We start from the raw sequence: 57,175 nt of genomic DNA on the forward strand, positions 1-57,175 counted from the left end.
TCTGAGAAAAATGAAAGGTTCTTAACTCTTCCTGTTTGAAGAAAATCTTCAGCAAAAATAATGGATTCATTTAAAGAATGATATTCTGTTGTTATCGTTGTTTCTAATTTTCTTTTTGTTTGATAAGTCCATTCTATACGATAATTCAATAGATTCACTCCTGAAATTTCTGTTAATTTTAAGGGAAAATCTTAATGTTTCTATATCACTAATATCATCAAAACCGTTTCGAATAATTCTTCCTATAACTAATGTAATCAATATGCTATAATCATATTCGATTTATTCTACTCGTGTTTTTACATTTACTTTATGATAATGCTATTTATTTTACCATCGTTTTTGTATTTAATGAAATATTTTAATTTTGGAGGTGTTTGTTTGATTGAAGTATATGTAGATGGAGCCAGTGCAGGTGATCCAGGTTTATCTGGTGCAGGAATCTTTATAAAAGGACATGGTACAGCTGAACAATACTCTTTACCTTTAGGTTCTATGACAAACCATGAAGCAGAATATCATGCATTGATTAAAGGAATGGAAATTTGCTTGGATCAAGGATATAAAGTCGCTTCTTTTAGAACTGATTCACAACTTGTGGATCGTGCTTTTGAAAAACAATTTGTTAAGAATAACAGTTTTGCTCCTCTTCTAGAACGAGTAATGAAGCTTTCTGATCAATTTGATTTGTTCTTTTTGAAATGGATTCCTAGTAAAGAAAATAAAGTAGCCGATCAGTTAGCAAGAAGTGCTATTTTGAAACAATCTTAGTTTATACTGAAAGAAGTGAAATAAATGAAAAAAACGTTAGTAGCAGATGTTAGTCTGTTATTTGTAGCATTTATATGGGGAGCAACCTTTGTGATTGTTCAAAATGCAATTGAATTTATACCACCTAATTTGTTTAATGGTATTCGCTTTTTTATTGCGGCAGCCCTACTATCATTATTTCTATTTAAAATTCCAAAAGGCTGGTTATCTAAAGAATTGCTTAAATCAGGAGTATTTTTAGGGTTGTTTTTATTTATTGGATATAGTTTTCAAACGGTTGGTCTAATGTATACAACATCCTCAAAAGCCGGATTTATTACAGGTCTAAGTGTTATGGTTGTTCCTTTATTGTCTGTATTTATTTTAAAGGAAAAGCCAAACTTCGTTGTATTTATCGCTGCTGGTGTAGGAACAATAGGTTTGTACTTTCTTACTGTTGCAGGATTATCCCAAATGAACATAGGTGATGGTCTTGTAATGATTTGTGCAATTGGGTTTGCCCTTCATATTGTTTATACAGGGAAATTTTCAAACAAACATCAAGCACTACCCTTAACAATTATTCAGCTCTTAACTGTCTCTCTATTAAGCTTTATAAGCGCTGGTTTATTCGAGAGATCATCAATTGTATCAACCAACTTATTAAATATGGACGTTTTAATTGCGTTAGCTATTACATCGATACTGGCAACCGCTCTAGCCTTTTTACTTCAAACTAAGTTTCAGCAAATTACCACAGCCGCAAGAGTAGCGCTAATTTTTGCTATGGAGCCAGTATTCGCTGCCCTAACAGCCTTTCTTTTAATTAACGAACGTTTAACTACAAATGGTTTAATTGGCTGCTTCCTTATATTCTTAGCCATGATTGTTTCAGAATTGCCTAATATGAAAATACTTAAATCATCGATTAATCAAGAAACCAGTCTTTAAGCCTTATGCTTAAAGACTTTTTACATTAAATTTAAAGTTTGTATATGATGAAAAGCCTGTTTACGATTCAGTATGTCTTCTGCCTTAAATTGTTCTAATAATGAGATATAAAAAGAACCATCAAATTCTTTTTGTATTTTTAATGTAAGCTCAATGGCTACAATGACAATTTCATCTGCTGTATCTGTATACTGCTGTCCAAACTCAATGAAACCATAAGCTTCCTCACCTAGGATAAATCCTTTACTAGCTAAAAAGGTAACATAATCTCTAACTGTACGAGCCATCCTGTATTATTCCATCCTTATCGAAATATGTAGTACTTTGATCATATCAAAAAACCGTCGACAAATTCCATCTTTTTTCGTCATTAATTTCTTTGTGGATTATTGGTCATAATACAAGTGGAGGTGACCAAACATGAGCAGTGAAAAAAAAGGTAACAATCGCGGAAGAAAAGCACCAAGTGTTAACCCACAAGGTCATGCTGAAGATGTTGAATTTTCAACTGAGCCAAAAAGCAAACTTGAGAATGCAGCTAAGAAAAAAAATACAAAATAAAAAAGAGAGGCTTAATGCCTCTCTAAAATTTCAATATTATATTGCCTCTTTCACGTCGGTTACATTCTTTAGTAACTTTTGAATTCCTTTTAGTTCCAAATCCTTAATAATAGAAAATGCCTTTTCTTCGTCAATTTGAAAAATAGCATCTTCAAGTAAACATTCGAGAGGTGCTTGACAATTAATTTCGGCCAATTTTCTTGATAAAAGTAACATGTCCAAATCATTTTCTATTTTTGTTTTTTGACCTTTGGTTAACTCTGAAACATTTTGCAACAGCTTATCAATTGATCGATATTGAGAAATTAATTTAAACGCTGTTTTCTCTCCTATTCCTTTTACACCAGGATAATTATCACTTGGATCGCCCATTAACGCCTTAACATCAATTAACATTCGAGGTTCGATTTGAAACTCTTCTATATATGAGTCCTTTGTATAATGTTTGTAATTACCGATTCCTTTTTGAAGGATCAAAACGTCAACAGTATCATTTAAAAGCTGGAGGATATCTTTGTCACCAGTTATGATCGATACTTTCATATCATTTTCATATGTTTTTGCAAGCGTTCCAATGCAATCATCAGCTTCATAACCTTCTATTCCTACGTTTGGAATATCTAATGCCGCTACAACTTCTTTTGCAAGGTCAAATTGTGGTTGAAGCTCTATTGGTGCTTCAGGTCTATTTGCTTTATAATCAGAAAAAATGTCATTTCTATAGGTTTTACTCCCCATATCCCAGCAGCAGATAACATGTGTTGGTTTGGTATATTCTATAACAGAAATCAAATGCTTTAATAATCCTGAAATCGCATTTGTTGGTGTTCCTTTACTATTAATCATAAATTGCCCGTAAACAGATGTCGCAAAAAATGAACGAAATAAAAGCGCCATCCCATCGACAATTAATAAATGTTGTTTGTTGTTTTCCATTGAAATCTCCTTTCAAGCATATAAAAATAGATCGCTAGTTCCATTAGATTCATAGGTAAGTATAACATATATATCTGAAGTAGGAGTCTGGTACTTAGAGTTAATTTCGAGTGAGGTTATAATCGGAGAAGTTCACATTTACAAAAGAAGCCAGTTGAAACACTAAATGTTCCAAACTGGCTTCTTAGGTTTAATCTTCTTTATTATCTCTACTAAGTTTTAATGCTTCATGTTGAGCGTAAGATTCAAACTCATTGTTAAAATCATTTTTCTTCTTTTTATTATTGTTGCGTTGTGCATTTGCATTTCCTAATTTTGTGCGTCCCATTTCCATTCACACCTTTCACTTTATTCGATCGAAATTAGTTTTCCACTAGAAAAGTATTTCAATCGGATATGGTCAAAATGATGGTTGGAAATGCTAGGAAACACCTTTATTTACCATATTTCTTTACTACAAATTCTTCAACCATTTTCTTAGTCACAAGCTTGCGTGTTGGCACAATTCCCTTTGATGCAAGCTCGTTCATTTCTTTAGTCACGATATTAATTTGCTCTACCTCAAAAGGCTTCGCATTCACACATAAGAAGATCGCTTCCTCAATTAGAGCTTCCCTTTTTTCTTCAAGCTTCAAATATGCTTGAATATGGTGATGTTGGTTTTTACTATGTTGTGAAATTGCTTCATGTACATTACTCAATATTCTCACCTCGTTTTTCCATTAACCTCTTAACATGTTCCTTTGGGGTCCAGCAATCAAACGAATAAGTTGGCTTTGTCTCATATTTTAATCGAGTACAACTGTAAAGCATAGAATTGTTTTTTCGTACTGCCTCAAAATGTATACATGTAGCACAAACCTTATACGTTTTATGATCCATGCTCCTTCCCCCTACATGTTTTTGTTTATATCCATAGATTGTATCATAAAATTCCCACAAAGAAGCATACTTAAGCTAAAAGTCCAATAACTTGACTGAGATTGGATTGCTCTTGTTTTAAGTGGCCTGTATCTTCGAATTGAATATCAAGAAGGGCCCCAAAGCTTTCTTCTGTTTGAACCGTAATTTGCTGAATTAAGCTTGAGTGCATCTGCATCACTGTATGTTGATAATAGTCAGCAAATTTTTGATTATAGTTATCTAATACCACTGAGACTGGCTCATTAAATCTTTCCGTTAGGTCTTCCCCCATTAATTTCTTTTCATTTTTCTCAAAAAATGATTTTGTATTCTTAAATAACTTTAACGAAGGTTTTAGCTTCTCTATCATATCCCGAGAAAACTCAACTGAGATATCAGGTGTTAAAATTTCTTCAATCTCAACACTAGACAATGTGATGGATTGAGATTGCTTCTTTATGAGTTGAGAAATTCTTATATATTCATCATCAAAAGTCTTCTTTATCACATTTTCAATTCGTAAAGAAGTTGCTTGTAATTCTTGAACTAACTCAAACTCAACTGTTCTAACTAAATCGTTTAAGCAAGTCTGTAAAGCCTGCTGTGTATCACTTGTTTGATGAAAAACACTTGGATGAAAGCTTTCTTTAAAAAATTCATTAAAACGGAAGAACAATCTTTGCTTTAAATAAAAGACAAGCTCCTCAATTTCCTGTGTGACAGTTTTCATTAGATGCTGATTTGTTACTTGTGTTAATTCTTCTTTTACTTTTTGTTTTTCATTTAGCAGATTTTTTCGTATTTGTTCTTTTTCAATTCCACTCTTTTCAGCAGCATCAATTAACGCTTCGATTCGTTCCTTAGAACGTCTTAAATCTTCCCTAATTGAGATGATTGTCGTGTTTGTAAGCTCTTCTTTAATGAAAGTATCAAATTGCTGTTTAAAAGTTGCATAGTCTTTTTCATTAGTAAGGTTCTCTGAAAGAATATTTAAACTTGATACTCCATAAAGACGAACATTACGTATTTCATGCTTTAAGAATTGATCACGAATATATGCTTTAACTAGTTCAACCTCTTCTTCATCTTTCGCTAAATCAACTGCATTTATAATGAAGAACATTTTGTCTAATGTAAAAGAATCCTTTACCCTGCCCAGTTGCCTTAAAAATTCGCGGTCTCCTTTTGAAAAAGGATGGTTATAATATGTCACATAAAGAATGGCGTCTGCCTTTTTGATATACTGAAAGGCAACATCTGTATGACGCTTATGCAGAGAATCAGCCCCAGGGGTATCAACTAGTGTAATACCTGCTCTTGTAATTGGACAATCAAAGTATACAATTACTTCTTCAACCAAACACGCCTTATTTTCATTCGCAACAAAATCTTTAAATGTTTCTTTTGAAGAAGTAAGTAACAAACCTGATGTTGTTAAGCTTTGATAATCAGGAAGAGCCGTTTTATATTTAGTTAACTGTTCTATTTCGTTTTGATCTTTTCCCTGGTGATTTAGCACACTTTTTACGAATACTTCAAAAGTAGAGGTGTCCTTATCACTTAATGTAGGGATACTTTCGATTACTTCCTTTTGTAATGCTTCCTTAGACTTTAATTTTACTTCAACTAACCCATGGTGTTTTTCATTTGTCACTGGCGCAATTTTATTTATTGTGGCAGTAGTTGGATTAGGAGATGAAGGTAAAAGCCTCTCACCAATTAATGCATTTGCAAAAGAAGATTTACCTGCACTAAAAGCCCCGAACAACGCAACTGTGAATGATCTGTTTTTATAACTCTTAATTTTTCCTTCTAAAGAATCTGTGAATTGTTTAAAGCCACGTATATTTTCGAGTGCTTTTAACATATTTTCTGCCTGTTGAATAAATTCATCACGATTCCCTAAAGGCTGTTCCATCTTAGGATCATCTAAATCCGACTTACTAGGCTGAACTATCCCCTCAAGAGCCTCATCAAGTTCAAGAGTTCTTACACTTTTTTTATAAAATTGGTTTTCTTCTAGCCATTTTTGATCATCTAAAGATTCAACAAGCTTTCCATGTTTAACGTTCATGATATTTTCTTCGTAGTTTGAAAGATTCTCAAATTTGCTTACTAACTCTTCAGATTTCGCCATCTCTACTTTGCAGTTAGTTAGATCTTTATAGATCGTTTCTAACTCATTTTGTCGACTTTCTCTTACATAATCAATTATTTTCTGAAACACGCTCATGACTTGTTGTTTACTATGTTTTTTTATTAATTCACTAACATCAGATGAATAGGTTAATACGTACTGGTTATTATAAGAGGCCCCTGCTTTCATAGCATCAGTTATTATTTGCTCTGTAACTTTAACAGAAAATGATTGTACTTGTTGAATGACCTCTGGATCATGTATTTCATATGTTTTCAAATACTCTTTTAGTAATGACTGAAAATGCCAAGATATTTGGGTTTCGATATTTTGTTTTAAGCTTTCATACAACTCGTTCTTTCTTTTATCTCGTTCTTGATCAGTTTTTGATTTTGTGAATAAAAATCCTATCTTAAATGAAGGATCAACTGCCTCAATATAAGCTGCTGCTTTCTCTCTTGTTTCATAAGGAATTAAATTTGCACTTTTTAAAATAGCTGACACCTTATCATTTGTTTCAGCAGTTAAATTTTCAATTATTTTTTCTTCTTTCTTTATCTTTTTCTCAATCGTTTGTTTTTGCTCTAAAAGTGTGGTTAAACGATCACGAACTTCCTTTTCATCTACATCGGTTAAATTTAATTGATCTTCATATTTTTCTAAATGTTCTTTCACGACTTGTGTAACAGAATCATGAACATTTTGATCTATATAGCGTTTTTTATCCTCAACAATCACCTTAATAAGATCTTTTACTTGTTCCAGTTGATTGGCTGGGTGTTGGTCATCCTTTAATGTTGTAAAAAAGACATCTTGCGGATGCAATCCAACTTCAGCAAATGAATCTTCAATATGCTTTTTAAAATGGTTAAATTCTATTTCCTTTTCTACATGCTTATCAATTTGGTTTACAATAAGGAAAATCACTTTATTTCGATCTTTCATTTCTTTTATGAATGAAAGATTTTCCTCAGATTGAACATGGTTATAGTCTGTAACATAAAAAATGGTGTCGGCAATATGAAGCATGGACTCAGTCGATAACTTATGTGCTGCATCTGTAGAATCGATTCCAGGCGAATCCATAATCACAATATCTTCTTCAAGGTTTTGGTAAGGCTTTTTTATAGATATTCTTTCAATTTCGTCACCTTGCTTACAATATTCTTTCACTTGCTCGATTGAATAGTCTCCCGCTAACTCAATACTTTCTTTTGCAGACGAATAAAGAGTGACTTGCTCTTGACCTCTTTCTAATAGTACTAAGTTAGCACTTGTTGGAATAGGACTTGTTGGAAGTATTTGTTCATCTAAAAGCTTATTAATCATAGATGACTTACCAGCGGAAAAATGTCCAGCAAAGGCCACATATAGTTTCTGATGATAAAGCTTGTTAGCAAGCTCAACTAACTTATGAGCATTTTCAGTATCATGCTTTTTTATTTCGTCATGAAGATTTATAACGATTTGCATTAAGTCTTTCGATTTCACAGCCGTTGTCATGATAATCCCCTTTGTCTCTATACATTTAATACCTTATATTTTACAGAATTTTATTATATTTTTCTATGCAAACTCATTTATGTTTTTAATACAAATTAATATATCGACTTATCTGAATACGCACACAAAAAAATAAAGCTCACATTTCTGTGAGTAACAGGTTCTGTTTTGAAGTACAAAATACAAATTAACATTGCTTTTCGTATAGTAATTCGCACTATGATTAAAAAGTATTTTGACAAGTAAATCAGCAAAGAAAAATGCTTGGAAACATTAATAATGCTCCAAGCATTTTTTATACCAAGATAAGTACCCGTTAAAGCAAATTTCCAACTCTTCAAGAATCGCATGGAAATAAGCTACTAAAATTAGCGGAGAAATTCCCCTTATTGAGGAAATAACATGAAAAATAGATTAAATAGACGGAAAGATTCCGCCTATTTAATCGAAAAAGACGAAAATGGACCATTTTACATTGCTTAACCGGAGAAATTCCGCTTATATCTCCAAACTGATTTCCATTCTTCATTCTAACCGGAAAAACTCCGCTTATTTATAAACTATTGGTTACTCAATTAAGGATAATCTGCTTTATTTATCCTCCTCTCAGACCTTCATCCCCCCCTGGTAGTTAAAATCATTTTTAGCACACCATTTGGAATAGCAATGAGCTTGCGAATTTTTACGCTGACAAATACTTATGTCACCATGTTAAAAGTGGTTCGGAATTCTGGGCCTAGTTACCTTCCATTTAATTAAACCCCATATATATCAATAAAAATAAGCAGTCTTATTCAGTAGCGAATAGGACTGCTTATTAGTTTGCTAATTTAGTTTTTGTATTAGGAAACCGAACCCGATATTCTGTGAGCTTTAAGCTTTTTGGGCATCTATATTCTTAAATATGTAACCAATCAATACACTATAAGTAACAACGGTACAACCGACAAATAACATAGTCATATTCGCAGCAGACCTCCATATTTTGAGAATGATTTTCATTATAAATTCATTCTATCATCAATGATAATCATTTTCAATATCTTCCTCGGAATTATTTGAAAAATCTGCACACACACACCTGATTATCTTTTTTTAGGTAGGAATCTTGATTTTACTGTAAATACTTCTTGATAATTTGTATATGTTTGAAGCGCTTTTTCTTCAGCCGGTATTCTAATTGTCATCATAACTACATTTAGCATGGTAAACACTAATGATGTGATATATGCCTCAAATAACAGAGGAATAATTAGAATTTCTACTGCAACTACAACATAATTAGGGTGTTTGATAAATTGATATGGTCCTTTTGAAACGACAATATCATTTGGAACGATAATAATCTTTGTATTCCAGTAATTTCCGAGAGACATAACCGACCAGTATCTCATCAATTGTGTTATAACTAGAAGTGGTACTAGCACAACCCAAAGCTCAGTTAATTCTTTTTGAAAGATAATTACCTCTAATAAAAGCGAGATAAGAAACAGGACGTGTAGGGATAAAATAAATGGGTAATGCTCATTACCATGTTCTACTCCTCCCCTATTTATCATCCACTTTTCATTCTTTTTCGCAATAAATAGCTCAGTTAGTCGCTGAACAATTAATAATGAAAATAAAAGATAAAACAACAGTTATTTTCCCTCCCATTTAACGAGTAGCATTTCAGAACTGAATCCTGGACCAAGTGCTCCAATTAAGCCATATTCACCTGGTTTACCAATTTCACGTTTTAAATATTGTTCTAAAACATACATAACCGTTACTGATGACATATTTCCGTGTTTGACCAAGACTTCTTTTGAAATATGCAAATGATGTTCATTAAAACCAAGACCATCTATATATGCATCAAGTACCTTTTTACCACCAGGATGAGCAATAAAATGATTGATATTTTCTACTTCAAGGTCGTATTCCTTTAAGAAATCTATTACTTGTGGTTTCAACCATTTTTTAATAATAGAGGGAATGTCACGAGAAAAAACAACATATAAACCATTATTTTTAATATTCCATCCCATTACATCTTCAGAATCTTTCATAAATGTCGATCTTGTGCCCAACAATCTTGGCAGTGAAGACAATTTTGATCGTTTCTTCCAGTTCACATGACTTCCTGTGATACATGTACAAGCAACACCATCAGCAAACAATGACGTTCCAATTAGGTTACTTTTCGTCTTATCGTCATGCTGAAAAGTAAGGCTACAAAGCTCAACGGATATAACGAGAACCATTGCTTTAGGAAACGCCAGACAATATTCATATGCTCTGGATAATCCTGCTGCACCCCCAGCACATCCTAATCCCCAGATAGGGATGCGTTTAGTCGTTTCTTTAAAGGGTAAGCAATTCATAATTTTAGCATCAATACTAGGTGTGGAGATTCCTGTTGTACTAATGAAGAAAATGGCATCTATTTCGTTATAATGAATGTCCTGCTGTAACAATGTATGATTAGTCAAACAATTTTTCACTGCTTCAACACCATACGTTACGGCTCTATCAATATACAGTTCATTCTTTTCTTCAAATGTATGTGTTTGCTTATACCATTCAAGAGGTTCTGCAAATTGTCTTTTTTCTATTTCACCGTTTTTAAATACGGGTAGAAGCCGTTCAAGATCTTTAAAAGAGTCATGAAATATTTCTTTTGCAAACTCAACAGTTGTATCCTGACTTATTTCATATTGTGGAATAGCCTTTCCAACGGATAACGCATAGACCATATTGGTTTTCACCTCATTTTCAATAAGGTTACTATCACCAACTTTGTCTAAAATTATCCATTTATATAGGTTTTTATGTAAAGTTACCCAATTGCAACTTACCTTTAAATATAAAAAAAGCCTTTCCCAATCAAAAGGGGAAAAGCTAACGTTTTAAAGGAGTTGTTGTTGTTGTGCATCTTTATTATATATCATTTTCAGCTACCACTCATTGAGAATTGTTGGAAATCACTTTAAAAAATAAGCCATAAAAACTTCGTCATCATATTTTCCGTTAATTTTGACTTGATCCTTTTGTATCCCTTCTTCTACAAACCCAAATCTTTCGTAAAGTTTATGTGCTAATCCATTTGATGCAAAAACGGTCAAGCATAATTTATGTAATTCATGAGTCTTACACCATTCAATCGTATAATTTAAAAGTTCCGTTCCAATTCCTTTTCCTTGAGCTGCCTCAACTAACCATGTACGAAAAAGTCCAGTGTGCCTTTTCATTTCCAACTCCCCCCTAATAACGCGTGCGATCCCTACAATTTGATGATTTATCTCTACAGCGACATACATATTATCTTGAAGTTCCATATGCTTTATAAATTTGATTTCATCCTGTGTAGATCGAGCGGCTTCCTTTTGAATATAAGAACCTGACTTAATAATCTGATCCACTGCAAGAACGATTGATTCTGCATCTCTCGTTTCAACTGGTCGAAGAATAACTGACTCACCCGTTTTTGAGGTAAACTCTTTTATGAACGCTTTCTTATCCACAGTAATGCCACCTTTGCTTATCTCCTACTATAGAAAGGCTGACAACTTTTGTCAGCCTCTTCACTTTCGACCTGAGAAATAAGTAAAACCATTTAAGCTACCCTGATTGCCTTTCCAAATGGTACTTTTGGAACAAATTCATCAGGTACCAACCAAAAAACTTCATTGGTTACTTGAAGTTCATCATAGAAATATCCAGTTACATCCGTTATATAAAAGAGGGTGTCTATTTCTTCTTTTTCAGCCCACTCAAGCACTTCAGTATACGAGGACTTTCCATGAGTATAATAAGTAATTTTATCTTCCTTAATAGGAGTGATGCTTCTTATTTTAAAATCAGCTTGCACTAGTAATGCATTAGGGGTTACTTCTCCAAATAACTTAACTATATTTTGTATCAATAGTGTATTCGTCTGATTTGTAGAAGTATCTATTGCTAGAGCTATTTTCTTTCCGTTTCGTTCTGTTAATTTAGAAAGTAATTGCTTTTGCCATTTCATTTCATATCTCCCCCTCACATCTTTTGTGAAGCCAAGTCTATTTTTGCTCAAAAATCATAGTCCTATCCATTTTTAAAAAACACATTTAATATTGGTCAACATTTCCATTCCATTCTGCATATTGCCCAGTACCATTGCAACCTGGACAATCAAACACAGCATCATACGTAGGTGTATAAACACTTGTTAAGGATGATGTAAAACCTCTTCCCCTACAGTCAGGGCATCTTCCTAAAGATTCCATATCAGCGCGAACTTTCTCGATTCTCGCCTGCTTCCATTCTGATAATCCACGAAGAAAATTCAATGGGTTCACCTCTTTTTCCTTAATATTCCTTACTATTCATCAAGAGGTGACATTTTAAACCTTTTTCCCCAGATTTTTTTTTGAAGTGACATGTTCAGAGTTCAATTTTAGGAACATTTAAATATGCAACATAAAGTCAGATCCGAAAGTGTAAAATTTGAGAAAAATGTTCTATAAAAATATCTACATATATGATTGAATTCTTATTAACAATTGTCGATTTTTTTTGTAAAATAAAAGAGTTTATTAATTTAATTTCTGGGGATAGAAGAGGGGATTATCGTGGCTGAATTAGCATTTAAAGAATATATGTTTAAAAAAGGAAGTAAAACAACGATTTACATGTACCAAAACAGTATCGAAATGATTCATGGTGGGTTTTTAGGGAAATTTAACAAAATAAAATTAGTACAATATAAAAACATTGTTAATGTTTCAGTGAAAGAACCGGGATTTGCTTCAAATGGTTACATGATCCTTGATTGTGGTAAAAATGATCTTAAAAGTGAAAGACTTGAAAACACAATTGAGTTTTCCAAGCAAGAAAGAGAAATGGCAATGGAATTGAAGGAATTAATTGAAGAAAAGGTTGTTGAAGTAAAAAATCAGAGAGTTGATTCTGCTGTTGATAATTTTGAAAAATTAAAGAAAATCAAAGAATTGTATGATTTAGACATTCTGTCAGAAGATGAATATCTTGACCAAAAGGAACGTCTTTTAGAAAAAAACTAATTTATATGTAAAAGAGTGTCTGACCTCTCCTATGATTCATTTTATTGGAGGGGTTGACACTTTCTTTATTAAAAGCTATCTATTATTTTCCCAAACAGAGTATTCTCCTGTGCCTTTACACGTATAACACTCTACATTACTCCCAATATAATGCATTGGCACAATAACAACTCCATATCCACGACAATCAGGGCATTTTCCAAGGCTCTTCATTTTTTCAATGTGATTTTTCCTTCTTTTTTCCATCCACCTAAACATCATGAATTTTTTCACCAATAGTATTCACCCATCCTTGATGTTTCCGTTTTTATAGAGTATTCAAGTTCTACGGACAAGGTGAATAAAAAAAGGTATTTCCTATTTAGAATTTATATCACATTTATAAAAAAAGCTTAATACATTCCTTTATAGCTTCTTCTTCATCCTCTCCAGCTGCTTCAATTCTAATATTTGTTCCTGTTTGAATGGTTGCCAGTAATCCTAATAAACTTTTAGCATCTGTTTTAAAGTTTGGTCCTACAATCATAATTTCTGACTCAAATTTATTCGCGATATTTGCCACTTCAATAAATGAGTTGACCGTAAAAAGACGTGTAATTGTTAGATCTTTAACTCGCATAGTTATCTCCCTATTTTTAATTTAATCATTATTATTTTTAAGTTTATGAATTCATGACAGTTTTTTGCATAAAAAGGCCCCCCTCTATAGTGAATGGGAGACCAGTGGAATACTTTTAAGAGATTATTTTGTTACATAAGATGCTAATGCCTTTTGGACATCATATATACTTTTGTCTTTTTTAAATTGTTTGGAAACTGGATTGGCAGTACTTGAAATCCAAATTTTTAGTTCTGCATCTAAGTCAAAGCTTCCAGCCGTTTCTACACTAAAATGGGTGATGCTTTTGTAAGGGATTGAATGATATTCCACTTTCTTCCCTGTTACCCCCTGCTTATCAATTAGGATTAATCGTGTGTTTGTAAAGACAATTAAATCACGGATCAATTTGTAAGCTTTCTCAATATTTTCATTTTCGGTAACAATTACTTCTAATTCTTTTTCAACTGATTTACTATCAACTTCTGAGACATTACCCATTAGTCCGTCTAAAATACCCATTATTAGCCCTCCTGTATATTTAGTTATTGTGATAACTATTCTTTATTGCTTTATTACTTTCCTGCATAATTGGATATTTTAACGTTTTAAACAATTACATAAAATTGATAAAACTAGCCTGTTAGTAACATAAAACATTTCTATCTCGGAGTGCTAATCCATTAAACCTTCATCTATGTAGACTTCCATTCCCTCTTCTTCTAAGCATTCACCAAAATATTTTACAACTTTCTTGAATTTATAGTTGAGGATATTTAGATCTTGATCTTCAATATCATACACAGCGATTACAGCACCGCCCACGTATAGGTTTATATAATCTTCTCTACCGGTTAAATGTGCCTCTATACTGAATTCCTGACCTTTTATAACTTGTTTATTTGTTTTTAACGCCTTAGATAATAATTGTTTTATTTCTTCCATTATAACTCCTCCTGTAATTAACTCTTTATTGGTTGTAACATATTATTTGTTTAAGTACAATTAAGCAAATAAACTAAGTCCTATAGAAGTTTTATTTTTCCTTATTTGCTTTTCTAAAAATTATCTGTTATGCTATAGAAGAATTATTTTTGTTCGGTCTGTAAGGAAAGAATAAGTGTTTAAACTTTTCGCCTTTGATATCTAATTGAGCAAGGATAGTAATAAATTGTGGTATTTCCACACAGGAGGCAACAATTATGCAACAAGGTACAGTAAAATGGTTTAACGCAGAAAAAGGTTTCGGTTTCATCGAAGTTGAAGGTGGAGACGATGTATTCGTACATTTCTCAGCTATCCAAGGCGAAGGATTTAAATCTTTAGACGAAGGTCAAAAAGTGACTTTTGAAGTTGAACAAGGTCAACGTGGACCACAAGCAACTAACGTAAACAAAGCATAATTTCAAATAGAAAGGACCCGTATGTATTACAGGGTCCTTTTTTATTTGATTTCGTTATGGTTTATACGCATTAAAAAATCCCCATTCAAAAATGAATGGGGAGCTAACTTGCTAAAAGGTATTTCAATGGTTAACTAAAGCATAGCATACAATTTGTATAATACCTAATTAAATTAATAAAATAATAAAATACTTCTTATGTTCAACATATTATTCTCTACTTTGACTATTCAAAATACCACTTCTAATGCCTGCTAATTCAAAAATTGGAAAATAATATGATGGAAAGTATCAATTTATTTCGTATTGTGCTATGCTTGATTAAGAAGCGAGGTGTCAAATTTGGCGTATAAAGCAAAGAAAAGTAATCTTAAAGAACTATTAACCAAAAGTAACACTGAGCTTGATGTTCTGGCGAATAAAACAAATATTCCAATAGAACAGCTACATGACTATCTAGACAAAAAGGTCATGAATCTTAATAACGCAATGACAATTTCAAAAGAATTAAACTGTACAGTTGAAGATCTTTACGTATGGAAAGTTTCCGGAGAGTGATAATATTCGCTCTCTTTTTATTTTTTAAGATGTTCGTAATTAAAATAAAAAGGTTGCCTGCATTTTCATGCTACGTTACAAATAAGCGGGCAACCTTTTAACATCTTTTTCATAAACATTATAGGCTTCGCTGTTTACTATAATTTAAGAAGCTTGACTTTGTAATCTAGCCTCTTGTTCTTGCTTTTGTTTTTGACCTGATGGAATAATATTAAAAATGATATTCAATATTATGGCTGTTACACTGCCTGCTACAATGCCGCTATTCGTTAAAATTTTCACAGACTCTGGTAAACCAGCAAAGATTTCAGGAACAACTGTAACACCTAATCCTAAACCAACAGAGCAAGCAACAATCAGTAAATTTTCTTGTGAGGCAAAAGAAACCTGCCCTAACATTTTAATTCCATAAGCAACGACCATTCCAAACATCGCAACCATTGCTCCACCTAGTACAGATGATGGAATGATTGTAGCTAATGCTGCGATTTTCGGAACAAGACCTAATCCAATTAACATACCAGCAGTAATATAAATTACACGATTCGTTTTAATCCCTGACATTTGTACAAGCCCAACGTTTTGCGAAAAGGCTGTATATGGAAAAGCATTAAAAATAGCTCCAAGCATATAAGCAACACCTTCTGCACGATATCCACGAGCTAAGTCCTTCTCGTTAATCTTTTTCTTACAAATATCTGATAATGCGAAATACACTCCTGTTGATTCAACCATGCTGACAATGGCAACGATTGTCATTGTTAAGATCGGAGCTAGTTCAAATGTTGGTGTTCCAAAATAAAATGGCTTTCCAATATTAAACCAAGATGCCTCTGAAACAGGTTGAAGATCTACCATTCCCAAAAAGCCCGCTGCAATAGTACCTGCGATAATTCCTATTAAGATTGAAATTGCTCTAATAAAGCCTGTAAAAAAACGATTTAATAGAATGATTAAGATTAAAACACCAAAAGCTAAAAGGAGATTTTCAGTAGACCCAAAGTCTGCACTTCCCTCTCCTCCTGCCATATTGTTCATTGCAACTGGTATTAATGTAATACCAATAATTGTAACAACTGATCCAGTTACAACTGGAGGAAAAAACCTTACTAGTTTACCAAATATAGAAGATATTAAAATAACGATGAGTCCGGACATAAGTATTGCTCCATAAATAGATGAAACACCATATTCTGTTCCAATTGCAATCATTGGCCCTACTGCCGTAAACGTACAACCAAGAACAACAGGTAAGCCAATTCCAAAAAAGCGATTCTTCCACACTTGTAAGAATGTTGCGATTCCGCACATAAAAATATCAATGGCAACTAAATATGTTAACTGAGCACCCGTTAAACCTATTGCACTTCCAACAATTAACGGTACTACAACTGCTCCTGCATACATCGCTAGAACATGTTGAATTCCTAAAGATAAATCTTTTAATGAATGTTTCATGATGTAACCTCCTCAAGCTCTTCAACAAAATTTACTTTACCCTCTGCTAATGACGCTATTCTTGCTAATGATTCTACTCGATATCCTAATTCCTTCAATTCAGTCGAACCTTTTTGGAATGACTTTTCAATGACAATTCCAATTCCCATTACAGATGCACCTGATTGCTTAACGATGTCAATTAGTCCTTTTGCGGCTTCACCATTTGCTAAAAAATCATCAATAATTAACACATTGTCAGTTTCATCTAAAAATTGATGTGAAACAGAGATCGTATTTTCTTCTTGTTTTGTAAAAGAATAAACAGTGGATACCAATAGATTATCTGTTAACGTTAGAGACTTCTTTTTTCTAGCAAATATCACTTTTACTCCAAGTTCCAACGCTGCCATAACAGCTGGAGGAATTCCCGATGATTCAATCGTAACAATCTTTGTAATCCCCTCGTTTTTAAAGCGTCTAGCAAACTCTAAACCTATTTCTTTCATAAGCACTGGATCAATTTGATGATTAAGAAATGAATCAACTTTTAATACACCGTCAGAAAGAACAATACCTTCTTTTTCGATTTTTCTTCTAAGCAGCTCCATTTTTTTCCTCCTAACGTCTTTCCTACCATAGACTCTTTTAACGCCTTAACGAAATAAATTCGTCGCTAGCTTCTTACCCTTAGATTATTATTGAAAATAAAAAAGCGGCATTGCTCCACTATAAGTGAAGCAATGCCGCTTTCATTACATACTAATATATCAAATGAAATGCGCAACAAGAAACTCCACTCATAGTCGAACAATTTACGGTTATTCGGTAGAAACTTGCAGGCCATATCCCTGCGATTATATGAGTGCTATGTAATTAATTCAAATTATAACAATATATCTTTATTTTGCAAATACTTTTCGTTCAAAACACGAACTTTTTTTAGAATTAAATATATAAATATTCGTAAAAATCAAACAAGGAGCAGTATTCACCGCTCCTCTTTCAATTAAGATACGTTATAACTTGTAAATTCCTTTATATTTCTGTTCAAGATAGTCAATTAAATATTGGGCATTTAATTCTTCACCAGTAACATCTTTTAGGATTTCTAAAGGTTCTTTTGTTCGTCCATACTGATGAATTTGCTTTGTTAACCAACCTTTAATCACATCAAATTGACCTGTTTCGATTAACTCATCATAATTTGGCAGTTCTTTCAACATTGAATTTTTAATTTGTGCAGCATACATATATCCTAATGCATAGGATGGGAAATACCCAAAGCTTCCTCCAGCCCAATGTACATCCTGTAAAACACCTTGTGCGTCATTTGGTGGGACGATTCCAAGGTATTCTTCATATTTTTCGTTCCAAATCTTCGGCAATTCTTCAACGGTTATTTCATCATTAAACAATGCTTTTTCGATTTCATATCGAACCATTACATGTAACGCATATGTTAATTCATCTGCTTCAATACGAATCAATGATGGTTTTGATTCATTAATCGCTTCATAAAATTCATCAAGACTTATTCCCTCGAATTGTTCAGGTGAAAAATCTTTGAGACTTTGATAGTAACGTTGCCAAAAGTGCTTATTTCTTCCTACAAAATTTTCATAGAATAGAGATTGTGATTCATGTATGCCCATAGAGGTACCACTACATAATAAAGTACCTTCTAATTCTTCTGAAATATTTTGCTCATAAATAGCATGACCACATTCGTGAATTGTACCAAATATTGCAGTACGGAAATCTTTTTCATCATACTTTGTTGTTACGCGTACATCATTACGATTCAGAGTAATTTCAAAAGGATGAACAGTTTCATCTAATCTACCAGCTTGAAAATCATAACCTATTTCTTTTAATAAAAATTCACTTAATCTTCTCTGGTTTTCCTTTGGAAAAGAATGAAACAGAAAATCTGTCTTAGGCTTATGTTCAGACTCCGAAATTTCCTTTACTAGAGGGACAATATGTTTCCTAACTTGTGAGAACACTCGATCCAATACTTCAACCGTAACCCCTGGTTCATATTCATTTAGTAGCGTATTATATTTATTTCCTTCAAAGCCCCAATACTCAATTAGTTTTTTATTATAATCCACTAACTTTTGTAAGTAAGGTGCAAACATTTGAAAGTCTGATTTTTCCTTTGCTTGTTCCCAAATAGATTCAGCCTTTGAGCATAAAATAACATATTCTTGATATTCCTTAGGTGGTATTACTTTGTTTTTCTTATATTCCTTTTTTAATAACTCCACTGCTTTTCTTGTTACAAACTGAAGGTTTTTATAAATATCTTCCTGTGAAAGTGTAGTGAGATACTCGTTCATTTTATCTGAAACCAGCATTTCAAATGCTTCAGAAGAAAGCATTCCAATTACTTCAGATCGTTGTTCTACACCTTTTTTAGGAGCACCAGTACGCATATCCCAATACATAACGCTAATGGCTTCATCATATGCTTTCATTTTTTTTATGTATTCCAAAAACTCTTTTTCTATTTGTATCATTCCCGCCACACTCCCTTTGTTTATGTACTACCTAAGCGTATAAAGTCGTTGTATGATTGTCAACGACTTTTAAATGAAGGTTATAGTTTTTACTTTAAGGATAGGGAGAAGCCGTAGCTTCCACCTATCCAAATGTTGGAGGAACAGGTAAAACTGATTTCATATGATCCAAAACATCCTGATCTTGATCATTATAAAATATTGTAATAGAGCCTTTATCCTCACTGGTTCGAATCAATCTACCAATTCCCTGTCTCAGCCTTAATATCATGTATGGAAGTTCAACTTCCTTATATGGATCTTGTTTATCTGATTTCTTCGCCTCAAAGACAGGATCGTCCGGAGGGTATGGTAACGACCAGATAATAACATTAGAGAGTGATGGGCCAGGAATGTCTAAACCTTCCCATAAATGAACAGCACACAATACAGAGTGTTCGTTTTGCTGAAACTCTTTCACTAAAGAACTGATTTCTTGATCACCTTCGAACAATAATGGATATGAAAAGCGATAATTAGTGATTCTTTCCTTGAACCATTTTATTTCTTTTTGAGATGTAAAGAGAACAAGGCCTCTGCCTTCTGTTTTATTCAATTCATCTAAAGTTTTTTCCAATTTTTTCTCAAGTTGATTTTCTTTCAACATTTGAATGTTCATTTGCTCATCATAATCAAAAGGAGAATCAACAGAAAGTGATAAATAATCGTGTACACCTATGCTGTTTGCTATAAAGTCAAATGATTTATTTTCAGATAATGTAGCTGAAGAAAAAACAATTGGCATTTTTTTAGAAAAGACTTTTTCTTTTAAGACTTCTTCTACTTTTTTAGGCATAATGACTAAAGTATATTCATCACCTTTCACTTCTACCCAACTAACTGCATTTGAGTTTCTATTATATAGTGATAATGAATATTCCATTTGATCAATAAACTCTTCGACAATTTTCAATTCATATTCTCCGATTGTGTACATCTCACCTTCAAATACTAGGGCTTCACTAATTTCGGATAACTTGGACTGTAATTGTTTAGAAGTTTTTTGCAGCTTTTCTTTTTGCTCAATTCGTAATCGATTGGAACCTTCAACAACACTTGTACACTGTTGTAAATCATCAAAAAACATATCATTTACAGCTAGTGCATCTTCTACTAAATAAGCTAATTCTTCGCGAATTTCATTTTGTAATAATCTCTCGAGAAAGATTTGTAATGTACTTTGCTTTACTCGATATGTTAATGCTTTTTGTGCAGCGTATTCTAGTAAATGACCTTCATCAAACACAATACTACTATAATCCGGTAGTAAAGGAATTTGACCTTCTCTTTTCCGGGAATCATACGTCCAAATATGTTCCATAAAATAGTCATGTGAACATACAATAAGATCAGTTGCTTTTCGATAATAATCACGAGACAATGTTAATCCACATCGATGTCTTTGCGAACAAGTAGAACAATCTTGAAAGGGATCCCAACCAACATTTTCCCATTCTTCATCTGAAAAATGACCAAATTCTTTTCGATCCCCGTAGGCTGAGAACTGTTGCATCCCCGCTTTTTCGTGAACGAAATCCGGCAGTGATTGATATAAATCCAGATACTTCTCTTCTCCAGTCCGTTGAATTACATTGTCCAATTTATTTAAGCATAAATATTGACTATGAGTTTTACTTAGCCTTACGTCCATATTCAATTCTAGATGCTTAGATAACTTCGCAATGTCACCTTCTTGTTTAACAAGCTGTTCAATTAATGTTTCATCTGCACATGCTATAATCGCCGGTTTACCTGTATATCTAGCATAAGATAGGGCATAAAGCAGGTAGACAATCGTTTTTCCAGTCCCAACACCAGCTTCAGCAAACATGACTTTCTTCTCTTGAAATGCTTTTTCAAGCTGAAAAGCCATGAAAATTTGTTCATCTCTTAACTCAAAACCTTGATCTGGAAGAATATCATAAAAAACATCTCCAATCCAATTATTCAAGGCTTGGTAAAAGCTCTCATCCTTTGATATGGTAAAAGGCAAACGTGATGTTACCATAAACGCTACCTCCACATTCAGTTTCAAATTTATCGCAAATAATAATTATCATATTATATGGGTAAAAAGTCAATTCATATAACTATAACAGTATGTAAAAAAGAGATAAAAAAAGAGGCAGCCACTATGGCTACACAATGTTCCACTTATTATAACTCTTTGTCAAAAAGCGATTCTATAATTAATTGATGATCAATCGATGTAGCAACCGAAAGAGCTCTCATCATATCTTCTTTCGCTTGCCCTAACTGCAAAATCGCATCTGAATAATCACTTACTTGGTTCTCCAGCGATTTTTCTGTTGAGAAAAGTGCCTTTGAAATTAACTCAAATTCTTGTTGGTCATACATTTCTTTTCCACCTCTCAAAATAACGAAATCTACTATTCAAGGGAACTTTATTAGATTTCACAATACTGAAAGGATTTATTCGTTTTCAAGTTGACCACAGTATTTGTAAACCTTAAAAAGGCAAAAAACGAAGAGCCTATTACTCTTCGTTTCCTACCTTTTTAAAACCCTGTTGAAGTAATTCATTCGTTAATTCATCATGATTTACAATATAATATGTACTACCTTCATCATTGGTAATAATAATTTCTGTCGGACTTGCGTCAACACGAGCTGCCTCTAAGTCAAAATACTTCTGACCAAGTTTATCTGAAATTGATGACAATTTGTCCACCTCCTTATTATCCCATTATATCAGGATCACCTATTCTTGAGTTATATCATTTTTCACATTTTTTCTAACCTTTTCGTGGTGGACGAACATTTGACCAATATTGATAAAAGTCTGTTTTAATGAAGCCATTAAAAAGCTTACGTTTTTTCGTTGCAGGTTTACCATAAAGCTGTTCAAAACCTTCATGAGAAGTAAGCATATATATGCTCCAAGTATCTAAAGATGCGAAAGCTTGTCCCATTTCTTTATACATTTGTTCCACTTCTCTTTTTTCTCCAAGTCGTTCTCCATAAGGAGGATTTCCAACGATAACTCCAAACTCTTTTGTTGTTGTGAAATCTTTGACCTGCATTTGCTTAAACGAAATGATATCTGCAAACCCCGCTTCTTCAGCATTCCCCTGTGCTATGTTTACCATTCTATGGTCAATATCACTAGCTTGAATATCTAACGGCTGATCATAGTTAGCTTTATCCTCTACTTCTTGTCTTGCAAGATTCCATTTGTCTTTTCCGATCCAATCCCAAGCTTCAGAAACAAATTCCCTGTTAAATCCTGGTGCAATATTTTGTCCAATAAGTGCTGCTTCAATTGGAATTGTACCTGAACCACAAAACGGATCTACAAACGGACGGTCAGGTGTCCATCGTGTTAATAAGACAAGAGCAGCAGCAAGAGTTTCCTTTAATGGAGCGCCCCCTTGGTCAATGCGAAAGCCTCGTTTATGAAGTCCTGTACCACTAGCATCTATCGTGATGGTTGCAACATCTTTTAGCAGCGCAACTTCTACACGATAAAAAGGACCATCTTCGCTAAGCCAACCTTCTTTTTTATAGTGTAATTTTAACTTTTCTACGATTGCCTTTTTCACAATTCCTTGGCAATCTGGTACACTTGCTAATGTCGATTTAACTGATTTTCCGATAACAGGAAACTCTGCATTTTCCGGGAGATAATCTCCCCAATTCAATGCTTTGGTTTTTTCAAAAAGCTCATCAAATGTTTTTGCCTTAAACTCTCCGACCTTAATTTTAATTCGGTCAGCGGTTCTAAGCCATAAGTTCGAACGACAAATTGCTAATTCATCTGCCTCAAATGTAACCTTACCGTTCTCAACTGAACATTCATACCCTAAATCTTTTACTTCTTTACCCACAATCGCTTCAAGACCCATTGCTGATGTTGCAATAAGAGTTAATTTACTCATCTTTTGACACCCTACCTTATATCTATCTATTTATTCGTTTAGTATAAGCTCTACTATGTATATCCTGAACCATTTTATCCAATTATATCCAACAAAGTTTTGTAAATAAAAAGGGACTGATATCATCAGTCCCTGTTGTTTACTGTTGTTATACTGATTTCCAATAACGTTCGATAAGCCATGTTTTGTTCCATCGTACTTCAAACGGCATAAGCCTCGTACTCAGGTGGTAATCATCTATCTACAAAAGCATATTGCTTTTGTCCTTCTCTTCGTTCAATTCCTCCAAGAAGGTGCCCCTACCATAATTTGGGTTTCTCGCTCGTGGGGTTTACCTCGTTCCACTCTTACGATTTCTCGCAAGACTCCGTCACTGTGGCACTTTCAAGGTATTCAAGCCATATCCAAAGGACTTAGGCTTTTTCCCTGCCGTCAACCAAGCAACCTTGGCTGCCCTAGCTTATGAATTCGCTAGGCACGAACACTACGGGCATCTCAGCACCGTGCGAGCATGGACTTTCCTCTACAATCCTAAAGACTGCAGCGATTACCTGAACGTTATTAACGAAACAGTAAACTCAGTATACCTAATATTTGAGGATAATACAAGTGGAAATAACTAGGAGATTTAATCGTATAGTTTACTTCCAAACACATGCTTTTCAAGGTTAGATAAACGTTTTAAAATATCGAAGTTTGTTGTATTTGTTTGTACTGGTGTTTGCTTCTTATATGTATCATCAAGCTGCTTTTTCAAACGTAAATTTTCTTGTTGTAGATCTTCATACTCTTGATGAAAGGTTTCATAATCTTTAATAACCAAATCCAAAAATTTATCAACTTCTTCTTGTTTATAACCTCGTACACCTGTTTTAAATTCTTTTTCTAATATTTCTTTCGCTGTCAATTTCATTTTATCTGAAAGCATATCTTCACCTCATTATAACGAAGTTATCAACTTATATTTTTTCAGAAATCCTGTTACTTGTCAATTTCAATTATATTTTCCTTAAAAAATCATATGTATTCTTTTACCAAAAATCTTGTTTTTTTGAATTTTCCTCTTCCACTATTGTTTGTAGTTCAGAGAAATCAATCATGTTTATTGTGTAGGTAGTAGTTTGTTGCTTTTTTCTGGCTGTTTCTAATAAATATTTAGGAGATCCTTCTTTTTCTTCATCATAAACTAGGAGTACTCCATCACTTTTATGGACAAGAAATTCATTTTTCTGGCGAAATTGAACAGGACTTTCATATTCTCTTTTTGTTATACTGTCAACAATATCTGCTTGTGAGAGAATAAACTCATAATATTCTCGATTGGCTTCATTCCACTTTGATTCTTGATTTAAAAAAGGAGTTAAAACAGCTAACTTGAGTTCAGAATATTGAAGTTGCAAATCAAACACAACTTCCGCAGCCCACAACTCTACACCCATTTGTCCACTGATGATCACCCATTCTAGTCCTTCCTCTACAAAGCCTTTTAACGTTTTTTCGATTGCCTTTTTAATATAAGCAACAGCTTGGTCGTCATTTTTAAAAATACCGAGTTCAAATGATTTGTAACCTGATATTGTTAAAACCTTCACTTTTATCACCTAATCATTATATAAATTAATACCTTTCATTATACTTATATTACAGGAAATGAATAAAAGATGTTATCGCCCCTATCTTGTAAAGATCAATCACTCGTTAATTACAGAAAAGGGAGCTGAATACAGCTCCCTATAGCTTCAAATGATTATCCAAAGAATGGACCAGGGCCAAATCCTGGACGTGGACGTGGACCAAAACCTGGTGTTGGACCATAAACATTAAAGTGTTGGTGTGATACCTCATTCTCAAAAGATTGAGTTTGAGGGAAATAATGTTGATGCTTATAGAATTCATGATTTACATTTGTTGTGTGTTGTGGATGAATGTGTGGTACGATTGTTTCAGAATAGCTATTATTTACACAGTGTTTTGTTGGGTGTACAATTGGTGCCATAACTTTTGGTTTGCAATGCATGTAGCATTTCTCCTTTCATCTTTTATCATGTCTTACACTTTTAACCTATGATGAAAGTTACCTACATGTACTAAGGCAAGCACCTAATTTTTATAGAAAAGTATAGAAACTGTCTTTAAAATTCGTAAAAATAACAATTGTTAAGACGATTACAATGAAAAATAAGTATAATACGCTTTTATACAAAGTTGCTCTTCTCCCTTGTTAAGAACTAATTACAATCACTTATTTTACATGGTTCTCCATAATCCTACAATTGTTATTTAATAATTCCGTTAAAATTCATATTTTTGTCAAAAAAATGGCGAAATTACTCAGTTTCTGCGCTTGCCCGGGGAATATTTTTAGAAAATTTCCTCTTTAAGCGATTTAGTCTGTTTAAGATGTCATTTTCATCGATAAACGACAGCGTTTCTTTACATTCTTTGAAAAGAATATACATTTCTTCAGTATATTTTGTTGCTTTTTGCAAGTCTTTTTCTTTATGTTCATAATACTTCGCAAGCTCTTCTAAAGCCTTTATTGCCACTTTTCCTTTTGATCCTTCTACAATTTCATTCCACAAGTTGATTGCCTGTTTCCATTCCTTTTGTTTTTTATAAAGGAGGGCTAGTGCATATTTTGCTTCTACATCTTGCTTTGTAGATTTTTCCATAAGACTTTTGTAAGCATCTAATGCTGAAGATTGATCACCTACATAATCTAACCATCGAGCAACTTCATAATGCTCGGAATCTGTAGCCTTATCATTTGTGCTCAATAGCTTATAAGATAAATGGATATATAATGTTATAAGAGAGAGCACATCTATTTCATTATGCCTTAAAACTCCCATAATAATTTCAGGCTTTTGCTGTTTTACAAACTCAAAATAAATCATTGGAGCTAAAAAGCCAGGAATATCATTTTCTCGGTAAATCCCAAGAATATCGTTTTCAACTTTGGCCAGTTTTACTGATTCGAGCTCTTTTTTCCAGAGCCTTCGTGCAGCATGAAATAGATCGAAGTGACCAAATGCAGGAAGTTTTGGTACTAACTCTCGAATTAAAGTATGGCGGGTTTTCACCTGAGGCCAATCAAAGGCTTTACCATTATAGGTGACAAGTGTTTTACTATTAATCCCCTCCAAAAAGCTTTGATAAAGTGCAACCTCATTACCTGGTTTTGGCAACAAATACTGTTTTATGACAACACGATCGTCCAGAACTTGAGCTTGTCCTAACAAAAAGATCGTGTTTCCCGCTCCTCCACCAAGTCCAGTTGTTTCCGTATCGAAGAAAAACAAATCGCTTGCCTGATGATCTTTAGAGGAAAGTGGATGCTTTAAATCGCTTTGATTCCACATAGATACAACATGTTGAAATTCTTTCAACTGATATTTACCATGTTGATAATCCAACGGATAGACAACCTCTCGAATGAAACAAGTTTGCCCATCATAATGAATGATTTTTGTGTTATGTTCATTCCATAATAATTCTTCTGGGTTATGTGATTTCTGTTTTACAGTTTCAGTTTCTAGTTCCGGTTCTTCTCGAATGACATGTTTTTTTAATCGATTCAACTTATTTTTTAACGACATTTGTTTCATCCTTTAATTTACTTAAAAGAAAATGGGTGTCTTTTTTTATAGATTCAGTAGAACTTTCAACACCTATACATGAAGGGCATCCAGCATAGCATGGACAAGTTTCTATTAATTTCATTGCTTCATTCAAAACATCTAATAATGTTTCATATATTTTTTTGGATAAACCTACCCCACCTGGATATCGATCATATAGAAAGATTGTTGGTTGATTATTATGAACAGCTTTAATTTGTGCAATCACATGCAAGTCACTTGGATCACACATTACTTTTAACGGTGCAACGTGCTGGAGAACATGTGCGGCTGAAACTAGAGCCTCCTCCAGCCTTTTTTCAGATAAATCGTCCGCTATATTCGAATGAAGACTCATCCATGCTGAATTTGTATGAAGCTCTTCTTCTGGTAGATGAATAGGACCTGATCCAATATTTTCATGAGTATCAAATTTGATTTTTTTAAAAATTGTAGCCATAGCTTGAACCGTCACATCTCCATAACCATAGTCAACATCTTTCATATGTTTAAGCATATCTTCCTCAAGTACTTTTAATTGAACCGCAAGATTGGCATCCGTGAAATAATCCACATCAACTTCTCTTACAAATGCCTTCTTTTCCTCCCAATCAAGTTTTTCCACTTGAAATTGAACGCCTTGATGAAGATAAATTGCTTCATCATGCAGTAATGTCATTGCGCTAAATCGATCCATCTCTCCAATGACCTTCACGTTCGCTATATCAGATTGATCGATAATTATCACATTTTCTTGTGAAGCCGACCGAAGACTTATATTGTGGGCCGGGAATGAATCGTTCATCCAGTGATAGGTTTCATTATTATAGTAAAGCACTCTTTCTTCCGCTAAAAACTGCAGGATATCTTCTAACTCTAACCCATCGAACGTATCACCTTCTCTAAATGGAAGCTCAAAAGCTGCACACTTTAAATGATCTACAAGCACAACTAAATTATCAGGGTTTATGATGGCTGTTTCTGGATTTTGTTCAAAAAAGTATCGTGGATTTTGAATAATGTATTGATCAAGTGGACTGGAGCTAGCAACCATGATAATAACTGCTTCACCTTGCCTTCTTCCAGCTCTTCCGGCCTGTTGCCATGCACTTGCAATAGTTCCAGGATATCCTGTCATAATACAAACTTGTAAACTACCTATATCTACTCCTAATTCAAGAGCGTTGGTGCTAACAACACCTAAAATTTCGCCATCCCTTAGTCCTCTTTCAATTTCCCTCCGCTGTTTTGGTAAGTATCCTCCTCTATATCCGCGTATTGATTTTTTTGCTAGTTCATTTTTTATCAATTCTTTTAAATAAGTTAAGATGATCTCAACTCGCACACGACTGCGAGCAAATACGATTGTCTGAATCTTATTTTTAAGAAATTCTCCTGCTAATCTTCTAACCTCTAAGGTTGCACTTCTTCTAATATTAAGTGGCTTATTAACAATAGGAGGGTTATAAAAAATAAAATGCTTTTTACTGGCTGGGGCACCATTTTTTGAGATGAGCTTCATATTTGTTCCAGTTAGTGTTTCCGCTAATTCTTTTGGATTAGCGATTGTTGCAGATGTGCATATAAACTGCGGGTTACTACCATAAAATTCACAAATTCTCTTAAGTCGTCTAATGACATTTGCTACATGACTGCCAAATATTCCTCGATAAATGTGAAGCTCGTCAATGACTATATATTTTAGATTTTCAAACAGTGAAACCCATTTAGTATGATGCGGTAAAATGGCTGAATGAAGCATATCTGGGTTTGTAATGACTATATGACCTGCTTTTCTTACCCTTTGACGGATAGCCGGTGAAGTATCTCCATCGTATGTATAAGAGTTCAATTGAACTCCCATTTCTTCGATGATTTCATTAATCTCAGATTTTTGATCTTGAGCCAGTGCTTTCGTAGGAAAAAGATATAATGCCCGACTATTTTCATCTTTCAATATGTTTTGGATGACAGGCAAGTTATAGCATAATGTTTTTCCTGAAGCAGTTGGAGTAACAGCTACAAAGTTATGACCTCCACTTGCGAGTTTATAGGCTTCACCTTGATGTGTATACAATTGTGATATTCCTCTGTTTTCTAATGCTAATTTTAAGCGGTGATCTAGGTCAACCGGCATATCAACAAGTTCCCCTTCTTTAGGAGGAATCGAATGCCAATGAACAATTTGATCTCTAAAATCGTCATTTGTTTTTAACACATTTAAAATCGTTTCTAATGATTTTCTAAATTCCATTTTTATTCACTACCTTCTAAAGTCTGTAGCTTCACTTCTATTTTAGCGAATAAACGTTCGGAATTAAAGTGGTATTGATTTGAAATTATATTTCTAGCTGTTTGCTAATTTTCTAACTTAAAAAAGGTAAATAATTACACTTTAAATATAACGTTTCTTATTCCCTTTTCATATAATACTCTGTCATCACATGTGGTAAGGAGGAGTATTGATGAGAAAGAAAAATGAATTAAATAGGAATAATGAAAATGAACAGCCTCTAGAACAGCTGGATTTTTTCCAAATTGTTGATCATTTTTTTCGATCGGAACCATTGAAGCAATTTATGAATGAGTTTGATTCTATGTTTGAGGGAGCTTTTCCGCATAAGGCTATCCACGTAAACACTTTTGAAACAGACAATAAATGTGTTATTGATTTAAAAATTCCTCCTGTTAAAAAGGAACAGATAAAGCTTGAGCTTTATGATCAATATTTAACAATTTCTATTACAAATCGTGAGGAAATTAAAGAATATAATGAACATGCTTCAACATTTAGAAATTATACATCGTTAGATAGTCTGTCTAAAACGATTCTCCTACCATACCCTGTTAAAGAACATGAAATAAAAACTACTTATAGAAATGGTTCATTACTTGTTACAATTCCTAAGAAAACAAAGCAAATTTTAATAGAAGATGATACAAAATAAGAACAAAGTTAAGGTCTTGATGACCTTAACTGTTTTTGTGTGATTTACTTCCATACTTTGGATTCTCTTCTGGTGTTGGATCCTTTGCTAAATCCTTTGCTGATGCAGTAACTTCCGCTTTACTTCCACTTTTATTTTGCTTCACCTTTATCACCTCTCTTTTATGATGACTTAATTTTTAAAAGTTTACCCAAAGAAAAACCAAAAATTTACGAGAAATTATTAGTGTTGATTAGAAACAATAAGAGTGGAGGTGTTTACAAATGACGAAAAAAAATCAACAACTACCTGATTTTAAAGAGTTAAATGATCGCATTATCGCCGAAGCAACGTCTTCTCCTTCCATTGTCATTAAAACTAATTTGGATCAAGAGGATGTGTCAATAGACAATCCATATTCAAATGAGAACACAGGTAACTCTGAAGAATTTAAAAACTTTTTTAAGGAATGATGAAAATGGATTTCACATTAGGATATTTGCGAGAAGCATTATCGAACTATGACAGAAGTTCAGTATGTCATAGAATTTATCAAAAGTTGGAAAAAGGTTCGTATGAGAGTGAAAAGGACTTCGTTTTAACACTTGAGGACGATGAAGTTCAATTCCTAAACAACATCCTACCTGATGAAATAAAATATGCGTTTGACGAACAGGACTTTATACGCGGAAATCAATTAAATGAGGTTTATGAACAGTTAATATAGAAGATCACTGGAGGCCCTTATGAACAGAAACAGTAATCATTACATCAACATTAAATTCCAAACAGGTGCCATTGACCGTGAAGGTGTAAATGGTTGCCAAGTTGAAGATGTTATTAGTGTTCTTGTTGACAAGCTTAAATCGCATCAAAATGGTGAATTTGCTTGTCCAGAAAACTCGATAGCCATTTCAAATCTTCAAACAGCAAATTATGCATTAAAAGTAAGAAAAGAAAGACTGGAAAATAACCATGGAGAAACTGAAATCCATGAAACCTTTTAGCACAAAAAAATATTCTAATACAAATGTTGAAGAGGTCAAGCGTCTAAATGCTCAGTCGGGTTTATCATATAATGAAGTTAAGCAGCTTCTAGCACAGCAATATCAGAAAGAGAACAAATGAACATAAGCAGAAAAGACCCAGTTTGTTCATAAAACTGGGTCTTTTTATATTATTTAAACATAGACGTTACCCCTTTAAAAAGCCCACCCATTTGATTGACAGCATTCATCATTTGTCCGGCTGTATCCATCATTTTGTTAAAATCTAATTGTCCGTCAGATTTTTTGAATTGTGAAAGAATATTTTGAAAACCTGATGGCTGATGCTGTTTAAAATGTGGCATTGGTTTGGGATACGGAGTTGGATATGGATTATTCATATATCCTCCGCCATTCATGCTTCCTCCGTATCCACCTCCATAGGGTTGATAAGATTGTTGAAAGCCTGGTTGAAACCCTTGAAAGTAAGGATTTGCTGACGGATTTGAATATGGATTACTGCTATATGAATTTTGGTAACCAGACATTTGCTGTCCATATGGTGGAAACGTTTGAAAATACTCATTATCTCTCCTCCGAGATCTCCTATTGAAATATGGATATTGTTGTTGCATCCATGGAACCTCCTCCCAGTTATTTCATCAAAAGTTATTACATCATATGATTCAAACGCCTATAAGGTGATAATTTCTAATACTATCCATTTCATCTTGAATATTGATCCATACATGAAGAGTTACAATTTTGCTCATATTAGAAATGAGACATTAAAGGAGGTTTTGACTTTGGCTAGAGGAAAACATTTTAATCATAAAGAAAAAGGACACGAGCCGACGATTCCAAAGCATGGTCAAGAAGTGGCTGGAAAAGAAACAGAACGTGTTGGGTATGATATTGAAATCGTTGGAACTGAAACGGAGCGTCCTGTTAGTATAAAAGTTGAGGAGTAAAAGGCTTTTAACTAATAACAAATTCATTATAAACACAAAAGGACGTCCCTATTTGGAGGCGTCCTTTCTATCCATTTGCTCGATCATTCCGTTTAAAATATATTCAACAGAATGATGAAGGTTATGAAAACGCTGCTTATTAACGTCTTTGTAAAATGATTGAAGAACAACTTGTTCAATATTCTCCATTGCTGAGTCAATTTGAGTAAGATGAATATACTTAGGTTTATATTCTGAGACCCACTTGACGGCCAAAGGCTTCCATTCATTTGCTTTATTCATAACCAGTTCAAAATTTGGTTTAACATCGTCATAAAAATATTCTTCTGTTTTTTCAGGTTTTTCGTTTAATTGTTCAAATCGCTTTTTGCATTCCTCTAAATGCTGAAGAAGTTGTTGAGAGGATATTAATAGTAGTTCCAAAGCTTTCACCTCGAACTTATCATATCAAAACTCTCAGGATAAAGCACATAAGAACTCCTTATAAATTTGTCGCAATGATAGGGAATGGATAATGCTGATATTTATCATTTTTCAAAGGTGTCTCTTGATTGGTAGGGACTTTTGACATTACATTTGATAATTGACAATCAATCTGAACCGCTTGTTTCATCAAATCTTCTTCAATATTTTTAGATAAAATCCGGTTATCCAGCTCTTGTTCCAATTTCATTAGCTCTAGTTCTAACTCCTCTAACTTCTCTTCGATCACACTTTTTTCAATGATATTTTTCAATATTCTCCCTCCTCTTAAAGCTAATATTCGCTCTCATTCTCCCATACCCTTCACACCTGACAAAACTAGTTTTCATTCGGCAAAGAAAATGAAAAAATACAGTTTTCGACAACTTCCTGTGTGTTGAATGGAAATGATGGGTTTCGTGCAAAATAATAGTAGGAGGTGCTAATAATGGCTAAAAAACCGAAAGATAAACAACAAACTGCTCAAGAAAAAGCGAACATTCCTAGTGATAAAAAACTGGATGGACCGAATCGCCCTTCAACTTAAACGATCACAGGAAACCATCATTATCAAAATACTTAAGGTAGCAAGGACAAAAGGTCCTTGCTCTTTTTTCATCCATTTCTCCAATATTCCTGCAAAACCGTAAATAGGTGAAGTTGATCCTGTTTATGCTTAAACCAATCTGTTATCTCATAGTTTTTTGGTATTTTTCTTCTCTTAAACAAATGTTTTGTATTCTGACCATGAAACCAATCCTTTCTAAATCCGTCTAATGTATGAGGGATAATGGGATAAGCGGTTCGTAATAATGGTGTTTCTCGTTTTCTTTTATCAGCAAAGTACTTTTCATAATCATATCTGGAACCTGTATGTGGAACTGTTCTAGCAAAGTTTACAAAGTGTTGATACATTCCCGAATCAAATAAAAGCCATCCTAAACGTTTTCCTAATTCAATTCGGTTTGTTAGCTTTTCAAAGTTGTAAACAGAAAATCCAAATAACTTTCCGTGTAAAGTTGGGAAAATAACTGTACTAAAATGAAAAAAATCTTGAAATTTATAGGAGGCAGATTTGAAAACTAGTCGTCTGTATGTTTCGTTCATAATAACGGGATGATGAATCACATTTTGTTCATTAATGATTAAAGCAGTCATTAATCGATCTTTTTGACGCTCTTCCCAAAAAAGCCACCATTCTTTTTCCATAAATTTCGAAACCTGAAAATGTGATAAAAGGTGAAAAAGTGGTTTGTTTATTTTCTTTGATAATTGGTAAATAAGTAATTGAGGAAAAGCATCATAAAATATTGTCCAATTTGCTCTTTCATATGTCATAAAGAGCAGACTTCTTTTTTCTTGATTTAACGCTTTCCGAAACCATCTACCCTGTAGGTCTGTCATACTCCAACCTGCATTTCTGGAAACCATGCTAGCTAAAAACGACCACTTTATCTCAGGATGTTTAAAATAAAATTCTTCATATGCTTTGGTTCTGGAAATATTATCAATGTTTTTTGTTTTTGTTATTTGTAAAATTTCTGAAACTAATTTTTGTTCATCAAGATCCATATTAATATTATTTGTTTTAGACTTATTAAACATTGGTACACCTCAATTACTAGCGTAACCTAAATAGCACAAAGTACACACATTAACAAAATTGAAACTTTTTAATCATTCCTTTTCAATTTTTTTTGGTATGATAAGAAGTAGTTTTGAAGAGGAGGTAAAATATGATTTTTCGTTATCCTAACGGAAAGCCCTATCAGCCTAAGAATACAACTAAGCAAAAGCAACAGCCTTCTATCGTATATAGCAACAGAGGTATGACTCTTGAAGAAGACTTAAATGAAACGAATAAATACTATTTAGAAAACCAATTAGCTGTCATACATAAAAAACCAACACCTGTTCAGATTGTAAACGTAGATTATCCACGACGAAGTGCAGCTGTTATAAAAGAAGCGTACTTTAAACAAAGCTCAACAACTGACTATAACGGAATTTATAGAGGAAAATATATAGATTTTGAAGCGAAGGAAACGAAGAACAAGACATCTTTTCCATTACAGAATTTTCATTCTCATCAAATTGAACATATGAAAAGTGTAATAAAGCAAAATGGAATTTGCTTTGTCATTTTATCCGCTTTTAATGATTATTATTACCTTGATGCAACGCATTTGTTGGTTTTTTGGGAGCGACAGGAAAATGGTGGCCGAAAGTCAATCACTATGGAGGAAATTAAAGAAAAAGGTCATATTATTCCTATTGGATATCAAGCAAGGATTGACTATCTTAAGATTATAGATAAACTATATTTTTAAGAAACTTTAAATTTAAACATAGTTGAATTGTAGCAAGAAGCTTTTTCGAAAAGCTTAAGATGAAAGGTTGGTATTACATGACTGAACAATATAAGAGTCGTGAAGAACGAAGAAAAAAGCAGACTCAAAAAAATACGAAGAAAAAAACAAAGAAAAAGAAACCAGGACTATGGAAGAAAATTTTATTAAGTCTTTTGGCAATAGGAATTGTTGGAATGGTTGCTGGAGGAATTACTTTTGCAGTCATTGTTTCGGATGCTCCCCCACTTGATGATAAAAAATTAAAAGATTCATTTTCATCAAAAATATATGATATGAATGGGGAGGAAATTACCGAGTTTGGTCAAGTAAAAAGAACCTATGTCCCATACGATGATATACCTAAAGTACTTGAAAATGCCGTTTTAGCAACAGAGGATGCACGTTTTTATGAGCACAGTGGTGTTGATTTTATTCGTATAGGTGGCGCGTTTGTTGCAAACGTTCAAGAAGGCTTTGGTGCCGAGGGTGGTAGTACAATTACGCAACAAGTAATCAAAAACTCTTTATTAACGAGAGATAAAACTGTTACCCGTAAAGTACAAGAATTATGGCTTGCCTTTCAATTAGAGCAAAAATATTCTAAACAAGAAATTCTTGAGATGTATCTTAACAAAATATACTTTCCTGGTAATATATACGGCGTAGCTCAAGCAGCTGAATCATTCTATGGAAAAGATTTAAATAAATTAGAGCTTCATGAAGCTGCGATGATTGCTGGGATTCCACAGAGTCCAAATAACTATAATCCGAGAACAAATCCTGAAAAAGCTGAAAAACGACGTAATATTGTTTTAACCTTAATGGCAAAACACGGATTTATTACAGAAGCTGAGGCTGAGGAAGCGAAGCAGGTTCCTGTCCAATCCACTGTGATTGAACCTACAGAAAAAGCAAATCCTTATCACGCCTTTGTAGAAGAAGTAATTGAAGAAGTAAAAGAAAAAACGGATCTTGATGCTGGTTCTGCAGGTTTGGAAATCTATACAACTCTTGATCCAAAAGCACAAGATGCGGTAGAAAATGTTTTAAACGGCGATGTTATGAACTTCCCTGATGATGAGCTTCAAGCAGGGATTACTCTTCTAGATACACAAACAGGAGAAATTCGCGCAATTGGTGGCGGACGCAATCAACCAGTTGGTGGCTATAATTATGCTACAGATACAAGACGTCAGCCTGGTTCTACAATTAAGCCTGTACTTGATTATGGACCAGTTATTGAAGATAAGAAATGGTCTACTTTCCATCAAATCGTCGATGAACCATATACTTATAGTGATGGAACAAAAATTAATAACTGGGATCGCTCCTACAAAGGAAAGATGTCAATCCGTCAAGCACTAGCCGATTCAAGAAATATTCCGGCTTTAAAAGCATTACAAGAAGTTGGGTTAGATAAAGCGAAGGAATTTGCAAAAGGCCTCGGCATTCCACTTGATGAGATTTATGAGCCTTATGCAATTGGAGGATTCAGAGATGGAGTTTCCCCTCTTCAAATGGCAGGTGCTTTTAGTGCATTCGGGAATAATGGAATTTATATTGAACCACATGCTGTTAAGAAAATTGTTTTAAGTGATGGAACTGAAATCAGCTTAGAACCTGAGCCTGAGGCAGCTATGAGTGATTATACAGCATTTATGGTCACAGATATGATGAAATCTGTTGTTGAATATGGAACTGGTAAGTCTGTTCAAATATCAGGTGTAAATATTGCTGGAAAAACTGGAACAACTAATTTTAGTGAAGATGATAAAGCAAAATATAATGTGCCTTCTGGTGCAGCAAAGGATGCTTGGTTTGTAGGCTATAATCCTAATTACACAGCAGCAGTTTGGACCGGATACAATATATCAGCAGATAGCGAAAAGGTTTATTTAGATTCTAGTGATCAAAAACTAGCAAGAGCTATGTTTAGAGAGGTCTTTTTAGAAGTTGCTAAAGGTGATACTTCTGATTTTGAACAACCTAACAGTGTTGTTCGATTAGCAGTTGAAAAAGGCTCAGATGAAGTACTAGCAAGTGAGTATACCCCTTCTAATCAGATTGCTTATGAATATTTCGTTAAAGGCTTCGAACCTAAAAAAGTCTCTAAAAAATACGAAAAACTCAATAAGCCTTCTAATTTAAACATTAACTATGACCAGGTAACAAATTCAATAAGCATAAATTGGGGTTATAATGAAGATGCATTAGATGGTGTATCCTTTGAAGTAAGACAGTCTATTGACGGAGGAGCATATGAAGTTGTTAGTCAATCATCATCTACTTCATATCAAATTGCAGATGTTACACCAGGATCTACCTATGCTTTCCAAGTAGTTGCTGTTAGTGGCAATAATCGAAGTGATGCAGCTGCCACTCAACTACAAGTACCAGAGCCAAATGTTGACGTACCTGAGCTTCCAGGAGATGACGAGGAAGATCAGAACGAGGACGACCAACAAGAAGATGAAGATTCTGGAGAAGGTAATGGGAATGGCAACGGAAAGCAAAACGGGAATGGCAATGGCAATGGCAATGGTAACGGAAATGGGAATGGGAATGGTAACGGAAACGGAAACGATGGTGAGACGGAAGATGACACTGATCAGGATATTGAAGGGGAACAAACCAATCCTGATGTAGAAACAACGGTACCTCCTACTGAAGATACTGGACAATAGGTTAATTGATAATAACAAAAAAGAACCGTTCATTTTGATCGGTTCTTTTCTATATAATATAAAGGAATTATCCGTTTTACCGCGAATAATTCCTAAAGTTTACTCATTGCAAGTGCCTTAAAAAAGGATTTTTCAAGTTCTTCAAAAAGTTGTTCTAACTGGACAAAGGCATGATATTGAAATGGGTTATCTACTATAAATTGAAGTCTCTCCTCACAATTTACCGGTTTAAATTGCATTGTATTTATACGCATTGAATTAACTCTAATCGTTTGAACTGATCTTCTATTCACCCAATGTAAACCCACAATAAAAAGCGATATACATTTTAAAAGTGATTTCTTTTGCGAATCACTTCTATCTCGTTTCATAAATCCTTCCTTAGCTTTTAACATCATTTGTTTCCAAACATCAAGCAAAACCGGAACAAATTCTTCCGGATGATCCCAAGGTAAATTCTCTACATGCTGTGACTGTTGTATGGAAAGCATGTCAAAATAAAAAGGTTCTTGTAGTAAAGTTTTCTTTGTATCATTTTGTAGCTCGTAAAAATGTGTTTGGTTTTGAAAAAAAGGCTTACCTCGAAAAACATCAGGTATCATATACATGTTATTTGGCATGTTTAGCCTTCCCATTTTTCATTCTTTTTTGCCCTTCTCTACATAAGTGAAGCAGTGGACAACTTTCACATTGTGGAGATTGAGCTTTACAATGGTATCTTCCGAAGAAAATTAATCGATGGTGTGTATCTGACCATTCTTCTTTTGGAACTTTTTTCATTAAGGTCTTCTCTACTTCTAATACTGAATCCTTCCACCTGCAAATGCCAAGACGTTTACTTACCCTTTCTACATGGGTATCAACAGCAATTGCAGGAACACCAAATGCAACAGACATTACAACATTTGCTGTTTTTCTACCAACTCCAGCTAACTTCGTTAACTCTGTATGATCATTTGGAACTTCTCCATTATAATGTTCGAGCAATGTTTCACAAAGCTTACGAATATTCTTAGCTTTATTTCGATATAATCCAATTGACCTGATGTCTGACTGTAATTCCTCCAGCGAGACAGCTAAGTAATCCTCAGGTTTTTTATATTTTTGAAATAAATTTTTCGTAACTTTATTTACTAAAGCATCCGTACATTGAGCAGATAATGCTACAGCTATCACTAATTCAAAAGGATTGTCATGAATTAGTTCACAATGAGCATCAGGGAACATCTCTGTCATTGTATCTAGACACTCACGGATTTGAACTTTTGTTAACATCTTCTCACCTACTATTTAACATTCATTTTTTATTTATTAGTACACTAGAACATAAGAAAAAAGAGCTAAATTTTTAGCTCTCAAGCCAGTTATAAAAAGGAACTTTTCTTTGATAATTTTCTGGATTACTTTGAGTTTTTGATGGCGTAGCCTGATTTTGACGGAACTTTTTAGCATAGTTTCTTGCTTGTTCAATTGTACGAATTCCGTTCTTCTTCCACTCAAAAAGAATCCGATCAATGTATCTAAAGTTCAATTTTCCTGACATAACAGATTCTCTTAATGCCGCTTTAATAATAACAGGGTCATAATCGTCTTGATCAATCCAAATAGCTAGAGTTTCACACTCAAATGGTGATAGTGGTCGCCCGAATTCATTCTCGAAAGTTGTATATAAACTCTCATCCTCTTTTTGACTTTGTTCCTGAGTTTTTTTCTGGCTTTCATTACTTAAATATGTGTATAACTTATCCCATAGTGGTTTAAGCGAGTAATATTCAAATAAAATTGTGTCTTGTTCACTCTCTTCAATCATTAAGAAGCCTTTTTGTATTAATGTTCTTAAAATAGACGTACATTCAGATGTTGAAATTGACATATGCTGCGATAGTTCAGTTGGAGTAGGAAATTGGTTTCCGTTCTCCTTATATTTTTTTACTTGTAGGATGAGCATAAATTCAAGTTCATTTAAGCCCAATTTTGCATAATAATTAAAAAGCATAACCGGAATGGAAACATGTCCTGCTTCTTGGAGAAAGATGAATTGTTCTTTATTCATATTCACACCCCTTACCTTAGTGTAGTATACCATGCCAAACTACTACATTGTATAAAATAACTTCGGTTGTTTTTGCCATATAAGGGAATCAACTACTTACACTATGTTTTTGTACCTGTTGGATAAGAATAAAAAAACCGACTCAACAGAGTCAGTTTTTTTACCTTCTTATGGATAAAGTCTGTTCAATAAACGAGGGAACGGAATTGTTTCACGAACATGTTCAACTCCACTTAACCATGCTACCGTTCTCTCAAGTCCTAAGCCAAATCCAGAATGTGGTACAGAACCATACTTTCTAAGCTGTAGATACCACTCATAAGCTTGTTCATCCAATTGATGCTCTTCTAAACGTTGTTTAAGCAACTGCTCATCATGAATTCGCTCAGAACCACCAATGATCTCACCATAGCCCTCTGGTGCAATTAAATCAGCACAAAGCACAACGTCTTCTCGGCTAGGATCCGGTTGCATATAAAAAGGTTTTAAGCTTGTTGGATAATGTGTAATAAAGACAGGTTTATCAAAGCTCTCTGCAATTGCTGTTTCATGTGGAGCACCAAAATCGTCTCCCCATTTAATATCTGTAAATCCTTTATCTTGAAGAAACTTGATTGCATCATCATACGTAATTCTTGGGAAAGGCGCCTTTATTTTTTCTAATTTAGATGTATCTCTACCTAATGTAGTTAGTTCAAGTGAACAATTTTCTAAGACACTTTGGGTAATATATGATACATACGATTCTTGTACTTGAAGATTATCTTCAAATTCATAAAAAGCCATTTCAGGCTCAATCATCCAAAATTCTATAAGATGGCGGCGTGTTTTTGACTTTTCTGCTCGGAACGTAGGACCAAAAGAAAATACCTTCCCTAACGCCATAGCTGCTGCTTCCATGTATAATTGGCCACTTTGAGATAAATAGGCATCCTCATCAAAGTATTTGGTATGAAATAATTCAGATGTTCCTTCCGGTGCACTTCCAGTTAAAATTGGCGGATCAACTTTAACAAAACCTTCTTTATTAAAAAACTCATATGTTGATCTAATGATTTCGTTTCTAATTTTCATTACTGCATGCTGACGTTTAGAACGAAGCCATAAATGGCGGTGATCCATTAAAAATTCAGTTCCATGCTCTTTTGGTGTTATAGGATAATCAACAGATTCAGAAATAACGCGAATATTCGTAACCCCTAATTCATAACCAAAGGGAGAACGTTCATCTACCTTAACGATTCCAGATACATAAAGAGATGTTTCTTGAGTAATAGACTTTGCATTTTGGAAAACCTCTTCTGCAACCTCAGCCTTTACTACAACTCCTTGGATAAAGCCTGTACCATCTCTTAATTGAAGAAAAGCAATCTTTCCACTTGAGCGTTTATTTGAAAGCCATGCTCCTATTGTTACTTCTTGTCCAACATATTTTCCAACTTCTGCAATTGTTGTTTTCACGTATAAATTCCCTCCATCAGCTGCGATGTCTACTTTTTATGTATTTTCTTCATCATATAATTATACGTTTTTTATAATATGGTCGCAATGTTTCCAAAATAAGCCGAAACTTTCCGATTATTTCTACACCTTTTTATTAAGATGAAGTTTTTGTTTTTAATGCCATATGTTTAATAATTTCACCATCATAAAAATTCACATAATCAAATGTATATCGATCAGATTTGTCTTTGTATTTCACTTCCCAAATAGGTATTTCTTCATCCATACCTAACCGAACACTTATGATTTCTACTGGGCTGTATTCCTTATTAACCTTTTTAAGTGCTTCATCCTTTGTAATTCCAGAAGACTGTTTTTTCACTAACATTTTATCTTCTTTATCCTTTTTGTACACCCAGACGTATACACTCTCATTTTTTGTTTTTTCTCCTGTTAATACATGATATTGTTTATCACTATTAAAAGTCGTAATTTCCGTTATAGTCGAAAGATTTGCTGATTCCATAGCTATTTTCTTCGATTGCTCATGACCATTCGTGTATTGTTCTCTTGCAGCCTGATATGTTGCTGTAAAAATCCATACAACTGCAATAAACAAAATTGAGAAGACGGCAATGAATGTCCAAGTTTTTCTACCCATATCGTAACCCTTTCTAAGTACGGTATATAGTAAATACTGCTTTTGATTTATCTTCCTGATCAAGAGCAAGACCAAACATTAAATCATCTCTTTTTAATGTTCTGTTCAGCAAGTCAACGATTTTATATAAATCATCAGAATGATCTACAGTTACGGTTGATACAATTTCAATTTTACTTTCCATAGCTTTTTTCCTCCCACTTAAAAACAAATATTGTAACTTATATGTCTGCCTAGTCTGGATACAATAACATTACAACAACATCTATTTGTTGTAACCACGATTTATTATAACAGGTGTCATTAAGTAACGTGAAAATAAATTTCTCCTAGCTCACACCAAATCTTCGTGGCTGATTCAGTATAATCAGCCACCCTTTTTGTTACTAATCCAATCATCAATAGAATGTGTAAGATGATGCATTGGTTTTGACACTATATCGATAGATGGAATTGACGCTAAAAAATCTTTTCCATATCTTGACGTAATAATGCGATTGTCTAATACAAACAGAATACCACGATCATCTTCATGCCTAATTAAGCGCCCGAACCCCTGTTTAAATCTTAGGATAGCCTCTGGAAGTGAATAATCGTAAAATGAGTTCGCACCCTGTTCTTCCATGTATTCACTTGTAGCAGCCACGATAGGGTCATCCGGAGAAGCAAATGGAAGTCGAACAATCATAAGAGCCTTTAGGTCTTCTCCTGGGAAATCAACGCCTTCCCAAAAGCTGCTTGTCCCCAACAAAATGGCCTTATCAAATTGTTTGAAATTTTTCGTAAGTCTAGATCTACTTCCACTTCCTGTTCCTTGCCCCATTATGGCAAAATCCTCTAATGTCACATCTTCTTTAACAATTTGATACGTTTTTCTCAACATTTCATAAGAAGTAAATAAAACGAGCATTTTTCCATTTGAAATTTGAGCTACGGTCCCAATATGTGCTGCAATCGCCTCTGAGTATTCTTCGATAGAAACCTCATTTACTACAGGCATATCAGTTGGTACAAACAATTTCACTTGTTTTTCATAGTCAAACGATGAATCTAATACAACCTGTTTCGGGAAAAAATCAGCTAGTCCAATATTATGAATGAAATAGGAGAAAGATTTTTTTACTGTTAAAGTAGCAGAAGTAAGCACTGCACTTTGTACGTGAGCAAAGAACTTATCTGCTAAGTATTCAGAAACCTGTACAGGTTGAGCGTAAATATAAACGGCATTTTTAGCACCTTTTGACTCAATTTCAATCCATTTAACAATCGAATCATATTCCTCAAAAAATAAGAATTCAATATTTTTCTTATACACATTCATTTTTACGATTACTTTTCTCATGTTTTCAATCGTTAGCTTCTCTGTAATCGATAATTCATTTGTTGAAATTTTATCAAATTTTGCAAGTTCTGTTTCCATTAACTTCAAAAGATCATGGATCATAAATTGAATTCTGTTTGCCAACTCTAGGATTGAGTTCCATGTTCGATTATTCTCTTTTTCAGATTGAAGTCGATATGAGGTACGATTTAAAAAGGATTCTTTTTTTCTTTTTAGAACATAGGCGTGAAGACCTGAAAAAAATTGTTGTGTTTCTTCTTGTAGCTCCATTAAGATCTTCTCTAGTTTTTGTGAAAAAGTAGAGCTTTCAAGATGAAACTTTTGCTGACATTGAATAAATTTCTTTAAAAGGCCATTTGTATGCAAAAAACCTAGTGAGTTCATCATGTAGTTAAGCTCTAAATAGTGTAATTTTATACCAAGTTGTTCAGTAGCAACATGTTGAAAATGGTGTGCTTCATCAACTATGACTTCCTGATAATCAGGCAAGATTTTTTGTTCTCTCTCAACATCAGATAAAAGCATAGCATGATTAGTTATGATAATATTCGCTTCTGATGCTTTTTTCCTTGCTTTTTGATAGAAACATATCGAGGAAAACGGGTTATTATGAAAGGAAGAATTATCTACATGGAGATTCTCCCATAAAGTCCTTCCCCCAGATGGAAGGTTTAACTCGTCTACATCACCAGTTTCTGTTTGTGTTAACCAAATCAATATTTGGGCCTTCGCCAATATAAAGTCATAATTATCATCTAAGTCTTTTAGTGATTGTTCAAACTTCTGCAAACATAAATAATGGCCCTGACCCTTTAAAATCGTTGCTGTAAAAGGAAACGGTAAAACCTTCTGTAAAAAAGGAATTTCTTTTTCAAGTATTTGGGTTTGTAAATGATTCGTATGTGTGCTGACGATTAACGGTCTTTTCTCTTTTATTGAGTGTATTAAAGCTGGTACAAGATATCCAATTGTTTTTCCACTTCCGGTACCAGCTTCAATCATACTGTGCTGATGAGTAGAAAATGCGTCCAACACTTCATTCATCATTTTTAGCTGCCCTGATCGTACATGATAGGTTGGTAATACTTTTGTAATGCTTTCCCGTCCATTCATAAAAATATTAAGTATGGTATCGGGCTCTAATTCAACGCTTTTCCCCTCAGGCTCTATCGTGTCATTTTGCTTTTTGATTGCAAGTGTACGAACAATTTCTACGTCAGGATTTCCTTGTTCCCTTAACGTTATAAGTTTCTTAGATAGTAATTCTTCAAGTATTTCCTCTGCATCACTTATAAAAGAGCCTGCCAGTTTTATTAGCTGTTGTAGAGTGATAATTGGTAAGTCATTTAACTTTTTAAAAATATGTAGTAATAATAAAGCTGTTGCTTCTGCATCACTATCAGCTCGATGTGGATTAACATGAAGCATATTAAATTCATCACTTAAATCGGATAATTTATAGCTTTTTTCAGTCGGGAAAGCCATTCTCGTTAATTCCACTGTATCTAGAATTGGCCCTGAAAAATAATAACCATAACTTTTAAACTCCTCTTGTAAAAAAGACAAATCAAAATAGACGTTATGAGCGACAAAAAAAGCATCCGTTAACATGTTATGTAGTTCTTCGGCAATTTCACCAAACGTAGGAGCATCTTCCACCATATGATTTGAAATTCCTGTTAGCTGTTCAATAAAAGGTGGTATTTCTTGCATAGGATTAACAAAGCTCATATATCGATCAACAATTTCCCCATTCTCAATTGTCACAGCAGCAACTTGAATGATTTTGTCCCCTTTTTTGGGTGAATTACCAGTTGTTTCTATATCGATCACAACATAACGTTGTTCTTTCATAAATAACACCTCAATTTATTTCAAAAACGAAAAACTGTTTTATTCATACTCTTTGCTGACTATTAGTTTACCCCAATACGTGTAAGTTTTAAATAACTTTACAATATACTAGGCTAATACCATTCATTTTTTCACACTATTCCGTAGAGTAAGATGTGTATGTTACACTATTTACACTTTCCAAAAAGTATGAGTTACTGGAATCAATTTCAAAATGTATAATTTGTTACCAAAAAACGTATAAATTTCACATCTAATAATGTTTTTATCCGTGTACTGTTTATTAACATGTTCAAGGTGAGGAAAAATGTTCGTTTTTTGATTTAAGAGTCATAATTATGAAATTAACTCACTTAAAAGAAAATAAAAAAGACCTACTCTATAATGACTCCTCTCATGGAAAAGCGGAAAAATTGAAAGTCATTTTGAGTCAGGTCTTATTTGTTTTATTATAAAATTGTTGCAGCTGGTTCTTGACCTAAAATTTCTATAATTTTATTATTTTCATCCATAATAGCAATTTTTGGTTGGTGAGTAGATAATTTCTCTTCTTGTACCATTGTATAAGTAAGAATGATGACTACGTCTCCTTCTTGAACAAGCCTTGCAGCAGCACCATTTAAACATACAACCCCACTGCCTCTTTTACCCGGAATAATATAGGTCTCAAATCGTGCGCCGTTGTTATTATTAACAATTTGTACTTTTTCATTTGCAACCATACCGACAGCATCGATAATGTCTTCGTCTATAGTAATACTACCAACGTAATTCAAATTAGCCTCTGTTACACGAGCACGATGTATTTTAGCATTCAACATTGTACGAAACATTTGGCTCTCCCTCTTTTCATCTATATATCTTTATTTTTAACACTCTAACGAGCTATTTTTTCATGCAATTAAACTTCAATCGTTATATTATCAATTAGTCTTGCATTTGTAAACTTCACAGCGACAGCAAGGATGATCTTTCCATGAAGTACCTCAATTTCCTCTAATTTTGGATAGCTCAGAATTTCAACATAATCAATCGTTCCTGATGTATTGGTTGTAATGATGGCGGAAACAAGGTCTATTACTTTTTGTTTATTTCGTTCCCCAGTTAGGATGAAGTCTTTTGCTTGGCTTAAGCTTTTATATAAAGCTGTTGCTTCTTTTCTTTCACGATCATTTAAGTTAACATTTCGTGAGCTTTTTGCTAATCCGTCTTCTTCCCTTATTGTTGGAACTGCCACTAAATCCATTGGAAAATTAAATTCACTAATTAACCCGTCAATTACCGCTACTTGTTGGGCATCCTTCATTCCAAAATAAGCCCTGTCAGGTTGAACCATATTAAATAATTTCGTTAGGACTGTTGCAACTCCATCAAAGTGTCCTTTTCTTGATCTTCCACATAATACATCTATCCTTTTTTTAACAATGACTGTATATGCAGGTTCATCTGGATACATCTCATTCACAGGCGGAGTAAATATAAGATCAACCCCTGCCTGCTCTGCTAGTTTCTGATCTCTTTCTGCATTTCTTGGGTACGAATCAAAATCTTCATTTGGGCCAAATTGAAGAGGATTAACAAATATACTTAATACGACAACATCATTCTCTTTTCTTGCTTCTTCTAAAAGCTTTAAGTGACCTTCGTGTAGATAACCCATTGTTGGTACAAACCCGATTGTTAGGTTTTCTTGTTTAAATGAACGAATTTCTTTTCTTAGTTCCTGGATTGTACTAACAATGTTCATTTCTTTAATCCTCCATATAAGCTGTGTAGCTCTTCCTCCTTCATGTTAAAGGAGTGTTTCTCCTCTGGAAAGCTTCTACTTTTCACTTCTGCAACATATTGCGAAATTGCAGATATTGTTGTTTCTGCTATAGAGGCATACTGTTTTACAAATTTCGGAACATAACCTGAACCGTAACCTACTAAATCATGATAAACTAACACTTGACCGTCAGTTTGACGGCCTGCACCAATACCAATTGTTGGTATTGAAAGTAACCTTGTTATCTCAAGCGCTAACTGCTGTGGAACACATTCTAAAACTAGAGCTATTGCCCCTGCAGCTTGACATTTTTTAGCATCTTCAATTAGCTTTCGAGCTGCCCCTGCATCTTTTCCTTGAACTTTGTATCCACCTAAGACATTAACTGACTGAGGTGTCAACCCAAGATGAGCAACAACTGGTATTCCACCAAAAGTAAGCGCTTCAATTATAGGAGTAACACCATCTGCACCCTCCACCTTAACAGCATCTGCTCCACCTTCCTGCATAATTCTTACAGCGTTTTTTAAAGATTCGTCTTTAGAAAGGTGATAAGACATAAACGGCATATCTGTTACGACAAATGTGTTCTTTGCTCCTCGTTTTACTGCTTTCGTATGATGAATCATATCGTTAACAGTAACAGGTATTGTGGAGTCATACCCTAACACAACCATTCCTAATGAATCTCCAACAAGAATCATATCAACTCCGGCGATCTCGGCTTGTTTGGCACTTGGAAAATCGTAAGCCGTCAGCATTGTGATTGGTTCACTTTTTTCTTTCATTTTCATAAAATCTTGTCTTGTTTTCATAATTTCCCCTCCAGATTTAGCATGTAAATCCATTCTTGTATAGGAACAACATTGGATTTACTTATGATAAATGGGTAGTTCATAATGAGAAAAGCATGGTAGGAGAGAGAATGAATTATCCGATTTTAAATTTATCATGATTGTTTTACCTCAATCATTAAACATAAAAAATCCTTCTTATCGACAAAGATAGAAGGATTGTAGACTATTCGTTCGGTTTCATCCCTCTGTCCTAGTCCTTCTTGGATCAAGGCAGATAATTTTCAAAAAAATTTTATTTGACCTTATTATTACTATTTACATTAATAAAGGTCTTCAACAAACTTTTCTTTATCACAAGGTGTAGTTCATAAGATACTACCCAAAAAAAGTATAGCAGAAAATTTTACTAATTACTATCGTTATCTATCATAGCAAATCACACAGTTACCCATTATTTCAACTCAATATCAGCCGAATAAATTTCTTTAATACTTCCATCGCTAGTCTCAATTAGTAGAACGCCGTTATGATCAATACCAATTGCCTTTCCTTCTACTGATCCATTAATTGTTCTAGCCACCATTTTCTTATTCAAACTAATGGCATAGCCCTCCCACAACAGTTTAATTGGAAGAAAGCCCTGCGAAAGGTATAACGAATATAGCCCTTCAAATTTCAATAATATCGTTTGAATAAATAGAGCTCTTTCCCAATGCTTTCCTGTTTCAATTCCTATTGATGTGGCAATTTGCTGTAGTTCCTCAGGAAAGTCTTCAACCTTTTGATTCACATTAATACCCGTTCCAATAATTACGGAGTGAACTTGATCTGCCTCCGCTTGCAGCTCAGTTAAAATCCCCACAACCTTTTTCCCGTTAATTAATATATCATTAGGCCATTTAATATCCGGCTTAACTGGAGTTAGTTCTTCAATTGCTTGAACGATAGCTACAGCTGTTAAAAGAGTTAGTTGCGGGGTAGAATGAACAGGAATGTTTGGTCTAATAATCAAACTCATCCAAATACCTGTACCACTTGGAGAATACCATTCTCTAGCCATACGGCCTCTTCCATTTGTTTGTTGATCAGCAACAACAATAGTCCCTTCCGGAGCTCCATTACCTGCCAATGTTTGAGCAATCTTCTGTGTTGATGTAACAGTTTCTTCAAAATGAACGTGACGCCCTAATGTTTTTGTCTTTAATCCAATTTGAATTTCATTGCTACTTATTTTGTTCGGTTTTTTTGTAATGCGATATCCTAAGCGCCTTACAGCTTCTAACTCATATCCATCTTTTCTTAACTCTTCTATATGTTTCCAAACAGCTGTTCTTGAACAACCAATATATTCACTTATTTTTTGACCAGATACGAATTCTCCCTCTGCATTTGAAAAGGCTTCTAGTAATTTTGTTCGAAGTTCTGATTGCACTTTAATACCCACTCCTTTATTGCTGACCTTTCATTTTCTAATTTATCTAGTATAATTTCTTTTTCTATTTCTGAAATAAGTTTTGCTACCCAAGGACCTGGTTTCTTTTTCATGATTTTAATTAATTCATGTCCTGTAATATCTAATTGACTCTTATTATGAATAGGCAGCCTATGGAGTGAGTCTTTGACAGCATTAATATTTTCGTTTACCATATTCGGGTCATCTATAACAGAGCGAATACGTTCAACAGAAAGTGCACAGTCAGATCCAGCTTCATACAATAATAAGCTTGTCCATGATTTCTCTTGTTGAAGTAACATTAGAAATCTTATATTTTTTTCAACTATCTTGATCAGCTTAACCGGGAGTTTCCATTTTCTTAAGTATTTCTCTACTGAGGGAGGTTCGACCTTATATGTAATCATTGTCCATAAGTCTTCTCTTGTCGTAAGAAGGTCTAACTGAAAAGATGCTAAAATTTCTAACTGATGCTCTTTTTCAGCCATACCAGGCAAATAGTTATTCACCTGACAATCAATTAGTGTCTGAATGGCAGCTTTATAATAAGCACCTTGAAAAAGCTTTTCAATTTCTACTGTTTTTCTTTCTACTGAGATTGCATTTAATAGATGAACAAGCTCTTTTAAGGCTTCTTTTGTCTCTGGACATAAGGTGAACCCCAATTGACTAACAAAACGAACTGCTCTAAGCATTCGAAGTGCGTCTTCTGAAAATCTTTCTGACGGAGAATCAACGGTCATAATTACTTTTTCTTTTAAGTGCTGCCTTCCATCAAAATAGTCATAAATAGTGCCCTCAATATCCATTGCCATCGCGTTGATGGTAAAATCCCTGCGTCTTAAATCTTCTTTTAATGAAGATATAAATGAAACAGATTTTGGTCTACGAAAATCATCATAGCCTGTTTCAGCTCTATAAGTAGTGACCTCAAATGATTTATTATTATGTAGCACGATAATCGTTCCATGTTCTGCCCCAACATCAACCGTTTTAGAGAAAATTTGTTTGATTTCATCAGGTTTAGCTGAGGTTGCAATGTCAATATCTCCAATTTGTCTTTTTAGCAAGTAATCACGAACAGCTCCACCAACATAAAATGCCTCAAAGTCTGAGTTATGTAATTTTTCTAGTATGGGTTTTGCTTCATAAAATGGGGTCTCCACTTTTTACACCTTCATTTAATAGTTCATAGTAAATTGATTCGTATTGTGAAACAATCTTATCTGAATGAAATAATTGTGTGGCACTATTCTTTGCGTTTTCTGACATAGACTTATGTAGTTCACTATTTGATAAAAGATGTATAGCATGAAAAGCAACTGTATCAATGTCACCTACTTCACAGATGTATCCTGTTTCGCCTTCTTTAATCACTTCAGGAATTCCTCCAGCATTTGTTCCAATACTAGGAACACCACATGCCATTGCTTCAAGTAAAACCAAACCAAAGCTTTCCTTTTCAGAAAGTAATAAGATAAGATCACTAATTGAATATAAGTCTTCCAAGCTATCTTGTTTTCCCAAGAAAAGAACTTCTCCAGATAACCCCAATTCCCTCACTAGCCTACTTACAAAAGACATTTCTGGGCCATCACCAACAAGAAGAAGCTTTGCTTTTACTTTTCTTTGGATTTTCTGGAAAGAATAAATCACATCTTGAACACGCTTCACCTTTCTGAAGTTTGAAACATGAATAATGACTTTCTCTTCCTCTAGGATCCCATACTCTTCCTTTAGATAAGCGGCATCCTTCTTATAATAAACACGATCATCGATAAAGTTGTACACTGTTTCTATTTCTTTCTTAGGTTGAAGTAGTTCATAGGTTTGTTGAACGAGTGCATTAGATACAGCTGTCACTCTGTCTGATGACTCAATTCCAAAGCGAATCATATCTGCAAGCGATTGATCATAGCCTAATACAGTAATATCTGTACCATGAAGTGTAGTAACTATTTTCAAATCTTTTTTAACCATTTGCTTAGCTAGGTAAGCACAAATTGCATGTGGTATTGCATAATGCACATGTAATATATCGAGATCTTCACGGTTTGCAACTTCAGCCATTTTACTTGCCAGCGCTAAGTCGTATGGAGGGTATTTAAATACCGAATATTGATTTACTTCCACCTCGTGAAACGTGATATTGCAATACACCTTATTTAACCGAAATGGTAAGCTTGAGGTGATAAAGTGAATTTCATGACCTCTTTCAGCTAAGAGCTTTCCAAGCTCGGTAGCAACAACTCCAGAGCCTCCAACAGAAGGGTAACAAGTAATTCCTATTTTTAATTTTTGTTTCATTCGTTATCACCTATTAAATCCTTTGAAAGCAAGATTGGTTTTTTCGTCATAAATCCTTCTGCGTACATTACACCAACCTCTTTTCCATATAATCTTTCTCTACTTTCAACAGCTTCTATATAGCCATTTGTAAGGGGTGTTTCTGTTGAACCTTGAGCTTTTTCAAACTGACTGGAATATGCTTTTAAGCTTTCTATTTTTTGTTCAATTGTTTCTGATATGTTAATAACAAAATCTGGTTTATGAAATCCATTGATCATATAAAAATAGAGATTCTTTACTCGATGAGACGACTGTCCTAAAAGATCTTGATAATTTTTAATTCCCGCTGAAAAAACCGCCTCTTCAACTAGCCTGGAGCAATGTCCATGGTCCGGGTGACGATCATCAAAATATGGGGCAAAAACAACTTTTGGCTCATATTTTCTAATAATCGTTACAATCTCTTTAATAGAGGAATCCAGCATATATAAACCCCTATCAGGAAGTGACAACTGAATTCTCTCTGATAGTCCGATAATATCTCCAGCTCTTTTTGCTTCTTCTTGGCGAATGGCTACAGTACCATTGGAAGATAATTCTGCTTTAGTCAGATCACAGATTCCAATTTTTAAGCCAGCTTTGGCATACTTAGCAATTGTACCACCCATACCTATCTCGACATCATCAGGATGAGCACCAATTGCAAGAATATCTAGTCTATTACTCATTTTCTTCTCCCTATTCATATCTAAAGGAATGATTATTTTTCAAATCATTCCGGTTATTTGAATTACTTTTTATCATGAATGACATTACGCCATTGAAAATCCCCACGATCTAAACCTCGTACTAATATTTCGGCTGTCCCCATATTTGTTGCTAGTGGAATCGAATATACATCACAAAGACGAATTAGTGCTGTAATATCCGGCTCATGAGGTTGTGCAGTTAAAGGATCTCGAAAGAAAATAACCATATCCATTTCATTTTTTGCAATTAATGCACCAATTTCCTGATCTCCTCCAAGCGGACCAGACTGAAAACGGTGAATAGATAAACCAGTAGCCTCCTGAATGCGGAGGCCTGTAGTACCTGTTGCAAACAATTCATGATCTTTAAAAATCGGTTGATATGCCATAACAAATTGTACAAGATCTGTTTTCTTTTTATCGTGAGCAATTAGCGCAATTTTCATTTATATTTCCCCTTTTACTCAATAATATTTTCTAGTCCATACACTAGCAGATCGATTTTCATCACGTTTTCAACTGCTAATTTTACACCAGACATAAATGAAGCCCGATTATATGAGTCATGACGAATTTTCAGAGTTTGTCCGTCCCCTCCAAATAAAACCTCTTGATGGGCAATTAATCCTGGAAGACGAACGCTATGTAGACGAATACCATTTAAATTAGCTCCACGAGCTCCTGCAAGAATTTCCTTTTCATCTGGATGTCCTTGTTGCTTCTCCTGACGTACAGCTGAGATCATTTCTGCGGTTTTGATGCCTGTACCGGAAGGAGCATCTAACTTTTGATCATGATGTTGTTCAATAATCTCAACATCTTGAAAATATTTTGCCGCAATCTGTGAAAATTTCATCATCAAAATAGCTCCAATGGCAAAATTAGGAGCTATAATTGCACCTATCCCTTTTTCTTCTGTTAATTGTTGTAGTTCATTTAGATCATTTTCAGAAAAACCTGTCGTACCTACAACTGGTCTAACACCATTCTGTAATGCTTTTTTTGTATGTACTTTCCCAATCTCAGGTGTTGTCAAATCAATGAGTACATCGGGGTTTGTCTCAAAAAAGCATTTATCAATGTCTGTATAAATTGGTACATCAGCATTGAAACCTTCAAGCTCATTAAGTCTCATACCTTCATACTTATGGTCCACTACACCCACTAGCTGAAAATGTTCAGTTTCTTCAACAAGTTTTACAGCCTCGCTCCCCATTCTCCCACGAGCACCTGCAATAACAATTTTTATTTCTGACATATTTAAATCTCCTTTATTTTTCTTTTCTTGTCCATCGATTTTTATCTCTAGTATTGAATTTGTTCATCACCATATCATGAGCTTCTTCTAAATCTATATTTAATGAATTTGCTAGACAAATAAGAACAAACAAAACATCTCCGATTTCCTCTTCGATCTTTTTCTCTTCCTCGGTTGTCTTTTTAGGTTTTTCACCATAAGTATGGTTAATTTCCCTAGCAAGTTCACCTACTTCTTCTGTAATCCGAGCCATCATGGCCAATGGTGAAAAATATCCTTCTTTAAATTGACCAATGTAATCGTCAACATCCTTTTGAAGGACCTTCATTGTTTTATGTTCCATTTTATTCACCTCATCTTTACTATTCAATGTTAGCTAATACAAAATAAATTTACAATTATTTCGTCACGTTTTTATCAAAATTTGCACCTTGACATTCTATCAACTATAATATTAACGCTAAGAATGAATTATAGAGGTGAAACATGTTACATGATTTAAGATTAAAGAATATTATTTTTATACTAATTGGTTCGGGTATTTTTGGATTTGGTCTTGTTCATTTTAATATTCAAAACAATTTAGCAGAAGGTGGATTTACAGGGATTACACTTTTGCTTTACTTTCTATTTAATTTTGATCCATCCATTTCTAACTTAATTTTAAATATACCATTATTTATTATAGGTTGGCGTGTTTTAGGTAAAACATCTTTTATCTACACGGTTATCGGAACAGTCAGTTTGTCCGTTTTTTTATGGATTTTTCAACGCTTTCAAATTAATATGCCTTTAAATGACGATTTAACTCTTGCGGCCCTATTTGCTGGAGTTTCCCTTGGTATTGGTTTAGGTACGATATTTCGGTATGGAGGAACAACTGGTGGAGTAGATATCATTGCCAGATTAGCTCATCGTTATATAGGATGGAGTATGGGTAAAACAATGTTTTTATTTGACCTTTGTGTAATCACCATTTCCTGGATTGCTTATCTATCTTATAAGGAGGCAATGTACACACTTGTGGCTGTATTTGTAGGTGCACGTGTGATAGATTTTATGCAAGAAGGAGCATATGCTGCAAAAGGTGCTACAATTATCTCAAATTACCCTGACGAAATTTCTTCTAGAATTATGAAGGAAATGGATCGTGGGGTAACAATATTGAAAGGACAAGGTTCTTTCTCAAAGCAAGATCGAAATGTTCTTTATTGTGTTGTAGGCAAAAACGAAATTGTCCGATTAAAAAATGTTATTACTTCCGTTGATCCTCATGCCTTTGTCGCCGTAAGTGATGTTCATGATGTTTTAGGTGAAGGATTTACATTAGATGAAAATAAAAAGCCGATTTCAAGATAAAGCTAGATTTAATAGACAAGAAGAGCGTAGAAACTCCTACGCTCTTCTTTTTTTATTGCTTCTCTTTTTCACGTTTTGGTTGCTTCGCTTTCTCACCTCGGTACTTTTTCCAGCCAGAATATGATAGGGCTAATAAAATGACACTTCCTGTTGATATCATAACCCAAAGTAAGGACGGATCTGCTTCATCTTCTTTCACTCTATCAAAAATAGCTTTTAACTCTTCCTCCATTACAGTGAGTTGCTTCACCCTACTTGTAACTGGTATTTCATGAAATAACCGATCCTCAACTACCGATATATGGGCATCCATACGCTTAATTCGTTGAAAGTCTAGATCAACTTGGATGCTTGGATAAATTACCTCATACAGAGATAAGAACTCGTTAAAATCATGTTGAAATGACTCCTTATCACCTTGTTCAACATCACTTTTCATTTGTGAAAAAGTTTCCATGATTGATGTTTCCATTGAACCCCATAATGGTTGATGCTCTGAAACCATCGCATCAACTACTAAACGAAATTTGGTTAATGATCTGACTTTCTCAATCGTACTTACTTTTTCGTTTAACAATAGATCTTGAGCCGTTTTTTGTGTATTAGTTATGGTACGGTAATGGTCTAAAGAAATAACATTTCGATCAATAGGTATTTCTTCGAATTTAACAGTAAAATAATTAAGTAATTGGGCAGACTCTTCAAAGCGCTCTTGCTTAGCTAGTTGTAGGGCCGTATCGGAAATTTTATTTAAAGACTTCCAATCATATGTTTCCGCTGCAAATGCTGGTTTTATATGAAACAGCAACATACCAATAATAATAGTGAGTAATAATTTCTTCATCCTTGTCCCCCCTAGAACTTCTATTAAAAATCGTATGACAGTGTGGACAAGGATAGACCTATTTTTTACTTGTTTTTATAAACCCTAGTTATTGATTATTGCTAGTTTGATGATTTTTTTTGAGGACTCACCGCCATCCCCATGGACAACGAAGCGCCTAGAACGAAATCAACAGCCAACCTTCCTCAAACCAAAATAAAAAGACTCTAGACAAGCTCCGATGTTGTATCGAAGTTTGTCTACAGTCTTAGCTTGGCTATATGAGTATTACTCCTTACAATTGAAGTTTTCTTGAAGTTTTTCTTATAACAAAATAATAGCCTAGGAAAATAGAAATTAAACTTAGCCAGAATGTCATATAACCAATTTGATTGATATAATCCATTAACATGCTGTACCGTGGCATCATCCCAAACACATAGTCAATTACATCATTATGTAAAGTCCATATCGCGGCAACAATTAAGTGCCAAGCTTTAAAACGATAGTATGGAGCATAAAGTAAACCTTGAATTGCCATACCAAAGTGAGAAGCAATTAACATATATCCTTCCCACGGAAGTGAGCCATTTACTATCAGAACAAGAAGGTTCATAATAACAGCCCAAATACCATATTTAAATAATGTAACAATAGCCAAGGCTTCAATCAAGGGTAGATTTTTCTTCATTATAAAAGCTGCCACAACGATTAAAAAGAATAGGCTTGCTGTTGGACTATCCGGAACGAATATGTAGAAATGGGCAGGAGTATCTGCTAATTGATACCTATACCAATAATATCCATAAACTGTCCCGAAAAAATTAATAAGTACCATTATGAAAATAATCGGCTTTTGACCTAATAAATATTGAAACCATTTCATTTTCCACACACCAGACTTATTAGATTTCGATAGCTAGTATAGATCGTTTTTTAAATAATATAACACAATAAAGCTCTCAACAAAAAAAGCTGACATAAGTCAGCTTTTTTTATTTAGACGTAACACCAGAGATAAACTCTGACATAATTTTCAATTCTTCGTCAGTGCCTTTAAAGACCCCTGCAGGCATACTACCTTGACCATTTTTCGCAATGTCTGCAATTTTATCCGGTTCTAATCCGTTATCAACTAGAGCTTTACCTGCAGCTCCACCTTCTAGATTATCACCATGACATGAAATACAGCCTTGCTCTTGGTAAATAGCATATCCTTCAGATTCTTTATCAATGTCTGCTTCAGCTTTAATTTTCCCTTGTTCAGCTGCTGCTTCCCAGTCATGTGTAACAACAGATTCCCAAGTAAGGAAAAACGTTGCTGCAATACCAAGAATCATCATACCTACTGCAACAGGACGCTTTGCAGGACGACGCTCAGGACCACGATCTAAAAATGGTGCCAGCATTAATCCACCAAAAGCAAGTCCTGGAATAACAATTGCCCCAATAACTGTGTATGGACCAGATGCAAAAGAGTATTTTAATAATTGGTATAAGAATAAGAAGTACCAGTCTGGTAATGGAATATAACCTGAATCAGTAGGATCTGCAACACGCTCAAGTGGTGATGGATGCGCTACTGTTAAACATAAAAAACCGATTAAGAAAACAGCACCTACTAACCACTCCTTAAGAAGGAAGTTTGGCCAGAATGCCTCTGTTTTCCCAGGATATTCAGAATAATCCTTCGGAATGTTTGGTTTTCTCTCAGCTGAAATACGAGAGTCACCAACAAATTTCATACCTTTTCCGCGATGCATGATTTCCCCTCCTTACTAAGGTGGTTTCCCGTTAACGTTACAATAAGATTCTAATCAGTAAATCTTATAGAGGACCAGAAATACCTTGTTTACGTATCATTACAAAGTGTGCTGCCATTAAACCAAATAGAGCAGCCGGTAAGAAAAAGACGTGGATTGCAAAGAAACGAGTAAGTGTTTGAGCACCTACAATTTCCGGATGTCCAGAAAGCAATGTCTTAACCGTTGGTCCGATAAGTGGTACTGATTCTGCAATTTGCAGTGTAACTTTTGTTGCAAATAGAGCTTTCATATCCCAAGGTAATAAATAACCTGTT

General features: G+C 34.1%; 67 protein-coding genes, 1 other RNA gene and 1 riboswitch (1 of these 69 cut by a window edge). Of the genes, 15 read left to right on the forward strand and 53 right to left on the reverse strand.

The features are described from left to right. The first annotated feature begins 381 nt into the window (after positions 1-381). Complete coding sequence (locus ACEWK1_RS11705) at positions 382-771, forward strand: reverse transcriptase-like protein (protein WP_121662521.1); 390 nt, start codon at positions 382-384, stop codon at positions 769-771. Positions 772-795: 24 nt separating this feature from the next. Then, positions 796-1,701 carry a DMT family transporter gene (locus tag ACEWK1_RS11710; protein ID WP_121662522.1) on the forward strand — a complete coding sequence of 302 codons (906 nt, stop codon included), beginning with the start codon at positions 796-798 and terminating at the stop codon, positions 1,699-1,701. A gap of 20 nt (positions 1,702-1,721) precedes the next feature. Here ACEWK1_RS11710 and ACEWK1_RS11715 read toward each other — a convergent pair whose 3' ends face one another. After that, complete coding sequence (locus tag ACEWK1_RS11715; RefSeq protein WP_121662523.1) at positions 1,722-1,988, reverse strand: DUF6123 family protein; 267 nt, start codon at positions 1,986-1,988, stop codon at positions 1,722-1,724. A gap of 133 nt (positions 1,989-2,121) precedes the next feature. On the opposite strand from ACEWK1_RS11715, the gene sspL reads away from it, so the two are divergent. Next, positions 2,122-2,262, forward strand: a complete 141-nt coding sequence (sspL, locus tag ACEWK1_RS11720; protein ID WP_121662524.1) for a small, acid-soluble spore protein L — start codon at positions 2,122-2,124, stop codon at positions 2,260-2,262. A gap of 36 nt (positions 2,263-2,298) precedes the next feature. Here the strand turns inward: sspL and ACEWK1_RS11725 are convergent, their stop codons facing one another. From ACEWK1_RS11725 to ACEWK1_RS11770, 10 genes are all read right to left on the reverse strand, one after another. Then, positions 2,299-3,198: a 5'-3' exonuclease gene (locus tag ACEWK1_RS11725; RefSeq protein WP_121662525.1), complete on the reverse strand. Its 900-nt coding sequence runs from the start codon at positions 3,196-3,198 to the stop codon at positions 2,299-2,301. A 190-nt stretch (positions 3,199-3,388) separates the two neighbouring features. Further along, complete coding sequence (locus ACEWK1_RS11730; protein ID WP_162987400.1) at positions 3,389-3,526, reverse strand: hypothetical protein; 138 nt, start codon at positions 3,524-3,526, stop codon at positions 3,389-3,391. A 106-nt stretch (positions 3,527-3,632) separates the two neighbouring features. Further along, complete coding sequence (locus ACEWK1_RS11735; protein WP_121662526.1) at positions 3,633-3,899, reverse strand: DUF2533 family protein; 267 nt, start codon at positions 3,897-3,899, stop codon at positions 3,633-3,635. Beyond that, a complete protein-coding gene (locus ACEWK1_RS11740; RefSeq protein WP_121662527.1) occupies positions 3,892-4,080 on the reverse strand; it encodes a hypothetical protein in 189 nt (62 codons plus the stop codon). Before ACEWK1_RS11740 ends, ACEWK1_RS11735 begins: the two co-directional genes overlap by 8 nt. A gap of 70 nt (positions 4,081-4,150) precedes the next feature. Then, a complete protein-coding gene (locus ACEWK1_RS11745) occupies positions 4,151-7,741 on the reverse strand; it encodes a dynamin family protein (RefSeq protein WP_416636306.1) in 3,591 nt (1,196 codons plus the stop codon). A 1,085-nt stretch (positions 7,742-8,826) separates the two neighbouring features. Continuing rightward, a complete protein-coding gene (locus ACEWK1_RS11750) occupies positions 8,827-9,378 on the reverse strand; it encodes an isoprenylcysteine carboxyl methyltransferase family protein (protein WP_332327176.1) in 552 nt (183 codons plus the stop codon). 3 nt (positions 9,379-9,381) lie between these two features. Next, positions 9,382-10,479, reverse strand: a complete 1,098-nt coding sequence (locus ACEWK1_RS11755; RefSeq protein WP_416636307.1) for a type III polyketide synthase — start codon at positions 10,477-10,479, stop codon at positions 9,382-9,384. 228 nt (positions 10,480-10,707) lie between these two features. Continuing rightward, positions 10,708-11,253: a GNAT family N-acetyltransferase gene (locus tag ACEWK1_RS11760; RefSeq protein ID WP_121662531.1), complete on the reverse strand. Its 546-nt coding sequence runs from the start codon at positions 11,251-11,253 to the stop codon at positions 10,708-10,710. A gap of 86 nt (positions 11,254-11,339) precedes the next feature. Beyond that, the gene (locus ACEWK1_RS11765) at positions 11,340-11,747 is read right to left on the reverse strand and encodes a VWA-like domain-containing protein (protein ID WP_121662532.1); all 408 of its coding nucleotides are present in this window, start codon (positions 11,745-11,747) and stop codon (positions 11,340-11,342) included. 85 nt (positions 11,748-11,832) lie between these two features. Further along, positions 11,833-12,054, reverse strand: a complete 222-nt coding sequence (locus ACEWK1_RS11770; protein WP_121662533.1) for a methionine aminopeptidase — start codon at positions 12,052-12,054, stop codon at positions 11,833-11,835. Between the two features lie 282 nt (positions 12,055-12,336). Between ACEWK1_RS11770 and ACEWK1_RS11775 the strand changes: the two genes are divergently transcribed. Then, positions 12,337-12,786 (forward strand): hypothetical protein, encoded by a 450-nt coding sequence (locus ACEWK1_RS11775; RefSeq protein WP_121662534.1) that lies wholly within the window; start codon positions 12,337-12,339, stop codon positions 12,784-12,786. Between the two features lie 75 nt (positions 12,787-12,861). On the opposite strand, the gene ACEWK1_RS11780 is transcribed toward ACEWK1_RS11775, so the two are convergent. The 4 genes from ACEWK1_RS11780 to ACEWK1_RS11795 form a co-directional block, all read right to left on the reverse strand. Then, positions 12,862-13,047, reverse strand: coding sequence for a methionine aminopeptidase (locus tag ACEWK1_RS11780; protein WP_121662535.1), 186 nt, complete (start codon positions 13,045-13,047; stop codon positions 12,862-12,864). A gap of 118 nt (positions 13,048-13,165) precedes the next feature. Then, complete coding sequence (locus tag ACEWK1_RS11785) at positions 13,166-13,405, reverse strand: HPr family phosphocarrier protein (protein WP_121662536.1); 240 nt, start codon at positions 13,403-13,405, stop codon at positions 13,166-13,168. A gap of 123 nt (positions 13,406-13,528) precedes the next feature. Beyond that, positions 13,529-13,906, reverse strand: a complete 378-nt coding sequence (locus ACEWK1_RS11790) for a PH domain-containing protein (RefSeq protein WP_121662537.1) — start codon at positions 13,904-13,906, stop codon at positions 13,529-13,531. A 153-nt stretch (positions 13,907-14,059) separates the two neighbouring features. Beyond that, complete coding sequence (locus ACEWK1_RS11795) at positions 14,060-14,329, reverse strand: hypothetical protein (protein ID WP_121662538.1); 270 nt, start codon at positions 14,327-14,329, stop codon at positions 14,060-14,062. A gap of 257 nt (positions 14,330-14,586) precedes the next feature. On the opposite strand from ACEWK1_RS11795, the gene ACEWK1_RS11800 reads away from it, so the two are divergent. Beyond that, entirely contained in the window at positions 14,587-14,787 is a 201-nt protein-coding gene (locus tag ACEWK1_RS11800; RefSeq protein WP_098796095.1) for a cold-shock protein, read from the forward strand. Positions 14,788-15,129: 342 nt separating this feature from the next. After that, a complete protein-coding gene (locus ACEWK1_RS11805) occupies positions 15,130-15,345 on the forward strand; it encodes a helix-turn-helix domain-containing protein (protein ID WP_162987401.1) in 216 nt (71 codons plus the stop codon). Positions 15,346-15,489: 144 nt separating this feature from the next. Here ACEWK1_RS11805 and ACEWK1_RS11810 read toward each other — a convergent pair whose 3' ends face one another. From ACEWK1_RS11810 to ACEWK1_RS11870, 13 genes are all read right to left on the reverse strand, one after another. Next, positions 15,490-16,803, reverse strand: a complete 1,314-nt coding sequence (locus ACEWK1_RS11810) for a nucleobase:cation symporter-2 family protein (RefSeq protein WP_121662540.1) — start codon at positions 16,801-16,803, stop codon at positions 15,490-15,492. Further along, positions 16,800-17,393 (reverse strand): xanthine phosphoribosyltransferase, encoded by a 594-nt coding sequence (locus ACEWK1_RS11815; protein WP_121662541.1) that lies wholly within the window; start codon positions 17,391-17,393, stop codon positions 16,800-16,802. The genes ACEWK1_RS11810 and ACEWK1_RS11815 overlap by 4 nt, the downstream gene beginning before the upstream one ends. A 172-nt stretch (positions 17,394-17,565) precedes the next feature. Beyond that, a riboswitch (purine riboswitch) is annotated at positions 17,566-17,667 on the reverse strand. A 134-nt stretch (positions 17,668-17,801) separates the two neighbouring features. Next, entirely contained in the window at positions 17,802-19,307 is a 1,506-nt protein-coding gene (locus ACEWK1_RS11820; RefSeq protein WP_212138360.1) for a carboxypeptidase M32, read from the reverse strand. Positions 19,308-19,431: 124 nt separating this feature from the next. Next, positions 19,432-21,354: an ATP-dependent DNA helicase gene (locus tag ACEWK1_RS11825; RefSeq protein WP_121662543.1), complete on the reverse strand. Its 1,923-nt coding sequence runs from the start codon at positions 21,352-21,354 to the stop codon at positions 19,432-19,434. A 149-nt stretch (positions 21,355-21,503) separates the two neighbouring features. Next, on the reverse strand, positions 21,504-21,704 hold the full coding sequence (locus tag ACEWK1_RS11830) for a hypothetical protein (protein ID WP_121662544.1): 201 nt from the start codon (positions 21,702-21,704) through the stop codon (positions 21,504-21,506). 139 nt (positions 21,705-21,843) lie between these two features. Continuing rightward, the gene (locus tag ACEWK1_RS11835; protein WP_121662545.1) at positions 21,844-22,029 is read right to left on the reverse strand and encodes a hypothetical protein; all 186 of its coding nucleotides are present in this window, start codon (positions 22,027-22,029) and stop codon (positions 21,844-21,846) included. Between the two features lie 73 nt (positions 22,030-22,102). After that, positions 22,103-23,245: a THUMP domain-containing class I SAM-dependent RNA methyltransferase gene (locus ACEWK1_RS11840; RefSeq protein ID WP_212138361.1), complete on the reverse strand. Its 1,143-nt coding sequence runs from the start codon at positions 23,243-23,245 to the stop codon at positions 22,103-22,105. Positions 23,246-23,414: 169 nt separating this feature from the next. After that, an RNA gene (gene rnpB, locus ACEWK1_RS11845) (RNase P RNA component class B) lies at positions 23,415-23,804 on the reverse strand. Positions 23,805-23,873: 69 nt separating this feature from the next. Next, positions 23,874-24,173 (reverse strand): cell division regulator GpsB, encoded by a 300-nt coding sequence (gpsB, locus tag ACEWK1_RS11850; RefSeq protein WP_098796104.1) that lies wholly within the window; start codon positions 24,171-24,173, stop codon positions 23,874-23,876. Positions 24,174-24,276: 103 nt separating this feature from the next. Continuing rightward, on the reverse strand, positions 24,277-24,837 hold the full coding sequence (locus ACEWK1_RS11855; RefSeq protein ID WP_121662547.1) for a DUF1273 domain-containing protein: 561 nt from the start codon (positions 24,835-24,837) through the stop codon (positions 24,277-24,279). 155 nt (positions 24,838-24,992) lie between these two features. Next, entirely contained in the window at positions 24,993-25,262 is a 270-nt protein-coding gene (locus tag ACEWK1_RS11860) for a CotD family spore coat protein (RefSeq protein ID WP_098796106.1), read from the reverse strand. Positions 25,263-25,572: 310 nt separating this feature from the next. Then, positions 25,573-26,844: a ribonuclease H-like domain-containing protein gene (locus ACEWK1_RS11865; RefSeq protein ID WP_416636308.1), complete on the reverse strand. Its 1,272-nt coding sequence runs from the start codon at positions 26,842-26,844 to the stop codon at positions 25,573-25,575. Next, complete coding sequence (locus ACEWK1_RS11870) at positions 26,828-29,119, reverse strand: DEAD/DEAH box helicase (RefSeq protein WP_416636309.1); 2,292 nt, start codon at positions 29,117-29,119, stop codon at positions 26,828-26,830. Before ACEWK1_RS11870 ends, ACEWK1_RS11865 begins: the two co-directional genes overlap by 17 nt. Before the next feature lie 211 nt (positions 29,120-29,330). On the opposite strand from ACEWK1_RS11870, the gene ACEWK1_RS11875 reads away from it, so the two are divergent. From ACEWK1_RS11875 to ACEWK1_RS11890, 4 genes are all read left to right on the forward strand, one after another. Then, on the forward strand, positions 29,331-29,813 hold the full coding sequence (locus tag ACEWK1_RS11875; RefSeq protein ID WP_121662550.1) for an Hsp20/alpha crystallin family protein: 483 nt from the start codon (positions 29,331-29,333) through the stop codon (positions 29,811-29,813). A 263-nt stretch (positions 29,814-30,076) separates the two neighbouring features. Next, entirely contained in the window at positions 30,077-30,265 is a 189-nt protein-coding gene (locus tag ACEWK1_RS11880; RefSeq protein WP_121662551.1) for a hypothetical protein, read from the forward strand. A gap of 5 nt (positions 30,266-30,270) precedes the next feature. After that, positions 30,271-30,519, forward strand: coding sequence for a sigma-G-dependent sporulation-specific acid-soluble spore protein CsgA (locus ACEWK1_RS11885; RefSeq protein ID WP_121662552.1), 249 nt, complete (start codon positions 30,271-30,273; stop codon positions 30,517-30,519). A 19-nt stretch (positions 30,520-30,538) separates the two neighbouring features. Further along, positions 30,539-30,799 (forward strand): hypothetical protein, encoded by a 261-nt coding sequence (locus ACEWK1_RS11890; protein ID WP_121662553.1) that lies wholly within the window; start codon positions 30,539-30,541, stop codon positions 30,797-30,799. Positions 30,800-30,969: 170 nt separating this feature from the next. Here the strand turns inward: ACEWK1_RS11890 and ACEWK1_RS11895 are convergent, their stop codons facing one another. Then, positions 30,970-31,413, reverse strand: a complete 444-nt coding sequence (locus ACEWK1_RS11895) for a YppG family protein (RefSeq protein WP_121662554.1) — start codon at positions 31,411-31,413, stop codon at positions 30,970-30,972. A gap of 171 nt (positions 31,414-31,584) precedes the next feature. Here ACEWK1_RS11895 and ACEWK1_RS11900 point away from each other — a divergent pair, with 171 nt between their 5' ends. Then, positions 31,585-31,749 carry a hypothetical protein gene (locus tag ACEWK1_RS11900; protein ID WP_162987402.1) on the forward strand — a complete coding sequence of 55 codons (165 nt, stop codon included), beginning with the start codon at positions 31,585-31,587 and terminating at the stop codon, positions 31,747-31,749. A gap of 48 nt (positions 31,750-31,797) precedes the next feature. Here ACEWK1_RS11900 and ACEWK1_RS11905 read toward each other — a convergent pair whose 3' ends face one another. Then, positions 31,798-32,172: a DUF1798 family protein gene (locus tag ACEWK1_RS11905; protein ID WP_162987403.1), complete on the reverse strand. Its 375-nt coding sequence runs from the start codon at positions 32,170-32,172 to the stop codon at positions 31,798-31,800. A 58-nt stretch (positions 32,173-32,230) separates the two neighbouring features. Beyond that, complete coding sequence (locus ACEWK1_RS11910) at positions 32,231-32,485, reverse strand: hypothetical protein (protein WP_121662556.1); 255 nt, start codon at positions 32,483-32,485, stop codon at positions 32,231-32,233. A 174-nt stretch (positions 32,486-32,659) separates the two neighbouring features. Here ACEWK1_RS11910 and ACEWK1_RS11915 point away from each other — a divergent pair, with 174 nt between their 5' ends. After that, positions 32,660-32,758 (forward strand): spore protein, encoded by a 99-nt coding sequence (locus ACEWK1_RS11915; RefSeq protein ID WP_218975609.1) that lies wholly within the window; start codon positions 32,660-32,662, stop codon positions 32,756-32,758. Positions 32,759-32,826: 68 nt separating this feature from the next. On the opposite strand, the gene ACEWK1_RS11920 is transcribed toward ACEWK1_RS11915, so the two are convergent. Then, a complete protein-coding gene (locus tag ACEWK1_RS11920) occupies positions 32,827-33,783 on the reverse strand; it encodes a DUF2515 domain-containing protein (RefSeq protein WP_416636323.1) in 957 nt (318 codons plus the stop codon). A 167-nt stretch (positions 33,784-33,950) separates the two neighbouring features. Here ACEWK1_RS11920 and recU point away from each other — a divergent pair, with 167 nt between their 5' ends. After that, positions 33,951-34,541: a Holliday junction resolvase RecU gene (recU, locus tag ACEWK1_RS11925; RefSeq protein WP_121665033.1), complete on the forward strand. Its 591-nt coding sequence runs from the start codon at positions 33,951-33,953 to the stop codon at positions 34,539-34,541. Between the two features lie 77 nt (positions 34,542-34,618). Then, on the forward strand, positions 34,619-37,246 hold the full coding sequence (locus ACEWK1_RS11930) for a PBP1A family penicillin-binding protein (RefSeq protein ID WP_416636310.1): 2,628 nt from the start codon (positions 34,619-34,621) through the stop codon (positions 37,244-37,246). Between the two features lie 92 nt (positions 37,247-37,338). Here ACEWK1_RS11930 and ACEWK1_RS11935 read toward each other — a convergent pair whose 3' ends face one another. The 17 genes from ACEWK1_RS11935 to ACEWK1_RS12015 all read right to left on the reverse strand — a co-directional run bounded on the left by ACEWK1_RS11935 (position 37,339) and on the right by ACEWK1_RS12015 (position 53,256). Beyond that, positions 37,339-37,866 carry a YpoC family protein gene (locus ACEWK1_RS11935; protein ID WP_416636311.1) on the reverse strand — a complete coding sequence of 176 codons (528 nt, stop codon included), beginning with the start codon at positions 37,864-37,866 and terminating at the stop codon, positions 37,339-37,341. Then, entirely contained in the window at positions 37,856-38,521 is a 666-nt protein-coding gene (gene nth / locus ACEWK1_RS11940; protein ID WP_212138370.1) for an endonuclease III, read from the reverse strand. The genes ACEWK1_RS11935 and nth overlap by 11 nt, the downstream gene beginning before the upstream one ends. 73 nt (positions 38,522-38,594) lie before the next feature. Further along, positions 38,595-39,299, reverse strand: a complete 705-nt coding sequence (locus ACEWK1_RS11945; RefSeq protein ID WP_121662560.1) for a DnaD domain-containing protein — start codon at positions 39,297-39,299, stop codon at positions 38,595-38,597. A gap of 168 nt (positions 39,300-39,467) precedes the next feature. Further along, positions 39,468-40,760, reverse strand: a complete 1,293-nt coding sequence (gene asnS, locus ACEWK1_RS11950; protein ID WP_121662561.1) for an asparagine--tRNA ligase — start codon at positions 40,758-40,760, stop codon at positions 39,468-39,470. A 136-nt stretch (positions 40,761-40,896) separates the two neighbouring features. After that, a complete protein-coding gene (locus tag ACEWK1_RS11955; protein WP_416636312.1) occupies positions 40,897-41,403 on the reverse strand; it encodes a DUF5590 domain-containing protein in 507 nt (168 codons plus the stop codon). Positions 41,404-41,416: 13 nt separating this feature from the next. After that, positions 41,417-41,587 (reverse strand): YpmA family protein, encoded by a 171-nt coding sequence (locus ACEWK1_RS11960; RefSeq protein ID WP_121662563.1) that lies wholly within the window; start codon positions 41,585-41,587, stop codon positions 41,417-41,419. Positions 41,588-41,770: 183 nt separating this feature from the next. Next, a complete protein-coding gene (dinG, locus tag ACEWK1_RS11965; protein ID WP_416636313.1) occupies positions 41,771-44,599 on the reverse strand; it encodes an ATP-dependent DNA helicase DinG in 2,829 nt (942 codons plus the stop codon). 449 nt (positions 44,600-45,048) lie between these two features. Continuing rightward, the gene (panD, locus tag ACEWK1_RS11970) at positions 45,049-45,432 is read right to left on the reverse strand and encodes an aspartate 1-decarboxylase (RefSeq protein ID WP_416636314.1); all 384 of its coding nucleotides are present in this window, start codon (positions 45,430-45,432) and stop codon (positions 45,049-45,051) included. 68 nt (positions 45,433-45,500) lie between these two features. After that, complete coding sequence (panC, locus tag ACEWK1_RS11975) at positions 45,501-46,346, reverse strand: pantoate--beta-alanine ligase (RefSeq protein ID WP_121662566.1); 846 nt, start codon at positions 46,344-46,346, stop codon at positions 45,501-45,503. Further along, positions 46,343-47,182 carry a 3-methyl-2-oxobutanoate hydroxymethyltransferase gene (gene panB / locus ACEWK1_RS11980; protein ID WP_416636315.1) on the reverse strand — a complete coding sequence of 280 codons (840 nt, stop codon included), beginning with the start codon at positions 47,180-47,182 and terminating at the stop codon, positions 46,343-46,345. The genes panC and panB overlap by 4 nt, the downstream gene beginning before the upstream one ends. Positions 47,183-47,615: 433 nt before the next feature. Continuing rightward, positions 47,616-48,596 carry a biotin--[acetyl-CoA-carboxylase] ligase gene (locus ACEWK1_RS11985; RefSeq protein ID WP_416636316.1) on the reverse strand — a complete coding sequence of 327 codons (981 nt, stop codon included), beginning with the start codon at positions 48,594-48,596 and terminating at the stop codon, positions 47,616-47,618. Beyond that, a complete protein-coding gene (locus ACEWK1_RS11990) occupies positions 48,566-49,783 on the reverse strand; it encodes a CCA tRNA nucleotidyltransferase (RefSeq protein WP_121662569.1) in 1,218 nt (405 codons plus the stop codon). Before ACEWK1_RS11990 ends, ACEWK1_RS11985 begins: the two co-directional genes overlap by 31 nt. After that, on the reverse strand, positions 49,764-50,924 hold the full coding sequence (bshA, locus tag ACEWK1_RS11995; RefSeq protein WP_121662570.1) for an N-acetyl-alpha-D-glucosaminyl L-malate synthase BshA: 1,161 nt from the start codon (positions 50,922-50,924) through the stop codon (positions 49,764-49,766). The genes ACEWK1_RS11990 and bshA overlap by 20 nt, the downstream gene beginning before the upstream one ends. Beyond that, the gene (gene bshB1 / locus ACEWK1_RS12000) at positions 50,921-51,634 is read right to left on the reverse strand and encodes a bacillithiol biosynthesis deacetylase BshB1 (RefSeq protein ID WP_212138374.1); all 714 of its coding nucleotides are present in this window, start codon (positions 51,632-51,634) and stop codon (positions 50,921-50,923) included. Before bshB1 ends, bshA begins: the two co-directional genes overlap by 4 nt. A gap of 62 nt (positions 51,635-51,696) precedes the next feature. Next, positions 51,697-52,101: a methylglyoxal synthase gene (gene mgsA, locus ACEWK1_RS12005; protein ID WP_121662572.1), complete on the reverse strand. Its 405-nt coding sequence runs from the start codon at positions 52,099-52,101 to the stop codon at positions 51,697-51,699. Positions 52,102-52,115: 14 nt separating this feature from the next. After that, positions 52,116-52,913 carry a 4-hydroxy-tetrahydrodipicolinate reductase gene (gene dapB, locus ACEWK1_RS12010; protein ID WP_251395991.1) on the reverse strand — a complete coding sequence of 266 codons (798 nt, stop codon included), beginning with the start codon at positions 52,911-52,913 and terminating at the stop codon, positions 52,116-52,118. 13 nt (positions 52,914-52,926) lie between these two features. Then, positions 52,927-53,256 (reverse strand): nucleotide pyrophosphohydrolase, encoded by a 330-nt coding sequence (locus ACEWK1_RS12015; RefSeq protein WP_416636317.1) that lies wholly within the window; start codon positions 53,254-53,256, stop codon positions 52,927-52,929. Between the two features lie 143 nt (positions 53,257-53,399). Here ACEWK1_RS12015 and ACEWK1_RS12020 point away from each other — a divergent pair, with 143 nt between their 5' ends. After that, positions 53,400-54,272 carry a YitT family protein gene (locus tag ACEWK1_RS12020; protein ID WP_121662575.1) on the forward strand — a complete coding sequence of 291 codons (873 nt, stop codon included), beginning with the start codon at positions 53,400-53,402 and terminating at the stop codon, positions 54,270-54,272. 52 nt (positions 54,273-54,324) lie between these two features. On the opposite strand, the gene ypjB is transcribed toward ACEWK1_RS12020, so the two are convergent. The 4 genes from ypjB to qcrB form a co-directional block, all read right to left on the reverse strand. After that, the gene (ypjB, locus tag ACEWK1_RS12025) at positions 54,325-55,116 is read right to left on the reverse strand and encodes a sporulation protein YpjB (RefSeq protein WP_121662576.1); all 792 of its coding nucleotides are present in this window, start codon (positions 55,114-55,116) and stop codon (positions 54,325-54,327) included. A gap of 274 nt (positions 55,117-55,390) precedes the next feature. Further along, complete coding sequence (locus tag ACEWK1_RS12030; RefSeq protein WP_416636318.1) at positions 55,391-55,981, reverse strand: DUF1405 domain-containing protein; 591 nt, start codon at positions 55,979-55,981, stop codon at positions 55,391-55,393. Positions 55,982-56,090: 109 nt separating this feature from the next. Continuing rightward, positions 56,091-56,858 (reverse strand): c-type cytochrome, encoded by a 768-nt coding sequence (locus ACEWK1_RS12035; protein ID WP_416636319.1) that lies wholly within the window; start codon positions 56,856-56,858, stop codon positions 56,091-56,093. Positions 56,859-56,922: 64 nt separating this feature from the next. Beyond that, positions 56,923-57,175, reverse strand: the 3' portion of a protein-coding gene (gene qcrB / locus ACEWK1_RS12040) for a menaquinol-cytochrome c reductase cytochrome b subunit (RefSeq protein ID WP_072579407.1). 422 nt of this gene lie beyond the right edge of the window; 253 of the gene's 675 nt are visible here — the last part of the coding sequence; the start codon falls outside the window, past its right edge; it ends in the stop codon at positions 56,923-56,925.

This window comes from Metabacillus sp. YM-086 (assembly GCF_048059995.1).
In the GTDB taxonomy this organism is placed as follows: Bacteria; Bacillota; Bacilli; order Bacillales; family Bacillaceae; genus Metabacillus; species Metabacillus litoralis_B.

Excerpts from the sequence above, each read along its gene's own strand:
- ACEWK1_RS11870 (WP_416636309.1), bottom strand. The coding sequence starts at position 29,119 with ATGGAATTTAGAAAATCATTAGAAACGATTTTAAATGTGTTAAAAACA.
- ACEWK1_RS11740 (WP_121662527.1), bottom strand. The coding sequence starts at position 4,080 with ATGGATCATAAAACGTATAAGGTTTGTGCTACATGTATACATTTTGAG.
- ACEWK1_RS11780 (WP_121662535.1), bottom strand. The coding sequence starts at position 13,047 with ATGATGTTTAGGTGGATGGAAAAAAGAAGGAAAAATCACATTGAAAAA.
- ACEWK1_RS11765 (WP_121662532.1), bottom strand. The coding sequence starts at position 11,747 with ATGAAATGGCAAAAGCAATTACTTTCTAAATTAACAGAACGAAACGGA.
- ACEWK1_RS11730 (WP_162987400.1), bottom strand. The coding sequence starts at position 3,526 with ATGGGACGCACAAAATTAGGAAATGCAAATGCACAACGCAACAATAAT.
- ACEWK1_RS11820 (WP_212138360.1), bottom strand. The coding sequence starts at position 19,307 with ATGATACAAATAGAAAAAGAGTTTTTGGAATACATAAAAAAAATGAAA.
- ACEWK1_RS11830 (WP_121662544.1), bottom strand. The coding sequence starts at position 21,704 with ATGTATGACCAACAAGAATTTGAGTTAATTTCAAAGGCACTTTTCTCA.
- ACEWK1_RS12035 (WP_416636319.1), bottom strand. The coding sequence starts at position 56,858 with ATGCATCGCGGAAAAGGTATGAAATTTGTTGGTGACTCTCGTATTTCA.
- ACEWK1_RS11790 (WP_121662537.1), bottom strand. The coding sequence starts at position 13,906 with ATGGGTATTTTAGACGGACTAATGGGTAATGTCTCAGAAGTTGATAGT.
- panD (WP_416636314.1), bottom strand. The coding sequence starts at position 45,432 with ATGTTTCGTACAATGTTGAATGCTAAAATACATCGTGCTCGTGTAACA.
- ACEWK1_RS11880 (WP_121662551.1), top strand. The coding sequence starts at position 30,077 with ATGACGAAAAAAAATCAACAACTACCTGATTTTAAAGAGTTAAATGAT.
- ACEWK1_RS11935 (WP_416636311.1), bottom strand. The coding sequence starts at position 37,866 with ATGCCAAATAACATGTATATGATACCTGATGTTTTTCGAGGTAAGCCT.
- ACEWK1_RS11895 (WP_121662554.1), bottom strand. The coding sequence starts at position 31,413 with ATGCAACAACAATATCCATATTTCAATAGGAGATCTCGGAGGAGAGAT.
- nth (WP_212138370.1), bottom strand. The coding sequence starts at position 38,521 with ATGTTAACAAAAGTTCAAATCCGTGAGTGTCTAGATACAATGACAGAG.
- ACEWK1_RS11795 (WP_121662538.1), bottom strand. The coding sequence starts at position 14,329 with ATGGAAGAAATAAAACAATTATTATCTAAGGCGTTAAAAACAAATAAA.
- ACEWK1_RS11945 (WP_121662560.1), bottom strand. The coding sequence starts at position 39,299 with ATGAATAAAGAACAATTCATCTTTCTCCAAGAAGCAGGACATGTTTCC.
- ACEWK1_RS11825 (WP_121662543.1), bottom strand. The coding sequence starts at position 21,354 with ATGGTAACATCACGTTTGCCTTTTACCATATCAAAGGATGAGAGCTTT.
- ACEWK1_RS11865 (WP_416636308.1), bottom strand. The coding sequence starts at position 26,844 with ATGTCGTTAAAAAATAAGTTGAATCGATTAAAAAAACATGTCATTCGA.
- ACEWK1_RS11955 (WP_416636312.1), bottom strand. The coding sequence starts at position 41,403 with ATGGGTAGAAAAACTTGGACATTCATTGCCGTCTTCTCAATTTTGTTT.
- ACEWK1_RS12030 (WP_416636318.1), bottom strand. The coding sequence starts at position 55,981 with ATGAAATGGTTTCAATATTTATTAGGTCAAAAGCCGATTATTTTCATA.
- ACEWK1_RS11725 (WP_121662525.1), bottom strand. The coding sequence starts at position 3,198 with ATGGAAAACAACAAACAACATTTATTAATTGTCGATGGGATGGCGCTT.
- ACEWK1_RS11755 (WP_416636307.1), bottom strand. The coding sequence starts at position 10,479 with ATGGTCTATGCGTTATCCGTTGGAAAGGCTATTCCACAATATGAAATA.
- bshB1 (WP_212138374.1), bottom strand. The coding sequence starts at position 51,634 with ATGAGTAATAGACTAGATATTCTTGCAATTGGTGCTCATCCTGATGAT.
- ACEWK1_RS11715 (WP_121662523.1), bottom strand. The coding sequence starts at position 1,988 with ATGGCTCGTACAGTTAGAGATTATGTTACCTTTTTAGCTAGTAAAGGA.
- ACEWK1_RS11840 (WP_212138361.1), bottom strand. The coding sequence starts at position 23,245 with ATGAGTAAATTAACTCTTATTGCAACATCAGCAATGGGTCTTGAAGCG.
- gpsB (WP_098796104.1), bottom strand. The coding sequence starts at position 24,173 with ATGCTTTCAGATAAAATGAAATTGACAGCGAAAGAAATATTAGAAAAA.
- ACEWK1_RS11815 (WP_121662541.1), bottom strand. The coding sequence starts at position 17,393 with ATGGAGCTGCTTAGAAGAAAAATCGAAAAAGAAGGTATTGTTCTTTCT.
- mgsA (WP_121662572.1), bottom strand. The coding sequence starts at position 52,101 with ATGAAAATTGCGCTAATTGCTCACGATAAAAAGAAAACAGATCTTGTA.
- ACEWK1_RS11710 (WP_121662522.1), top strand. The coding sequence starts at position 796 with ATGAAAAAAACGTTAGTAGCAGATGTTAGTCTGTTATTTGTAGCATTT.
- ACEWK1_RS11810 (WP_121662540.1), bottom strand. The coding sequence starts at position 16,803 with ATGAAACATTCATTAAAAGATTTATCTTTAGGAATTCAACATGTTCTA.
- ypjB (WP_121662576.1), bottom strand. The coding sequence starts at position 55,116 with ATGAAGAAATTATTACTCACTATTATTATTGGTATGTTGCTGTTTCAT.
- ACEWK1_RS11745 (WP_416636306.1), bottom strand. The coding sequence starts at position 7,741 with ATGACAACGGCTGTGAAATCGAAAGACTTAATGCAAATCGTTATAAAT.
- ACEWK1_RS11915 (WP_218975609.1), top strand. The coding sequence starts at position 32,660 with ATGGCTAAAAAACCGAAAGATAAACAACAAACTGCTCAAGAAAAAGCG.
- ACEWK1_RS11930 (WP_416636310.1), top strand. The coding sequence starts at position 34,619 with ATGACTGAACAATATAAGAGTCGTGAAGAACGAAGAAAAAAGCAGACT.
- ACEWK1_RS11920 (WP_416636323.1), bottom strand. The coding sequence starts at position 33,783 with ATGGATCTTGATGAACAAAAATTAGTTTCAGAAATTTTACAAATAACA.
- dapB (WP_251395991.1), bottom strand. The coding sequence starts at position 52,913 with ATGTCAGAAATAAAAATTGTTATTGCAGGTGCTCGTGGGAGAATGGGG.
- panC (WP_121662566.1), bottom strand. The coding sequence starts at position 46,346 with ATGAACATTGTTAGTACAATCCAGGAACTAAGAAAAGAAATTCGTTCA.
- ACEWK1_RS11875 (WP_121662550.1), top strand. The coding sequence starts at position 29,331 with ATGAGAAAGAAAAATGAATTAAATAGGAATAATGAAAATGAACAGCCT.
- ACEWK1_RS11890 (WP_121662553.1), top strand. The coding sequence starts at position 30,539 with ATGAACAGAAACAGTAATCATTACATCAACATTAAATTCCAAACAGGT.
- bshA (WP_121662570.1), bottom strand. The coding sequence starts at position 50,924 with ATGAAACAAAAATTAAAAATAGGAATTACTTGTTACCCTTCTGTTGGA.
- dinG (WP_416636313.1), bottom strand. The coding sequence starts at position 44,599 with ATGAAAGAACAACGTTATGTTGTGATCGATATAGAAACAACTGGTAAT.
- ACEWK1_RS11800 (WP_098796095.1), top strand. The coding sequence starts at position 14,587 with ATGCAACAAGGTACAGTAAAATGGTTTAACGCAGAAAAAGGTTTCGGT.
- ACEWK1_RS12020 (WP_121662575.1), top strand. The coding sequence starts at position 53,400 with ATGTTACATGATTTAAGATTAAAGAATATTATTTTTATACTAATTGGT.
- ACEWK1_RS11785 (WP_121662536.1), bottom strand. The coding sequence starts at position 13,405 with ATGCGAGTTAAAGATCTAACAATTACACGTCTTTTTACGGTCAACTCA.
- sspL (WP_121662524.1), top strand. The coding sequence starts at position 2,122 with ATGAGCAGTGAAAAAAAAGGTAACAATCGCGGAAGAAAAGCACCAAGT.
- panB (WP_416636315.1), bottom strand. The coding sequence starts at position 47,182 with ATGAAAACAAGACAAGATTTTATGAAAATGAAAGAAAAAAGTGAACCA.
- ACEWK1_RS11960 (WP_121662563.1), bottom strand. The coding sequence starts at position 41,587 with ATGGAAAGTAAAATTGAAATTGTATCAACCGTAACTGTAGATCATTCT.
- ACEWK1_RS11860 (WP_098796106.1), bottom strand. The coding sequence starts at position 25,262 with ATGCATTGCAAACCAAAAGTTATGGCACCAATTGTACACCCAACAAAA.
- ACEWK1_RS12015 (WP_416636317.1), bottom strand. The coding sequence starts at position 53,256 with ATGGAACATAAAACAATGAAGGTCCTTCAAAAGGATGTTGACGATTAC.
- ACEWK1_RS11885 (WP_121662552.1), top strand. The coding sequence starts at position 30,271 with ATGGATTTCACATTAGGATATTTGCGAGAAGCATTATCGAACTATGAC.